The organism is Nonomuraea sp. NPDC049421, assembly GCF_040677005.1.
In the GTDB taxonomy this organism is placed as follows: Bacteria; Actinomycetota; Actinomycetes; order Streptosporangiales; family Streptosporangiaceae; genus Nonomuraea; species Nonomuraea salmonea.
Window position 1 is genome coordinate 1 of sequence record NZ_JBFAQA010000038.1, and the last position, 55,542, is coordinate 55,542.

Genomic DNA, 55,542 nt, shown 5'->3' on the forward strand with positions numbered 1-55,542 from the left:
GGGGCCGCTCATCGGCCCCGGGCACGCCCCGGCATGTGGACGACTCGCCCTCCGCGCCGCCTCGGGAGGCTCCGGCCGCGCCGCCCTCACGTGAAAGGCTCAGTGGGGATGTGGCCCCTTAGGGGCATCAGGACGTGAGTTGTTTCTCGTACCAGCTGTAATCAATGTACGTGCTGCCGGGGCCGGTCAGTGTGCCGTAGACCTGCCAGAAGCTGTCCGGCTCCAGCGAATAGCGGAAGATTTTGTCGCCGGGCCGGTCGTCCACGAACGTGGTCTGGTTCCCGTTGTTCCAGATCCGTATTTCGATGGTGAACGTCTCGCCGTCCGGGATGTCGAGGCAGATTTCATAGTCGTACGCGAACGAGAGGCCGATGTTGTACTGGCGGCCGTCGATCGCGGGGCGTTGGACATTGGAGGGGACGTAGCTGTTCACGACCCGGGTGTAATCCCCGGCGGTGCAGTCGATGCCTGAGGTGGCGGCGGATGCGGGACTGGTGACGGTGAGCGTGGCGCCGAGGACCCCGGCGGCGAGCAGGGAGATGGTGCGCTTCATGCCTCTCCTCATCCGTGCAGTGAGTCTCCAACCGGGTAGTTGAAGGATGAACTGATTCTGGCGTGCGTGCGCACTCCCGGACAAGGGCGGGCAAGAAATCCTGCGATCTTAAGTCAAGTGATGTGATGGTTATAAGGCCACACCCCGTGGCCGGGATGTGGCCTTGGCGGTCACCCTGCGTTCGGCATCAGGCCGGGGTGCGCTTCTCGTTCCAGGTGTAATAGAGGAAAGTGCTGCCGGGGCCGGTCAACGTGCCGTGCACCTGCCAGGCGAAGTTGGCGGGAATGGTGTAACGGAGGATTTTGTCGCCGGGCCGGTCGTCGGTGAAGAAGGTCTTCAGGCCGTCGTTCAAATTCTTCAGCTTGATGGTGAACGTCTCGCCGTCCGGAATGTCGAGGCAGATCTCGTACGTGTGCGGCTGCGGCCCGTTGATGTTGTAGAGCGCGTTGTCGACCCCGGGGCGCTCGACGTTGGTGGGCACGTAGGTGTTCACGACCCGGGTGTATCCGCCGGTGGTGCAGTCAATGGAGGAAGCGGACGCGGGAGTCGTGCCGGCGAGCGTGGCGCCGAGGGCGCCGGCGGCGAGAACGGACATGGTGCGCTTCATGCCTCTCCTATCCATGTGGTGACGCCCCAACTGAGAAGTTGAAGTCTGAACTGATTCTGTCGTGATCACCCATACCTGGACAAGATCGGGCAAGGTTCTGTCCACCCCGCAGTAAGCGGTGAGGCTCAGCCAGGCGCCGGGACGCGCGAGGGCGCGGCGGAGAACCAGGCCTTGGCCGACGGCAGCAGGAGCAGAGCCACGATGAGTGCGGTGCAGGGCGCGCTGATGACCCAGGTGACAGTGCCGTCGATCAGGAACCCGATGACGTCGAGCACCGGGATGGCGAGCTGGACGGCGATGGTGGCGAGGCGTAAGCGGGGTCTCTTCCAAGAAGTACAGGGCCGCAGAGGCACCCCGAAGACCAGCACCGCAGGGGCCCCTTCCGACACGGCGACGGTCAAGAAATAACTGAGAACGACCACGAGGAGCGAAGCGCCGATCGCCGGTATGAGCCACCAGGGCGACAATTCACGCTCACCAAGATTTTGTTACCGACCGCCTTTTGCTGCACCGTGATTTTTTCAGAGGGAAATCACACGTCAAAGGCTGTGAGCGCCGACCACAGAATGCCCGCCTGTACGAGACCGACCAGGTCAACAGCGATCGCCCAGGCGATCCCGCTCAAGCGGGTCCGGGAGACGAGATAACTGAGGGGCAGGGTCAGCACCGACTGTCCCATGACAAAAACATCTGGTACGCCTCTTTTCGCGGTGAGCCGGCCTAAGATCCCGAGAAGCACGACAAGCGCCGCGTAACCCCCCGCAATCCAACCGGCCATTGCCCTGTCTGCCTTCGGTGGTCAGTAGCGTTCTACGAGGTGGGTGCGGCCTGCGGCCAGTCGCGGCGTTCGGCGCTGTCCATGTACGCGTGTGCGGCCTGGCGGCCTCTGCCGGTGTCGTCCATTCGAAAGACGTTACACAGCGGCACCGACGGCTTCGCCGGGGAATATTCGGGTGAGTTTCTGAAGGGTGCGGGATAGCGTTCCTGGGTGCGACGGTGTATCTCGTGTAAGCGGTGGGAGCCTGCTGGGGCGCCTGGGTGCCGGGCCTGTGCTGCCGTCGTCGACGAGGTCGTTGAGGCCGCGTGGCGGGCGTTCGTTGCTCGGGAGTTCGGTGGGCTCGGTCCTCAGGAGGAGCGGGATGTCGCCGCCATCGTGGTTGATGAGCCGGACAAGCATGTCTGGCGAGTCGTGGACGCCGCTTACGATCGGCTCACCTGCGGGGAGTGCGGGAGCAGGTTGAGCCGGGGGCCGGCGGGGTGTCGGGCTTGTGATCTGGCCAACGGGTTTCGGTACGTCGCCATCGAGGTCGATCGGCCCGGTGTTCCGCCCGGGAACGAGCATGGGCTGCGGGTCAATGTGGCGGTGGTGCGCAGGCCATACGGGATCTCTGAGCGTGAGCTGGTGGCGCGGCGGTCGTTGTTGCCTTTTCTGCTTGACGGGCGGCTGCCGACGATCGCTCAGGCTCAGGAGATCCGGGCCTTTCTCAATCGAGGGGGGACGGAGGATCAACTCGCTCGGCGGCTCGAATCGATCTGGGAGCGCTAGCCGGTCACACCGCGCCCATCACACCGCGCGCATCAGGAGGTGGCCGCGGCGGAAGCGTTCTCCCTCCAGGGGTTCGCGGAGCATGCGGGCGACCTCCGTGAAGCCCTCCTTGCGGAGCAGGTCGGCCAACTCGTCGATGGGCCAGCGGTAGGCCGCGGTGACCCTGTGGTCGAACTCCGTCACCGGCTCGCCCTCCGACTCGAAGAAGCCGATCAGGAAGTGGCCGCCGGGTGCCAGCACGCGGCGGAACTCCGTCAGGTAGGGCGGCAGCTCCTGCGGCGGGGTGTGGATGATCGAGTACCAGGACAGCAGGCCGCCCAGCGAGCCGTCCCGTACGTCGAGCGCGCCCATCGAACCGAGTTCGAAGCGCAGGCCGGGGTGGTCGCGGCGGGCGATCTCGATGAACGCGGGCGAGAGGTCGACGCCGGAGGCGTCAAGGCCGAGGTCACGCAGGTGGGCGGTCATGTAGCCGGGGCCACAGCCGGCCTCGACGACCGGGCGGGGGCCGTCCGCGCGTACGAGTTCGGCGAAGGCGGCGACGATCGCGCGGTCCAGGGGCAGGCCGTCGAGCGAGTCGCGGACCAGGTCGGTGTAGAGGTCGGCGACGGCGTCGTACGCGGTGGCGGTGGCGGTCAGGTAGGGGGAGGGTTCGTCGGGCATGGCGGACGACTGTAGCCCATCAGGACCTGGCCGGTACGACGATCTCCTCGGCGTCCTTGCGACGGGCCAGCCAGAAGTACACGAGCGCCCCCGCGAACAGCACGATCGACGTCCACTGGTTGATCCGCAGGGACAGGAACGTCACCGCGTGATCCACCCCGCCCACCGCGTCGATCCGCAGCCCCTCGATCCAGAAGCGGCCCAGTGTGTACCCGGCGACGTAGACGGCGAACAACCGCCCGTGCTGGAGGTCGAAGCGCCGGCCGATGCCGATCAGGGCGAGGCCGAGCGCGAGGTCCCACAGCGACTCGTACAGGAAGGTCGGGTGGTAGAGGACGCCGGGCTCGCCGCCGTGCGCCTGGTCGATCTCCAGGCCCCAGGGGAGCGTGGTGGGGCTGCCGTACAGCTCCTGGTTGAACCAGTTGCCCCACCGCGCGATGGCCTGACCGATGGCGATGCCGGGCGCGACCGTGTCGGCGACGGCTCCGAGCGACAGGCCGCGGCGGCGGCAGGCGAGCCACACCCCGACCCCGCCCAGCGCGACCGCGCCCCAGATGCTCATCCCGCCTTCCCAGATGAACAACGCCTGGTACGGCTCCTTGATGGCGCGCGGGCCGAAGTAGATCTGCCAGTCGGTGATGACGTGGTAGAGGCGGGCGCCGATCAGGCCGAAGACGACGCCGGGGACGGCGATGTCGCTGATCGTGCCCGGTTCGCCGCCTCGGGCGCGCCAGCGGCGGTCGCTGATCCAGATGCCGACGGCGATGGCCACGATGAAGCACAGCGCGTAGGCCCGGATCGGGATGAACCCGAGATGCCAGACCCCCTCCGGGGGGCTGGGAATCAGGGCGAGGGACATGGTGGTGACGCTAACGGATGCAGCCCCGGATGGGCAGGTACGTGACCTGATCGGACCTTCCGGAATGGTCACGCACGCGCGGGAAGCAGATTCGATCACGAAATATCCGCATAAATCGGGAATGGGGAGCGCCGGCTCGGCGCTTACCGAGGGTGCGCCAACGACGGTAAGACCCCCGGTGGAGACCCCTGGTGGAGACCCCCCGGTGGAGACCCCCGCAGAACCGACCCGCGCGGACTGTCCCGCAGAGAACCTCCGCAGAGCCGCGTCGTGCGGACTGTCTGCGGAGAATCCTGCAGGGCCGCCCGCAGAGAACAGCCCCGAAGAGAACCGCCCGCACGGAACCGCCCGTGCGGACCGCCGATGAATTCTGTCGGTGGCGGCGGTCAGTATGTGCATGACGACGATGACCGTCCCAGACAACACCCCTTCTGATCCCCTGTTGACGGGCGACCGAGATCGAGGCTCCGTGATCACTTCAACGCACGACGCAGCACCGCCGAAGGCCGAGGAGGCCGCCGGGTCACGGCGCACGCCGCCGGTGATCCGGCTGCTGGTGCTGGCCACGTTCGTGGTCATCCTCAATGAGACGATCATGATCAACGCGATCCCGCGCCTCATGACCGCCCTGAGCATCGGCGAGCAGACCGCGCAGTGGCTCTCGACCGCGTTCATGCTGACGATGGCCGCGGTGATCCCGATCACGGGGTGGTTCCTGCAGCGGGTGACCACGCGCGGCGCGTACGCGACCGCGATGGGCCTGTTCCTGCTGGGCACCGCGCTGGCCACGGTGGCGCCGTCGTTCGAGGTGCTGCTCGGGGCCCGCATCGTGCAGGCGTCGGGCACGGCCGTGATGATGCCGCTGCTGATGACCACGTTGATGCACGTCGTGCCGGAGCACAACCGGGGCAGGGTGATGGGCAGCGTCAGCCTGGCGATCTCGGTGGCGCCCGCCATGGGGCCGACGATCTCCGGGCTGATCCTGAGCTTCGGGTCGTGGCGGCTGTTGTTCGCGGTGGTGCTGCCGATCGCGGCGCTGGTGACGTGGCGTGGCCTCGCGCAGCTGCAGAACGTCGGGGAGCCGCGGGTCGGCACGATCGACTGGTTCAGTGTGGTGACGGCGGCGGCCGGGTTCGGCGGGCTGGTCTACGGGCTGAGCCGGTTCGAGGGCGGCGAGGCCGGGATGGCGGCGGCCATCGTGGTGGCCGGGCTGGTGATGATCGCGGTGTTCGTGGTCCGGCAGCTCGTGCTGCAGCGGCGCGGGGTGCCGCTGGTCGACCTGCGGACGCTGCGCCACCGCACGTACACCGTCGCGCTGATCATGATGGCGGTGGCCTTCATGGCGATGCTGGGCTCGATGGTGCTGCTGCCGCTCTACCTGCAGAACGTCAGGGCGTTCAGCCCGCTGGAGACCGGGCTGCTGGTCATGCCCGGCGGTCTGGCGATGGGGCTGCTGGGGCCGGCCGTGGGGCGGTTGTTCGACAAGTTCGGCGGCCGGGTGCTGGTGGTGCCGGGCGCGGTGGCGATCATGCTGTCGCTCACCGGGTTCACCCAGATCACGATGACGACGCCCTACTGGCAGATCCTGGCGCTCCACGCGCTGCTGTCCATCGGCCTGGCGGCCACGTTCACCCCGGTCTTCACGCTCGGGCTCGGCGCGGTCCCGCCCGCGCTCTACTCGCACGGCAGCTCGATCCTCAGCACGTTGCAGCAGGTCGCGGCGGCCATCGGCACGGCGATGGTGATCACTGTGATGAGCACGCGCAGCGCGTCGCTGCGGGCGTCAGGGGTCAGCGACGTGCTCGCCGACCTCGGCGGCATGCGGCTGGCGTTCGTCATCGGCGCGGTGCTGTCGGTGGCCGTGGTGGTCACCGCCCTGCTCCTTCCGGCCAGGGCCGACGCCTCGAAGTAGGCGTCTTGCGCGGTCGCGGCGGCCGGTGTACAACTCGTGATCGTCGACGAGGAAGGTCGCCTGTGACCGCGTTTCGCATTCTCGGTGCTGTTCAGGCCCTTTCCGCGGACGGGCCGGTGCACGTCCCGGGAAAGCAGCGGTCGATGCTGGGCGTCCTGCTGCTCTACCCCAACACGCCGGTCTCGCTCGAGCGGCTGATCGACTGCTTGTGGGAGGATCCGCCCGCCTCGGCGGTGTCGAACATCCACAGCTACGTCACCCGCCTGCGCCGTACGGTCGCCCCCGGCCTCGTCACCCAGGACCACCACTATCTCCTCGCCCTCGACCGCGGCCAGCTCGACCTGTTCGTCTTCGAGGACACGCTGAGCGAGGCCCGCCACCACGCCGACGCAGGCGACCTGGCGAAGGCCCATGAGGCGTACCGGTCGGCGCTGGTGTTGTGGCGCGGCAGGCCGGCCGAGGACGCGCAGCTCACCGCGAGCGTGCTGCCGCGCGTCGCCGACCTGGAGGAGCTGGCGCTGTCCGCCCGCTGCGACTGGACGGACCTCCGCCTGCGTCTCGGCCTGCACGAGGAGCTGATCGGCGAGCTGCGCGCGCTGGCCGAGGATCATTCGATCAACGAGCGCGTCTGGCGGCAGCTCATCATCGCGCTGCACCGGTCGGGCCGGCGGGCGGAGGCGCTGGAGATGTACGGCCGGGTCCGCGCCGTCCTCGGGGCGGAGCTGGGCGTCGAGCCGGGCCCCGAGCTGCAGGACCTGCACGCCGCGATCCTGGGCAACGACGCGTCCGTACGCGAGAGCGCCCGCCGCATCGTCCCCCGCCAGCTCCCGCCCGCGCTGGGCCGCCTGGTGGGCCGGCGGGCGGAGCTGGCCAGGCTGGACGAGACGCCGCTCGCCAAGCTGACCCTGGTGGTCGGTGGCGCGGGAGTGGGCAAGACCACGCTGGCCGTCCACTGGGCCCACCGCGTCGCCGAGCGCTTCCCGGACGGCCAGCTCTTCCTCGACGCCCGCGGCTTCGACCGGGCGCCGGCGATGAGCGCCGCCGAGGCGCTGCCCCGGCTGATCCAGGCGCTCGGCTGGCCCGCGAAGGACATTCCCGTCGATCTGGAGGCACAGATCGGCCTCTACCGGACGATCCTGGCCGAGCAGCGCGTTCTCGTGGTGCTGGACAACGCCGCCGACCCCGACCTGATCAGAGCGCTGATCCCGCCGGGCAGCGGCTCCCGGATGCTCGTCACCAGCCGCGACCGGCTGAGCGGCCTGGTGGCGCTGGAGTCGGCGGCCTCGGTCACGCTGGACGTGCTCGACCAGGACGCGGCGCTCGACCTGCTCGCCGACACCGTCGGAAAGGACCGCATCGAGCGGGAGCCGCAGGTCGCGGCCCGGCTGGCCGAGCTGTGCGCGCGGCTGCCGCTGGCGCTGCGGGTGGCCGGCGCGAAGGTGGCGGCGAGCCCGCACCGCGCGCTCGCCGACTACGTGGCCGAGCTGGACGAGCGGGACCTGCTCTCCAAGCTGGAGGTGCCGGGCGACCGGCGTACGGCGGTGCGCGGCGCGGTCGGCCGCTCCCACGAGACGCTGACCCCGGCGGGCCGGCGGCTGTTCCGGCTGGTCGGGCTGCTGCCCAACACCGGCGTCACGGTGCCCGGCGCGGCCGCGCTGTCCCGCCTCCCTGCGGGCGAGACGGCCGGGCTGCTCGACGACCTCGCGCGGGTCCACCTGATGAACGCCGGGCCCGGCCGCTACACCTGCCACGACCTGCTGGTCGCGTACGCGGCGGAGCAGGCGCTCGCGGACGACCCGCCCGAGGAGCGCGAGCTGGCGGTCACCCGCTACTTCGACTTCTACCTGCGCACGATCGTCGCGGCCGGCGAGCACGTGGACGTCCGCGTGGTCGGGCCGGCGCCGGGCGGCCATGACACGGGGGCGACGCCGCTGACGTTCGCCGACCGGGCCGAGGCGGAGAGCTGGCTGGAGCGGGAGTGGGACATCGTGGCCGCGCTGATCGCCCGCGCCGCCGAGCGCGGCCCGTACGCGATGGCCTGGCGGCTGGCCGACGCGCTGCGCGACGTGCTGCCCTGGCGGCGGCCGGTCGCCGAGTGCCTGCGCATCGCCGAGCTGGGGCTGAAGGCCGCCCGCGCCGACCAGGACGACCTCGGGCAGGGCACGATGCTGATGTCGATCGGCTACGCGCGCTGGCGCATCACCGACCTCGACGCCGCCATCGACGCTTACCGCCAGGCGCTGCCCTTCCTGCGCCGCGCCGGCTGGCTCGCGGGTGAGGCGGCCGTGCTGCGGGCCGGCGGGGTGGCGCTCGCGCAGGCGGGCGACGCCGAGCAGGCCGCCGATCAGTTCCGCCGGGCCCTCGCGATCGACCGGGAGCTGGGCAACCGGGCGGGCGAGACGTCCAGCCTCGGCAACCTCGCCTCGCTCACCCTCGACCTGGGCCTGCTGCGCGAGGCGGAGCAGCGCAACCTGGAGGCGCTGGCCGCGGCCGCCGAGGTCGGCAAGCGCCAGCTCGAAGCCGTCCTGCTGACCAACCTGGGCGTGGTGCGGCGGGAGCTGGGCCGGCTCGCGGACGCCCAGGCCGCGCTCGACCAGGCGCTGGCGGCCGGGCGCGAGATCGGGTCGCCGTACGTCGAGGCCATGGCGCTGGAGTCGCTCGGCTGCGTGCACCGCGACGCCGGCCGCTACGACGCCGCGCTGCGGGCCCACGAGCAGGCCGCGGCCGTGGCGAGGAGCGCCGAGAACACCGAGGTCGAGGTACGCGCGCTGGTCGGGCACGCGTTCGTGCACCTGCGCCGCGGCGACCTCACCGAGGCAGGCGAGCGCCTCGCCGCCGCCGAGTCGTCGGCCGGGCACACCGGCCACCGGCCGAACCAGGTGGAGCTGCTGCTGATCCGCTCGGAGCTGGCCCGCGCCCAGGGGCGGCCCGCCGAGGCGCTGGCCCGCGCCGAGCAGGCGCGCCACCTGGCGGAACGCGGCTACGGCCTGGCGCTGGGCAGGGCGCACGCCGCCGTCGCCGCCGCCCGGCTCGACCTGGGCGAGCCGGCCGCCTGCGCGGAGAGCTGCGGCGCGGCGCTCGACGTCTTCCGCAGGACCGGGCAGCGGCTCGCCCGCGCGAGGACGCTGATCCTGCTGGGCCACGCCAGGCAGGCCATGGGGCAGGCGGATGCGGCCAGGAGAATGTGGCGGCGGGCGCATGCGGTCGTCAGCGCGGCGGGGGCGCAGGAGCGCGTGCTGACCGCCGCGCTGGTCACATCTGCTTGACGAACGGTGTGCCCTCATAGCCGGCGCGGCGGGCGGCACGCAGCGCCGTACCCGGTGTCGGGCCGTGCGCGATCACCGCGTCGCCGTCGACGGCCACCCAGGTGCCGGACGGCGTCTCGGCCGTCTGCGCGGCGCGCAGCGCGCCGGTCAGCCGCTCGACGCGGCCGGAGGTGTCCAGCCCCGAGGCGGGGACGCCGAGCCACGCGTACGTACGCCGCTCGGCCCCCCGAAGCAGGCGCCACAGCACGTACTGGATGAGGATCGCGGGACCGAGCACGGTCAGGAACGCCATCCCCGAGCGCAGCACCCCGGTCGCGAACCCGATCTCGACCAGCACGATCAGGCCGAGGCCCGCGACCGCGCCGATCCAGGCGGCCACCCTGCCGTACGCCTTCGCCGCCACCATCGGCCACAGCGCGAGCATCAGGCAGTCGCCGAGGCCCGCCGCCACCGGCGCCGTCCCGCCCGTCACCGCCAGGAGCGGCGCGAACGGCTGGCCCACCACCTGGGCGAGGAACCGGTCGGTCAGGTCGCCGAGCCCGGTCGCGAACAGGTCGTACACCGCCAGCACGGTCGCGAACGCCGCCACGTGACCCGCCGACATGCCGGTCTGCGCCCACAGGCTGGTCACGCCGATCACGGAGATCGCGATGAGCAGCGCGTTGAACGCCAGCACCATGCCGTCGAGCCCGGCGACCGCGGCCGCCACCGTGGCGGCGACCAGCAGCACCGAGGCGAGCGTGGCCCGCCGGCCGCCGATCACCGGCGCCAGCGTCATCTGGACGCTGGCCAGGAAGAGCACGCCGAACACGGTGGAGACCGCGGGGCCGGGCAGCGCGAGGTAGCCGACGGGCATCACCACCACCAGGCAGCTCATGATGAGCACGTCGGAGGTGGTCGAGTAGCCGATCGGCGGGCGTGGCAGCGAGTAGCGCCGCACGTAGCCGAGTGCGCCCAGCACGATCGCGGCGATGACGACGTCGAGCAGGGCGAGGTTCGGCAAGGTGATCATCGGGGGTCTCCGGAGGGCGATGACTCGAAGCTGTGCTCGTACAGGTCGGCGCGCACCCGGCACGGCTCGGGCAACTCGTCGGCGGTGTCCACGAGCACGATCTCGGCGACGGGGAGCGCACGTTCCGTCGCCAGCTCCTCGATGCGGCCCAGCGTGCCGCCCCGGCGTGGGGCGACGACGTGCAGGTCGGGCTTCTTCGGGTCGCCGGTCAGCGCGTACCTCGTCGGCAGTGGGACCTCGCGCACCGCCTGCAGCACCTCCAGGATGTCGCGGTCGGTCGGGCCGCCGCCGTAGTGGGAGGCCCGCCCGACGATCCTGGACGTGGCGGGGAGCGCGGCCAGCTCGCAGCCGTACGGCTCGTCGGGCAGGCGGCGTACGAGGTCGCCCGTCCGGTAGCGGACCAGCAGCGTCGTCTCGCGGTAAGGGGTGTACGGGGTGGCGACCAGCTCGCCCACCTCGCCGGGGGCGACCGGGGTGTCGGCGTCCACGTCGAGTATCTCGAAGTGGGCCTGCTCGACGGCCAGGTGCAGGTGCTGCTCGGAGCACACCATGCCGGTGGTGGGGACCAGCTCCGTCATGCCGTACACGTCGGACACCGGCACACCGAACGTCTCGCGTACGCGCTCGCGCAGCGCGTCGGTGAGGATCTCCGCGCCGGTCATCACCCGGCGCAGCCCGAAGTCCTTCGCCTGCCAGCCGTCCCGCTCGGCCCGCTGCACGAGCGCGCCCAGGTAGGAGGGGACGGTGTAGAGGTCGCTGACGTACGGCAGCTTGCCCGGCAGATGCAGCGGCGCGGCCAGCCGGTCGAGCGCGATGCCCGGATCGACCAGCCCCTGCGCGATGAAGCCGGCGCCCACCATGGTCAGCGCACGCTGGGCCGTGACCAGGCCGACGGTCGCGCGCGAGCTGATGCACGACAGCCCGACGTGGTGCTCGCGCGTGTCGCCCACCATCAGGTACGAGATCGCCGACAGCACCGCCGCCAGCTCCAGTTCGTAGCGCGAGAACCAGACGATGGCCGGCGTGCCCGTGGTGCCGGTGGTCTGTGCCATCAGGACCGGCTCGCTCACGTCCGACACGAACGCGGGGCCGGCGCCGCGCAGGGCCGACTTGGGGGTGGTGGCCACCTGGGAGAGCTGGTCGAGCCCGATCGCGGCCGGATCGACGCCGTGCTGCTCGAACCAGAGCCGGTAGTACGCGGTGTGCCCGGCCGCCCGCCTGATCGCCTGCCGCAGCCGGCGGTCCGCCATCGAGCGCCTGATCTCCGGGTCGTCGACGCCGCCGCCGGGCAGCAGCTCGTTCGGGCCCTCACCAGGCTCGCCCAGCTCAGCCAGCATCCCGCGGAGGTCGGTCACCAGCTTCCCCAGGGCGTCCACGTCGAATTTCCCGCCGCGGAGCACGGTGGCGGCGTGACGAAGCTGTCGAGCGGCTGTGGCGAGCAAGGACACCTCACTTCATCGGAACGGAGCGACCCCGGCCGGCCGGCCCCCCGGAGGGACCGGCCGGCTCAGTTCCCTCAGGTGGCGGGGATCTGGAACAGCGCGGTCGTCAGGGTGCTGAGCGCGTACCTGGCGTAGCGCATGCTCATCTTGACCACAGGGTTCTCCCTTCGGATGGCTGCCGCGGAAGCCCGCGGCGAGGCGCGTGAGTGATCGCCTCACCGCAACGATCGCCTCCGCCTCCACAAACCCTGCACATGATCACCACACGATCACGGTGGTGTGCGCACGGGTCAGGGCGCGATCATGTGGGGCGGTGGGCGGTTACGACCCGGGCTCGGCCGTGTGGGTCAGGCGCTCCCGACGATCTGGTGGTCGGGGCTGACGAGGGCTGAGTCTCTTGAGGGCACCCCAAAGGGGTCAGCCGCGTTTTCTCGCGCGGTAGGCGCTGGCCTTGGCGCGGTTCTGGCAGGACAGGTCGCAGAAGCGGCGGGAGGCGTTCCTCGTGGTGTCGTAGAAGACCAGGGAGCATCTTTCTGCCTGGCAGGCACCCAGGCGCGCGGACTGGCCGACGCCGATCACCATGGCGAGGGCGGTGCCCATGTCGGCCGCCCAGGCGTCCACGGGGTCGGCGTCGGGGCGGTGGAAGGACAGGCCGAGCGGGTTCGCGGGGCTGCCGTGCAGGTTGGGGACGGCGTGGTGGCGTACGAGGAGGTCGTTGAGTCCGGCCGTCGCGTCGGTGAGGCGGTCGCCGGCGGCGAACAGCGGGCGCAGGCAGGCGGCGATCTCGGCCAGGCGGTCGGCGTCGGCCGGGGTGAGGACGCTCGCGGGCGGGTGGACCGTCAGGTGTTCCTGGGCGGCGACGACCGCCGCGAGGCGGTCGGCTGCCAAGGGAGGGGGCGTGACGCCGCGGCCGTGCGCGTACGGCGTGGCCAGGGAGTTGATCAGCTGGACGGCCAGCTCGACCCTGCTCCCGACATAACTGTCTATTTCGGCTTGACCAGTGATTCGCCAGGCTTCTACCATCACTGGCATAGCTTATCTAGACAGTGAGGATCCTTCGTGACCTTCGACCAGCTCGCCCGGCAGATGTGGCACCACATCGAGCCGGTGCACGCGCCGCTCTACTTCAGCAAGGAGGCGTTCGAGGAGGCCGCCGCCCTCGGTTACGCCGTCGAGCCGCGCTGGCCGAGCTACTTCGCCTGGCGTACGGCGGTGCTCGGCGCCGCGGGGCGCGGCCTGGTCGCGGCCACCTATTACAGCTTCAGCCCGGCCATGATCGCCGAGTACGTGCCGTCGATCTGGGAGACGGCCTCCCCCGAGCAGGTGCTGGAAGCCCGGCTGCGGGCGGTGGACCGGACGATTCGCGCCCTCGTGGACGACGTGAAGCCGCTGGCGGAGGCGGCGGAGCTGGCGGTCAGGGCGGCGGAGAGCGCCGACGTCGCGCATCGGCCGCTGGCCGCCGCCAACCTCGCGCTGCCCTGGCCCGACGAGCCGCACGTGCGGTTGTGGCAGGCGTACACGGTGCTGCGCGAGCACCGCGGCGACGGGCATCTGACGGCGTTGCAGGCCGCGGGGCTCGACGGGTGCGAGGCGCTGGTGTCGTTCGCCGCCGTGGGGGCCGCGCCGGTCGCCAACTTCGCCGGACGCGGGTGGAGCGAGGAGGAGTGGGGCGCCGCCCGTGAGCGGCTGGCCGCCAGGGGGCTCGTGGACGCCGGCGGCCTGGCCACCCCGGAGGGCCACGCCCTGCGCAACCGGGTCGAACGCCACACCGACCAGCTCGCCGCCGGTCCCTGGAAGGCGCTCGGTGAGGAGCGCGCCGCGCTGCTCGCGCAGCTGAACCTGCCGCTGCTCGGCGCGGTGTTCGAGTCGGGCATCCTGCCCGCCCAGACCACGCTCGGCATCGGCAAGATCACCGTCACCTGACGCCCCCGGCACGCGGGCCTGCAAAGGGCCCGACCAACCGCAAGGGCCCGATCAGCCGCAAAAAGGCGGGCCCGCCACCTCGAAGATGACGGGCCCGTGAGACCGAGCGATCAGGCCAGGTCGAACCGGTCGAGGTTCATGACCTTGTCCCACGCGGCCACGAAGTCCTTGACGAACTTCTCCTTGGCGTCGTCGCAGGCGTACACCTCGGCGACCGCCCGCAGCTCCGAGTTGGAGCCGAAGACCAGGTCGGCGCGGGTGCCGGTCCACTTGACCTCGCCGGTGGCGGCGTCGCGGCCCTCGAAGGTGCTGCTGTCGCCGGACGTCGCCGTCCAGGTGGTGCCCAGGTCGAGCAGGTTGACGAAGAAGTCGTTCGTCAGCGTGCCGGGCGTCGTGGTGAGGACGCCGTGCTGGGACTGCTGGTGGTTGGCGCCGAGCACGCGCAGGCCGCCGACCAGGACGGTCATCTCGGGCGCGCTGAGCGTCAGCAGGTTGGCGCGGTCGATGAGCAGGTATTCGGCCGGCAGCCGGTTGCCCTTGCCCAGGTAGTTGCGGAAGCCGTCGGCCGTCGGCTCGAGCGCGGCGAACGACTCGACGTCCGTCTGCTCCTGCGTGGCGTCCACACGACCGGCACGGAACGGCACCTCGATCTCGAAGCCCGCGTCCTTGGCGGCCTTCTCGACGCCGACGTTGCCCGCCAGCACGATCAGGTCGGCGAGCGACACCTGCTTGCCGCCGGTCTGCGCGCCGTTGAACGCCTTCTGGACGCCCTCAAGCGTGCCGAGCACGGTCGCGAGCCTGTCGGGGTCGTTGACCTCCCACCCGGCCTGCGGCTGCAGGCGGATGCGGGCGCCGTTGGCGCCGCCGCGCTTGTCGCTGCCGCGGAAGGACGAGGCCGACGCCCACGCGGTGGAGACCAGCTCGGAGACCGACAGGCCGGAGGCCAGGATCTGGCTCTTGAGGATGGCGACGTCGCCGGCGTCGATCAGCTCGTACGTCCGCTCGGGCAGCGGGTCCTGCCAGATCAGCGTCTCGCTGGGCACCTCGGGGCCGAGGTAGCGCACGACCGGGCCCATGTCGCGGTGGGTCAGCTTGAACCAGGCCCGCGCGAACGCGTCGGCGAACTCGTCGGGGTGGTCGAGCCAGCGCCGGGTGATCTGCTCGTAGATCGGGTCGACCCGCAGCGACAGGTCGGTGGTGAGCATGGTCGGGGCCACCCGCTTGTTCGGGTCGTGGGCGTCGGGGACGGTGCCGTCGCCGGCGCCGTCCTTCGGCCGCCACTGCCAGGCGCCCGCGGGGCTCTTGAACAGCTCCCACTCGTAGCCGTAGAGGGTCTCGAGGAAGCTGTTGTCCCACTGGGTCGGGGTGGGGGTCCAGATGCCCTCGAGGCCGCTGGTGATGGCGTCGCCGCCCTTGCCGGTGCCGAAGGAGTTGCGCCAGCCGAGACCCTGCTCCTCCAGCGACGCGGCCTCGGGGTCGGGACCGACGTGCTCGGCGGGACCGGCGCCGTGAGTCTTGCCGAACGTGTGACCGCCGGCGATCAGCGCGGCCGTCTCCTCGTCGTTCATCGCCATGCGGCGGAACGTCTCGCGGATGTCGCGGGCGGCGGCCAGCGGGTCGGGGTTGCCGTTGGGGCCCTCGGGGTTGACGTAGATGAGGCCCATCTGGACGGCGCCGAGCGGGTTCTCCAGCTCACGGTCACCGGTGTAGCGGGCGTCGCCGAGCCACGTGGTCTCGGGGCCCCAGTAGACGTCCTCCTCCGGCTCCCACACGTCCTCGCGGCCGCCGGCGAAGCCGAACGTCTTGAAGCCCATGGACTCCAGCGCCACGTTGCCGGCCAGGATCAGCAGGTCGGCCCAGGACAGCTTCTTGCCGTACTTCTTCTTGACCGGCCACAGCAGGCGGCGGGCCTTGTCGAGGTTGCCGTTGTCGGGCCAGCTGTTGAGCGGGGCGAAGCGCTGCTGTCCTGCGCCGGCGCCGCCGCGGCCGTCACTGATGCGGTACGTGCCCGCGCTGTGCCAGGCCATCCGGACGATGAGCGGCCCGTAGTGCCCGAAGTCGGCCGGCCACCAGTCCTGGGAGGTGGTCAGCACCTCGGCGATGTCACGCTTGACGGCCGGCAGGTCGAGGCTCTTGAACGCCTCGGCGTAGTCGAAGTCCTCGCCCATGGGGTTGGCCACGGCCGGGTTCTTCGCCAGGATCTTCAGGTTGAGCCGCTCAGGCCACCACTGACGGTTGCCGCCGCCCTGGGTGGGGTGGAGCGCGCGGTGGGCTACCGGGCAGCCGCCTCCATCCTCTGTCTTCGGGTCTGTGACGATCGCGTCGTGGTTCTCAGACAATGGGAATCCCTCCGGACTATGTGACTCAGGGTGCTCAAGAGCTGCTGGTGGCGGTGGAACAGTCGGGGCACAGGCCCCAGTAGATGACCTCGGCCTCGTCGATGGCGAAGCCGTGGTCGTCGGACGCGTGCAGGCACGGCGCGTGTCCGACGGCGCAGTCGACGTCGGCCACGGCGCCGCAGACGCGGCAGACGACGTGGTGGTGGTTGTCGCCGACCCGGCCCTCGTATCTCGCCGGGCTGCCCGCCGGCTCGATGCGGCGGACGAGGCCCGCGGCCGTGAGGGCGTTGAGCGCCTCGTACACGGCTTGGAGCGAGATGTGGCCGACGCGGTCGCGCACCCCGGAGGCGATGGCCTCGACGTCGAGGTGGTCACCGTCGCGGACGGTCTCGAGCAGCGCGACCCGGGCGGCGGTCACCCGCAGCCCGACGCTGCGTAGCTCCTCGGCGCCGGTCGGCGTCTGGGGTGCGGTCATAGCGCCCAACTTAATCACCTAAACGCGAACGATACAAGATAACGAATAATGCAATCTTAGTGTCGTCTCAAGGAACTTTGACCGCCTTTTGATCAGGGGGTCAGCGAGTCGAGCAGGGCGCGGACGAAACCCGCCGCCGCCACGTCGTCGTCGCGTTCGCCCGGTGGCGACATGTGCTCCAGGAAGGCGTACTGGAAGCAGGCGCCCAGCAGCAGGCCCGCCGCCGCCCGTACGTCGGCGCCGGCGCGCACCCGGCTGGCCTCCTGCTCACGGCGCAGGTACGCGGCCACGGCCTCGTTCGCCTTGTGCGGACCGGCGCCCTGCCGGTGCAGCTCCTCGTTGTGCGCGGCCAGCGTGCCGGGGTCGGCGAAGATCGAGGCGAGCATCGGGAACCCGGCCCGGTAGAACGCGATCGCCGCTCCTGCCACGGCGGTCAGGTCCTTCTCCAGGCCGGCTCCGCCCTGGAGCGCCGCCGCCAGCGCGCCGAAACCGGGGGAGCGCTCGCGCAGGACGGCCACCAGCAGGTCGGCCTTGCTGGCGAAGTGCTTGTAGAGAGCGGCCTCGGTGAAGCCGGCCTTCCGCGCGATCTGCCTGGTCGTCGCGTTGGCCAGGCCGTGCTCGGCCATCACCGCGGCGGCGGCGTCCAGGATCACGTCCCTCGTTCCCATGTCTCATCCGGTTCCTTGGGCGACACTTGACGTTGTTAGTAAACGCTCACTAGCATCACCGCACAAGTTAGTGAGCGTTTACCCACCATGGGAGTCTGTCAAGTGGTTCTCTTCTTCGAGGTGCCGTCGTGCGCCCGGTGACCATCACGTTGGGCACGCTGCTCGTCTTCGTGCTCGGGACCGCCGGGGTGGTCGGCTGGCTGACCTTCCTGCGGGCGCCCGACAACCCGCCATCCGCCGCCTGCGGCGCCGAGCCCACCCGGCCCCGCCTGGTAGCGGCCGGGGCCAGCATGACGCAGGGCTCGCTGGGTGCCGACTGGGTGGGGGCGGTGCGGGCGCGGCATCCCGCGTACGAGGTGGTCAACGCGGGCGTCAACGGCAACAAGGTCGCCGACCTGCTCGCCCGCGTCGAGACCGACGTCGTCGCCTGCCGCCCGGCCGCCGTCACGCTGCTCGTCGGCACCAACGACGTACGCGACGACGTCCCGCCCGATCGTTACCGCGCCGACCTGCGCACCGTCGTCGAGCGCGTCAAGGCCACCGGCGCCCGCGTCGCGCTCATGTCGCTGCCCCCGCTCGGCGAGGACCTCGACGCCGGGCCCAACCTCCGGCTGCCCGCCTACAACGCCGCCATCAAGGAGGTCGCCGCCGCGACGGGCGCCGACTACCTCCCCCTGTACGAGCGCATGGCCGACACCCTGCGCCAGGCCGGCCCCCGCACGTCCTACGCCTTCAGCTTTCCCCTCGCACTCACGGTCGCGGCCCAGCACCACCTGCTGCGCCGCAGCTGGGACGAGATCGCGGCGTCAGGCGGCCGCATGCTGCTGGTTGACCACATCCACCTGACCGACCGCGCCGCCTCGATGGTCACCGACCTCACCTCAACCTGGCTCACGGGCAAGCCGTGACCGCCGCGTGTCCGCCCAGCGCGGAAAGGGCGCTGTGTCGCTGCCGTCGGCGGGTGGGGCGGGTTACGCTCGCGCCATGATGTGGGATCTTGACACGCCAGGGGTGCTGCGCCTGCCGTCCGGGCGGCTGGTGCGCGGCAGGGGCCTGCGGCATCCGCTGCCGCCCGGCCCCGAGCCCGCCTTCGCCCTCTACCTGCTGGGCAAGGCCCCGCCGCCGGTCGGCTGGGAGCACCGGTGGGTGCGCTGGCCCGACTTCTGGCTGCCGTCCGACCGCCGGCAGGCCGCCGCCGATCTGCGCGAGGCGTGGGAGCGCGCCGCGTCGGAGCGCGTCGAGGTGGCCTGCGGAGGCGGCCGCGGACGCACCGGCACCGCCCTCGCCTGCCTCGCCGTCCTCGACGGCGTCCCACCCGCCGAGGCGGTCGCCTACGTCCGCACCCACTACGACCGCCACGCCGTGGAGACCCCCTGGCAACGCCGCTACGTGGCCCGCTTCGACCCCGAGCCGTCACTCGACCGGCCATGAGGCCGGCCCGGGCGCCGAGCCGCGACCGCTCGCCGCAGCACCAGGCGTCACTCGACCGTCCGTAAGATCTGTTCGATCGAGGCCGCCCGGGAGCGGAGTTCGGCGAGGTCGGCGGCGGTGCGTTGCTGGGCGTCCATGGTCTTCTCGGCGAGCTGCTCATACCGCTGCACCAGCCGGCGCAGCTCCTCAGCCTGGTCGGCCTGGTGCCGGGCCTTGCGGGCGTCGAACGAGCCCACGACGACCACACTGATCAAGAACGTGACCAGAACGAGCACGCCCAGGTAGAAGATCACCTCGGGCCACGACAGTGCCATCTAGGAGCCCTCCTCGGGGTCCGGCCTGGTGAGGGTCTTGGCCGCCTCGGCCAGCGCCGGCGCGGTCAGGTGCAGGTCGAAGTCGGTGACCTCGTAATACTTCATCGCCTTGCCGTCGTCGGACAGCTCAAGGGTGCCGGTGATCAGCCCGGCGGCCTCCAGCCGGCGCAGGTGCATGTGCAGCAGCGGCCGGCTGACGCCGATGACACGGGCCAGGTGGCTGACGTAGTCGCGCCCGGCGCTCAGCTCGGCGATGATGCGCAGACGCAGCGGGTTGGCCAGCGCCGCCAGCATCTCGACCAGGGCGTCACCCGTCGGCCCTGCCTCCGTCATAGCTTCCCATCGCGTGTGTACGGCCTTCCACCGGGACCGTAGCACCCCGGCGTCCGGCCAAGAACGACGTCGGGGGCCCGAAGGTGAGCCCCACGGCCAGGCAGATCAGCGGGATGGCGGGGATCACGTACCGGACGTCGAAGGCGGCGAGGAACGGCGGCGAGGCGACCAGCGCGAGCGCGGCGAGCCCGGGCAGCAGCGCGTCCCACCGCCGCCGCAGCGGCGCGGCCACCAGCACGCCGACCAGGACGAGCGTGAGCAGCGGGAACGGCACGTACCCGAACCGCTGGTATGCCCGCAGCCACCCGGCGAACGGCTCGACCACGCGGGTGGCGGCGGGCCCGTCCTCGTACGCCTCCGCCACTCCCCGCACCGACGAGCTGATCGGGCGCTCGGAGGAGGGCAGCTTGTACGGCGTCTTCTCGTCGACCGAAGTCCGCTCCCAGCGGAACAGCTGCCCCAGGTCGGTCACCACGGCGCCGAGGTACTCGCCCGGCTGGGCGAGGATGGCCGCCCGCGCGAACTCCCCGGCGAGCTTGTTGCGGTTGGCCGTGCCCGGCACCTTGGGCAGCGGCGAGAAGTCCTCCCACAGCCAGTGGGGTGGGTACGGCCGCTCCTCGACCGGCATGGTCGGGCAGAGCACCGCCAGCCGCTCGGGCGGCTTGATCACCCCGCAGTCGGCGAAGCTCATGGTGCGCGACCACAGGAAGTTCCCGTCGGCCTGGGTCAGCGCGTACGTCCCCTTCTCGGCCTTCATCCAGACCGCGTACGCACCCAGCGGCAGCGCCCCGGCGACCAGCAGCGCCACCAGCGGACGCCACCCATAGCGGCGGATCAGCAGGTAGGCGGCGGTCAGGATGAGCAGCGGCAGCCCCACGGTCCTGGTGATGCCGGCCAGGCCGAGCAGCAGCCCGCCGACGGCCGCGGTCGTGGGGGTGACCCGCCAGGTGATCAGCGCGACGGCGCCGGCGACCAGCACGATGAAGACCGCGTCCGCCATGATCATGTGCTCCAGGAGCAGCATGAACTCGTCGTAGAGCAGCGGGGTGACCAGCAGCGTCGCGCCCCAGCCGGGCAGGCCGCGGCGGCGCAGCAGGGCGTACAGGCAGACGGCGAGCCCCAGCACGAGCAGGTGCTGCAGGATCGTGACGAGCGTCAGGCTGTGGGCCGGCCGCAGCAGCGCGAGCAGCAGGGAGTAGCCGGAGGGCCGCGTCGTGCCGGGGGTCAGCTCCTCGCGCAGGAAGGCGAAGGAGTCGCCGTAGAACAGGATGGCCGGCGGGAAGCCCAGCACGGCGAGCACGCGCAGCCCGATCGCCGGCAACAGGGCGATGACCAGTGCGCGATGGGCCAAGACGGATCCGCTTCCTCGTGAGTCCCGCGACCACACCATAGTGGACATCCCGGTCAGCGCTCGTGGTCGTTATGACCGGCGGGGCCACGGGCGGCGCGTCCGGAAGAACGTCACCAGGAACATCACCTGGATGCCGCCCTCGACCAGGATGAGCAGCGCGGCGTCGATCGCGGCGATCGCGGGCCCGCCGTGCAGGCCGGCCCAGACGGCGGCCAGCGCGTTGACCAGCCCGTTGATGATGATCGGGCCGCCGTAGAAGGCGAAGACCGTCAGCGTGACGGAACCGCCCACGGCGAGGGCGACGGCGTAGATCCGCACGGCCCGCCGCTCGTGCCGGGCCAGCTCCCCGGTGGGGTCGGCGACCGGCGACGCGGGCTTCCTGAACGGGGTGACCGTCCGGGCGAGCAGGTACCGGACGTAGCGGAGCCCGTCCCCGAACAGGTCCTTGCACCGGAGCAGGTCGCGCAGCACGAAGTAGAGGTCGGTGCGCATGTAGATCTGGGCCTGGAGGGGCAGGGACAGCAGCGCGGTCAGGATGAAGGCGCGCAGCAGCGCATCGGCGAAGCCCGGCAGCGGCAGGTACGCCACGGCCAGCAGCATCGTGGCGATGAGGAGCAGGTCGGAGGCCATCCCGACCAGATACACGCGGTAGCGGTGCCTGCGGGGCACCCCCCAGATGGCGGTGACGTCGGTCTGCACGACGAGGTAGTGCAGCCGGGTGCCGAACGCGATGCGTGCGGGAGCGCCGAGCGAGCGCGCCGCCAGCAGGTGCATCATCTCGTGCACGCTCGCGAGTACCGAGAAGAAGGCCGTGTTGACCAGCACGGAGAGCCCGGTGTACTCGCTCCAGAAGAAGTCACGGTGATGGGGGAACAGCTCCGGCCGCACGACGACGGTCAGCGCCGCGGCCGCGACGACGGCGAGCCAGACCAGCCTGACGGGCCTGGCGAAGAGCCACCGTACGTGCCGCTCGGTGATGCCGGGGAAGTGGGCGGCCTTCGGCGCGGTCCCCGGCAGCGGCAGCCCGTCGATCTCGGCCACGAACTCGAGGTCGGCGAGCGACTCCACGAAGTCGGCCACGTCCAGCTCGACGTCGTACTCGTCGGCGATGACGGCTTCGACGCCCGCGACAGGACGCCCCTCGCCGAGCAGCCGGATCACCTCGCCGCACACCGCGGGCAGCTCGACGAACTCGCCGAGGTCCGGGCGGCCGGCCACGATCATCTCCGGGTCGTCGTCGTCGGGACGGACGACGAGCGGGTGCAGGCGTACGACGCTGCCCGCGCCGACCTCGGCCGCCGGGACGCTCACCCGGCCCCCGGCCCGCACATCGGGCAGTCGTCGTCGCGCGGGACGTCGATGAAGTACTGGTGGTCCCAGACGGCCATGTTCCAGTGGAAGACCCGGCCGCGGGTCTGCGCCGGCAGGCCGCCGAGCTGGTACAGCACCTCCAGCGCGCAGAGGTGGCCGCTGATGTTGGCGCTGGCCGCGACCACCGCGTTCGGCCGTGACTCGGGCAGCAGCCGCCCCAGCTCCTTCTCCTTGCGGGCCTCCTCCTGCCGGTCCAGGCAGGCCCAGCAGCCGGTCTCGCCGGGCACGAACGAGCCCACGACGACCATCGGCCCGGTGTAGAGGCTCATGAACCACGGGGTGCCGGTCCGCAGGGCGGCCTCGTTGGTCCACGCGACGATGTCCGGATGGGGCTCGTCGGCGCACAGGACGAACAGGTCGGAGCCGCTCATCAGCTCCACGACGTCGTCGGGGCCGGTCACCTTGGTGTCGTCGCCGGTCACGGCGACCGAGCCGTTCATCGCCCGCAGCCGGGCGACGGCCTGGTCGACCTTGGGCTTGGTCACGTCCGACTCGGCGTACAGGAGCTGGCGGGTCAGGTTCGACTCTTCGACGCGGTCGAAGTCGGCGATCCGCAGCGCGCCGATGCCGCTCGCGACCAGTCCCGCCGCCACGGCCGATCCGGTGCCGCCCACGCCGAGCAGGCTCACCCGGGCCGCCTTGATCCTGGACTGGACCTCGTGCGGTGACGTCCGTGGCGTGGTGTCGATCCAGCTGAAGAAGTGGCGCGCCGATGCGTACCTGGCGACGTCGCGTTCGGTGAGGTTCGCCGGTACGGGCGCTCCGGCGTCCTCGATGAAGCCGCCCTCGATCAGGCCGTCGATGACCTCGCGCACGCTGTCGTCGTCCACGTCGGGACGGGTCGCGGTGAAGTCGGCGCAGATCTGGTCGACCGTCCTGGTGCCGTCCATGAGGGTCACGATCGCGGCGATGCTGCCCTCGTCGTCGTCGGCGATCTCGGAGGCCACCCCGAACTGGGACAGTCCGATGACGATGCGGTTGCCCGGCAGCAGGAACGGCTGGTGCACGCGTTTGACCCTGGGCAGGCGCACGTCGTCACCTTCTCCTTCCAGTCCCTGAAAAGCGGAACCGGCCGGACGAACGCCGACCGGTTCCGGTATGTCAGTAGATCAACCGCTCTGTCCGCCGCGGTTGATGGTGGTCTCGATCTTCTCGAGCTTCCTGATCTTGACCTCGAGCTTCTTCTTCTTCATCGACATCTCCTCGCTCTCGATCCCAAGCCGGGGAGACTCCCCGAACGACGACGGGCGAGGGACACGCACATCAACCCGAGTCCCACTCGCCACTCTTGGTGGGCAAGATCTTGACACTTGCGTGATATGGCCGTCAATGCCGTATTTTTTTCGTGCTTGTGGTAGCTATTTCCGAATGCCATTCTGAAAATAGGTTCGGGGGAGAAGCCGCACGCCGCCGGAGGGGATGCATGACCGTCGCCGACCGTCCCGCCTTCGACAAGGACGCACTCCGCCGCAGATATCGCGAAGAGCGCGACAAGCGGCTCAGGCCCGACGGCAACGACCAGTACATCCGCCTGACCGGCCGCTTCGCCCACTACCTCAAAGACCCCTACACCCCCGTCACCGAGCGCCCGCCCAAGACCGACCACGTGACGGTCGCGTTCATCGGCGGCGGCTTCGCCGGGCTGCTCACCGGTGCCAGGCTCAAGGAGGCCGGCGTCACCGACGTGCGCATCGTGGAGAAGGGCGGCGACTTCGGCGGCACGTGGTACTGGAACCGCTACCCGGGCGCGCAGTGCGACACGGCGTCGTACGTCTACATGCCGCTGCTCGAAGAGACCGGCCACATGCCGACCGAGAAGTACGCGCACGCCCCCGAGATCCTGGAGCACTGCCGCCGCATCGGCAAGCACTTCGGCCTGTACGACAACGCCCTCTTCCACACCGAGGTCCTGGACCTGGAGTGGGACGAGGCCCGCTCCCGCTGGCTCATCCGCACCGACCGCGGCGACGCGTTCACCGCCCAGTTCGTCGCCATGGGCATCGGCCCGCTGCACGTCCCCAAGCTGCCCGGCATCCCCGGCATCGACGACTTCGCCGGACATTCCTTCCACACCAGCCGCTGGGACTACGCCTACACCGGCGGCGACCCCTCGGGCGCGCCCCTGGACGGGCTGGGCGACAAGCGGGTGGCGCTCATCGGCACCGGCGCGACGGCCGTCCAGTGCGTGCCGCACCTGGCCAGGGCCTGCCGCGAGCTGTACGTCTTCCAGCGCACGCCCTCCTCCGTCGACGTCCGCGACAACCGGCCCACCGACCCGGAGTGGTTCGCCTCGATCGCGACGCCCGGCTGGCAGCAGCGCTGGCTGGAGAACTTCACCGCCAACCAGACCGGCGGCCTGGCCGACGAGGACCTGGTGATGGACGGCTGGACCGACATCGCCCGCCGCTTCCGCGCGAAGATCAGCGCGCTGCCGCCCGGCCAGGTGACGCAGGAGAGCGTGCTGGCCGCGTTCGAGGACGCCGACTTCGAGAAGATGGAGGAGATCAGGGCCCGGGTGGACGCGGTCGTCCGCGACCCGGAGACCGCGCGGCGGCTCAAGGCGTGGTACCGCCAGCTCTGCAAGCGCCCCTGCTTCCACGACGCGTACCTCCAGGCGTTCAACCTGCCGGGCACCCACCTGGTGGACACCGACGGCAAGGGCGTCGAGCGGATCACCGAGCGCGGCGTCGTGGTGGCCGGCCGCGAGTACGAGGTGGACTGCGTCATCTACGCCTCCGGCTTCGAGGTCGGCACCGACTACACCCGCCGCGCCGGCTACGACATCAAGGGCCGCGGCGGCGTGCGACTGTCGGAGCGCTGGGCCGACGGCATGCGCACGCTGCACGGCATGCACGTGCACGGCTTCCCCAACGTCTTCATCGTCCAGCCGGCCCAGGGCGCCAACCTCATCTCCAACATCCCGCACAACTTCACCGAGGCGGGCAGGACCATCGCCGCGATCGTCAGGCACGCCGTCGAGCACGGCCACACGCAGGTCGAGGCCACGCGGGAGGCCGAGGACGCCTGGATCGAGCTGCTGCTGTCGGGCACCGGCCGGCTCATGGGCTCACCCGACTGCACGCCCGGCTACTACAACAACGAGGGCCGCGATCTCGGCCTGAAGTCGTGGCTGAACGTCGGGCACCCGCAGGGCGCGATGGCGTACTTCGCCTACATCGACCGCTGGCGCACCTCTGGTGAGTTCGCCGGCCTGACCTTCAGAAGCTAGACCCTGCACTACTGACCCCGCCCCTCACCAGCGGTTACGGTCGCAGCATGCTCAACAGGACCGCGCTGGAAGCCCTCACGCGACGGCCGCTGCCGTTCCTGGCCTCCGCCTGGCCGTGGCGCGGCGCCGCGTACCTGCTGGCCAGCGTGGTGCCCGGTCTAGCTGCGGGGGTCACGGTGGCGGCGACCACGCTCGTCGCCGACGTGACGCCCTACCTGGCCCTCGTGACCGGGCCGGCCGCGCTGGCGCTGTGCGTCCTGCCCGTCGCCGCCTTCGAACGCGTCCGCCTGCGCCTGGTCGATCGGGTCGAGGTGCCGAGACCGCCCGACCGGCGTAAACGGGAGGCGGGGCTCGCGGTCATGACCGTGCTGGCGCTGTGGTGGATCGACCTCGTCATGCTCGCCTTCACGCTCGGCGGGCCCGTGCTGCTCATCCTCACGCCGGTCGTGCAGCCCGACGTCAATGTCGTGGCGGGCACGGCGGGGTCCGTGATGGGGGTGCTGCTGCTGCCGGTGGCGGCGTACACGATCACGGCCTGGAGCGGGGCGCGGGGCGCGATGGTGCGTGCGGTGCTGGCGCCGCAGGACTCCGAGCTGAGCGAGGTGCTGCGGTCGCGGGCCCGGCTGGTGGACGCGTTCGAGATGGAACGCCGCAGGATCGAGCGTGACCTGCACGACGGCGCCCAGCAGCGGCTGGTGGCCCTCTCCATGACGCTGGGCGTGGCCAAGCTGGACCTCGCGGCCGACTCCGAGCTCGGCCGGCTCATCGCGCAGGCCCACGACGAGGCCAAGCGGGCGCTCGCCGAGCTGCGCGAGCTGATCAGGGGCGTGCACTCCCAGGTGCTCACCGACCGGGGGCTCGCGGCGGCGGTGCACGACGTGGCGGGCCGCTCGCCGGTGCCCGTCGCGGTGGACCTCGACCTGCCGGAACGCCTGCCCGCCCCGGTCGAGGTGACCGCCTACTACGTGGTCAGCGAGGCGCTGGCCAACCTCGCCAGGCACAGCGGCGCCACCCGCGGCGCGGTCACCGGCCGGGTCGAGCGCGGCACGCTGGTCGTCGAGGTGCGCGACGACGGCGCGGGCGGCGCCGACCCGGCGAAGGGCACGGGGCTGACCGGCCTGGCCGACCGGCTGGCCGTGGTGGACGGCAGACTGTCGCTGTCGAGCCCGCCGGGCGGCCCGACGCTCGTCCGGACGGAGATCCCGTGCTGATCATCGAGGAGGACCTGTGCGCGTGGTGATCGCAGAGGACGCCGTGCTGCTGCGCGAGGGCATCGCCGGGCTGCTCGACCGGTTCGGCCACACCGTGGCGGCCGCGGTCGGCGACGCGCCCGCCCTGGTCGAGGCCGTGGCCGAGCATCGTCCCGACGCCGTGGTGACCGACGTGCGGATGCCGCCGGGCTTCTCCGACGAGGGCCTGCGGGCGGCGCTGGAGCTGCGCGGGCGCTTCCCCGAGCTGGCGGTGCTGGTGCTCAGCCAGTACGTCGAGCAGACGTACGCGGCCGAGCTGCTGGAGTCGGGCGGCGGCGCCGGCATCGGCTACCTGCTCAAAGACCGCATCGGCGACGTACGCGAGTTCGTGGACGCCCTCGACAGGGTGGCCGCCGGCGGCACGGTCGTGGACCCCGAGGTGGTCCGCCAGCTGCTGCGCCGGCGGCGCGACCCGCTGTCCCGGCTGACCCCGCGCGAGCTGGAGGTGCTCGGCCTGATCGCCGAGGGCCGCGCGAACGCCTCGATCGCCGCCGAGCTGCACGTCACCGAGGCGGCCGTGGCCAAGCACATCGCGAACATCTTCGCCAAGCTCGACCTGCCGCCCGCCTCCGACGGGCATCGGCGGGTGCTGGCGGTGCTGGCGTACCTGCGGGGCTGATCGTTCCCCTGGAGGCTCATGTCGTGACTAAGTAGGGTTTGGTGGCATGAACGAGCAGTGGCAGGAGATCGGCGACCGGGTCTACGTACGACGCCACCGGTCGTACGACCTGAACACGGGGCTGATCGTCGGCGACGGGCACTGCCTGGTGCTCGACACCCGGGGCTCCCACCGCGAGGGCGCCGACCTGGCCGAGGCCGTCCGGCGCGTCACCCCCTACCCCTGGACGATCGTCAACAGCCACTCCCACTTCGACCACTTCTTCGGCAACGCGATGTTCGGCCCCGCCGCCGAGATCTGGGGCCACACCAGGTGCGCCGAGGAGATCGAGCTCTACGGCGAGCAGCAGCGCGAAGGCATGATCAGGAGCAGGCCCGAGCGGCGCGAGGAGTGGGAAGAGGTCACGATCGTGCCGCCCGACCACACGTTCAGCAGCGCCGCGAGCCTCGACATCGGCGGCCGCATCGTGCACCTGCGGCACTTCGGGCTCGGCCACAGCAGCAACGACATCGTGGCGCAGGTGCCCGACGCGGGCGTGCTGTTCGCCGGTGACCTGGTGGAGGAGGGGGCGCCGCCGGCGTTCAGCGACTCCTACCCGCTCGACTGGCCGGTCACGCTGGCCGCGATGCTCGCGGAGATGCCCGAGCCGGTGATCGTGCCTGGCCATGGCGCGGTGGTCGATCGGGCGTACGCGCAGGCGCAGCAGGAGGAGCTGGCGCTGGTCGCCGAGCTGGCCGAGAAGGCCCACGTGGAGGGGCTGCGCGACTCGATCAGGCTCTTCCCCTACCCCGAGGAGATCTCCCGTCAGGCCGTCGAGCGGGCGTTCCTGCAGCTCGACGCCTTCTCAGACGCCTGACCAGTGGGGAAGCGCGCCACGAAGCCCGCGTCGTCGTAGACGAGCGTCCCGCCGTGCAGGTGCGCGATGTCCCTGGCGATGGGCAGGCCCAGCCCCGCGCCGCCCGCGTCCCTGGCCCGCGCCTCGTCCAGCCGGGTGAACCGGCCGAACACCGCCTCCCGCTGATCCTCCGGGATGCCGGGCCCGTCGTCGCTCACCACCAGCACCGCGGCCCCGTCCTCGGCGGCCACCCGCACCCGTACGGTCGCCGCGGCGTGCCGTACGGCGTTGTCCATCAGGTTCGTCACCAGGCGATTGAGATGTCCGCTCGACCCCGGCAGCACCACGTCAGGCGCCACGTCCAGCTCCACCCGTACGTCGGGCCGCCGCCTGGCCCGCAGCGCCGCCTCGGCCGCCACCTGACCCAGGTCGATCTCACCGCTGCGCAGCGGCTCGCCCGCGTCCAGCCTGGCCAGCATGAGCAGGTCGGCGGCAAGCGACTGGAGGCGTTCGACGTCGGCCAGCGCCTCGGCGGTCAGCTCGCTCGGCTCGGCCAGCTCCAGCCGGGCCCGCAGGGTCGCAATGGGGCTGCGCAGCTCGTGCGCGGCGTCGGCCACGAACCGCTTGTGCTGCTCCACGGCCGTCTCCAGCCGGTCGAGCGTGCCGTTCACGGTGGTCGCCAGCGCCGCGATCTCGTCCTTCGAGCGCGGCACCGGCACCCGCCTGTGCAGGTCGCGGGCCGTGATGTCGGCCACCTTCGCCCTGATCGCGGCCACCGGGCCGAGCGCGCGGCCCACCGACAGCCAAGTCACCCCGGCCACCACCGCCAGCAGGGCAGGCACGCCGGGCAGCAGCGCGCCGTAGACCGTGCGCAGCGCCTGCTCGACGCCCTCCAGCGAGACCCGCGACAGCAGCGTGGCCGGGCCGTCGGCGGTGGCCACCTCGACGGCGGCGACGGCGTACTCGCTCGGCCTGGCCCACTCCGTGGCCGCCGCCCGCCGGGTCAGCAGCATGTCGGGGTCGGCCACCCGCAGCGCCACACCCTCCTGCGGGGCGCTCGCCGGGGCGTCCGCGCGCACGCTCGTCCTGATCGGCTCGATGGACGTGAGCTCCAGCGTCTCCGCGTACGGGGCCGCCGCCGTCGCCTTCCTCGCCGCCTCCGCGTCGGCGCTGCTCACCAGCGTGCCGCGCAGCGACACCACCAGCACCAGGGCCGCCGCGCCCAGGGCGACCGCCACGACGAGCGTGGCCGCCGCCGTCGCCCGTACCCGCACCGAGGACAATCCAGGCGAGATCCGCCGCCACAGCCTCATGCCGCCTCCAGCCGGTACCCGGCGCCGCGCACGGTCATCAGCGTCGTCTTCCCGAACGGCAGATCGATCTTGCGGCGCAGCGCGCTGATGTAGACCTCCACGATGTTCGGGTCGCCGTCGTAGCTGAAGTCCCACGCCTGGGCCAGCAGCTCGCTCTTGGAGACCACCTCGCCGGCCCGCCTGGCGAGCGCGTGCAGCACGGCGAACTCCTTGGGCGTCAGCGCGATCTCCGCCTCGCCCCTGCGGCAGCGCAGCCCGGCCGGGTCGATGACGAGGTCGCCGACGGTGAGGGAGACCGGCCGCTCCCGCCCGCCCCGCCGCACCAGCGCGCGCAGCCGGGCCAGGAGCACCACGTACGAGAACGGCTTGGCCAGGTAGTCGTCGGCTCCGTTGTCCAGCGCCTCGGCCTCGTCGTAGACGCCGTCCTTGGCGGTGAGCATCATGATCGGCGTCCAGTCGCCGGCCTCGCGCAGCCGGGAGCACACGGCGTAGCCGTTCATCCTGGGCAGCATCACGTCGAGGACGATCACGTCGTACGCGTTCTCGGTGGCCAGCCACAGCCCGTCGCGCCCGTCGTGGGCGACGTCGACCGCGAAGCCCTCGCCGGACAGCCCGCCCTTGATCAGGTCGGCCAGCCGCTCCTCGTCCTCCACCAATAAGACTCGCACGCCACCCAGCCTGCCTCAGCGCACCTAAAGCGAAGCTGAAGATCGTTTCGGCTGCCTTCAGGATCACTTCAGGTGCGCGGGGCCACTCTCGGAGTCGTCCGACCGATTCCGATCAAGGAGAATCCATGTTCAAGCGACGTCTCGCGGTGCTGGGCGCGGCGGCCGTGCTCGCCGTCACCGGTCTGGGCGGCTCCGCGCTGGCCGACGGCGCGGACCCGGCCGACGCGGTCCGCTCGCCCGCGCCAGGCGTGAAGGTGACCTGCACGACCGCGGACGGCAAGGTCGTCGAGCTGGCCAGGGCGATGCCGGCCAGTGAGATGCCGGCCAGTGAGATCGGCAGCCACGAGGCCGCGGAGGCGCAGCCGTTCGGGCGGGTCGAGGCGCTCAAGGAAGGGGTCCCCGCCGAGGTCGCCGATACGGTGGAGTTCCTGCCCGTACGGGCCGCGGCGCTCGCGGAAGGCGTCGCGGAGGCCACTGCCGGGAACCCGGCCGAGACCATCGCGATCACCTGTAAGCGCGCGGGCCAGTAGCCGCCGCTCAATCGGTGAACGACGGGTGCGGCCCCAGCGCCCAATACTCGAACAGGCCGTGGCCCACCAGCCCGTCGTACTCGAAGCGCCCGACGGCGTCCACCATCCCCCACATCTTGGGGGCGTCGTCGGGCAGCCGGTACGTCACCGCCTGCACGACCGGCCCTCGCCCCTGGTACATGCCGTGCCGCCAGTCCTGCTCCAGCCCGTAACCGGTGCCGACCATGAGGTGCACCGGCAGCAGCGGCGTGCAGCGCACGTCGAACGGCTTGCCCCCGGGCGGCGCGAACGTGATCACGGCCTCGACGACGTCGCGGGTGCCGGGGGCGTAGACCGGGCGGTACTCCGGCCTGCCGAGATACTCCTCCTCGCGGCCGTCGGACCACACGCGTACGGCCTCCTCCAGCACCCGCCGGCCCCGCTCGTCCTCCTGCACGATGCAGAGCACGGCGTGGTCGTCGAACTGCATCGGCGCGTAGAGCCAGTAGAACGTCCCCGGTCCGGTGGCCTGGATGCCGGGCGGTTCCGGCTCGCCGACGGGCCTGACGCCCCAGCTGCGGTCCCTGGTGCCTGTCCAGCGGTCGGGGGTGACCTCGATCTCCCGCTCGCCGACCGTGATGCGTCCCGTCCACCGGCCGGTCTGCGCCATGCGCATCGAGTCGAAGACCACCCGTTCCTGGCGGCGCAGGAAGTGGCGGGGTTCGAGGGTGGCCGGGATCGTCCCCTCCCAGTGCAGGTCGAAGGAGAGGCCGTGCTCGTTCGGCTCCAGCACCACCCTGAGCCGCTTGAGCCCCTCGACGACCTCCACTCTGAAGGGGCCGATCCGCGTGTCCATCCGGTCGGCGCCCAGCTCGCGCGAGGCCCGTACGACGCGGTGCAGGTCCTGGGTGCGGACGCAGGCGAAGGCGTCGGTGACGCCGAGGTTGGGGTACTGGCCGAGGCCGACGATCAGCATGAGTTCGTCGGAGGCGGCGTGGCAGTTGAAGTAGTAGCGGTCGTAGAAGTTGCGGTCGCCGGTGGTCACGTGCCGCATGACCTGGGCCGCCTGGTGGACGGGGTGGTCGTCGAGGGGTGACAGCGTCATGCCGGGGTTGTAACAAGCGCTTGGTCGTACGTCAACAAGCCCCACACGCGAAGCGCGCCCCCGTCACGTGACGGAGGCGCGCTTCCCAAGGACGGGCGAACTCACGACATCTTGTGCTCGTCCGACTTGCTGGACACCTTGGCCGCCATCTGGTCAGCGGACTCCGCAGTCCTGTCCGCCTTCTCATTGACCCAACGTGAGGCATCGGAGGCGGAGTCCTTCATGTGTTCGGTCCACTGCTGTGCGTTGCGGCGGTAGAACATGTAACCGATCGTCCCCACCGCGAGGCCGGTCAGCAGCACGAGCGTCGGCCAGCGCCGCGATCGTGTCGGTTTGGGATCGATTCGCCGGGCCGCCGCGGTCAGCATCGAGCTGACCTTGGGAGCGACCTGCTCCTCGAACCCGTGCGCCGCGGACTCCAGCCGCGGCGCCGCCCAGTAGCGGGCGTCTTCGATACGCTGCGCCGCGACCACCTTGGCCTGGTCGGCCATGGGTGCGAGACGCTGGCCGGTCTGAGCGGCCCGGGTCTTCACTTGACCCATCCACGTGGCGGGCACTTCTATGACCACGCGGCGTTTCTTCAGTGTCAGGGACACGACAACCTCCCCTGTCGTTGGGGCCCCGAGCCTGACCTTCCCTGGACAAGGCGGCTCAATCATGGCCGTCCGTGGGAGGATGGCTCGGTAGGCCGGAAGGCCATAGTCCTCAAAACACCACAATTCCAACCCTGTGCATAGAGGGGGGCAGCTGTCTCGTGGCTGAGAAGCTGATCGCTAACCTGCAGACCAATCACGGCAATATCAAGGTGGAACTCTTCCCCACCAAGGCGCCGAAAACGGTGCGCAACTTCGTGGAGCTGGCCGAAGGCTCCCGTCCCTGGACCCACCCGGGCACCGGCGAGAAGAGCACCGCGCGCTACTACGACGGCACCATCTTCCACCGGGTGATCTCCGGCTTCATGATCCAGGGCGGCGACCCGCTCGGCCAGGGCATCGGCGGCCCCGGCTACGAGTTCGACGACGAGATCCACCCCGAGCTGCGCTTCGACCGCCCCTACCTGCTGGCCATGGCCAACGCCGGCATCCGCATGGGCAAGGGCACCAACGGCTCGCAGTTCTTCATCACGGTCGGGCCGACCCCGCACCTCAATGGCAAGCACACCATCTTCGGTGAGGTCGTCGAGGGCCAGGAGGTCGTCGACGCGATCTCCAAGACCCGCACCGACGGCCGCGACCGCCCGGTCGAGGACGTCGTCGTGCAGTCGGTCACCATCGACCGCGTCCAGGCCTGACGCGATCCGCCCGTCCCCAGCCTCCGGGCGGGGAAGGCGGCTTGCGAGCCTGCGCAGCCGGAGTGCCGTTCCCACGGTCGCTCCGGCCGCGCAGGACGGCGGGGCGAGCCGATCCGCGACGAGCGCGTCACCCGTGCGGGACGGCCGGTTCGCGGGCTCACGCGGCATACCCCCGCAAGCCATAGGCTTCGGTCATGACCAGCCAGCCGCCGAGCCAGCCCCCACAGCCCGAGCAGCCCGCTGAGGCCGTGCCCACGTGCTACCGGCACCCCGACAGGGAGACGTGGGTGCGCTGTCAGCGTTGTGAGCGCCCCATCTGCCCCGACTGCATGCGCGACGCCGCGGTCGGCTTCCAGTGCCCCGAGTGCGTCGCCGAGGGCAACAAGGCCATCCGCCAGGCCAAGTCCACGTTCGGTGGCGGCCTGGTGCGCACCCCGATCGTCACCTACGCCATCATGGGGCTCATCGTCCTGGTCTTCGGCGTCCAGCTGCTCGTGGGCGACGTCGTCACCGCCGCGCTGGCGATGTGGCCGCCCGGTGTCGCCGTGCTCGGCGAGTACTACCGCCTGATCACCGCGGCGTTCCTGCACCAGGACTTCATCCACATCCTGTTCAACGGCTGGGCGATCTGGGTCATCGGCCCCTACCTGGAGCGCGCCTTCGGCCACGCCCGCTTCATCGCCCTCTTCCTGCTCAGCGCCCTGGGCGGCTCGGTGCTCGGCTTCTGGGTCGACCCGCTCAACACCTTCACGCTGGGCGCGTCGGGCGCGGTGTTCGGCATGTTCGGCGCGGTCTTCGTGGTCGGCCGCCGGCTCAACCTCGATGTGCGCGGCATCGCCGTGATCATCGCGCTCAACCTGGCCATCACGTTCGTGCTGCCCGCGTTCTCAGGTCTGCGCATCAGCTGGACGGGTCACGTCGGCGGCCTCGTCACCGGCACGCTCCTGGCCCTGGCGCTGGCCTACGCGCCGAAGGCCAACAGGGCGCTGGTGCAGTGGCTGGCGATCGCTGGAGCGCTGGTGCTCCTCGTGGCGCTCGTGCTGGTACGCGTCCCAGCGATAGCAAGCATGGTCGGCTGAGCTTCCCCAGGCTGTGGAAAAGACTGTGGAAAGAACTAACGCCAGCGGGTGGAAAGAACCACACCGAAGATGATGAAAACAAATCCGATCAGCAGGTTCCAGTTCTGGAGGTCGCTGAAGAAGGGAGCCTGCGGAGCGACGTAGTAGACGGCGATCCACAGGATTCCGATGATCCATGCGGCGACCATCGTGGGAGCCAGCCAGCGGGGGCTGACCTTGACCTGCTGTGACCTCTGCGGCGGGGTGTAGACCGCCTTCTTGCGAGCCTTCGACTTGGGCACTGGGTAACTCCTGCTGAGGGCCTGGGCTTCCGGATCATCCGCAGGCTCTTCGGTAAGGGTAATTGAAGTGAGGCCCAGGATAGTCGCCACGCGCATCGCATGGCGATCCCCGGGCCCCGCATCGTCGCCGAATACCCTGAGCGCATGCGGGCCGTGTTCCGGGCCCTCGGGGAGACCAGCATCACCGCGGGCCTGATCCTCATGCTGTTCTGCGCGTACCTGCTCTGGGGCACCGGCGCGTACACGCAGCGGCAGCAGCTGCTGCTCCAGCGCGAGCTGGCGGCCGAGAAGAGCCGCACGGCCCCGCCGGAGCCGGAGGCCGGGCAGACGTTCGCGCTGCTGCGCATCCCGCGGCTGGGCCGCGACTACCGGTACGCGATCGTCGAGGGCGTCGGCGCCGACCAGCTCAAGAAGGGCCCAGGCCACTACCCCGACAGCGCCATGCCGGGCGAGGTGGGCAACTTCGTGCTCTCGGGCCACCGCACCACGTACGCGGCCCCGTTCAACGAGATCGACGAGCTCGAACGCGACGACGAGATCATCGTGGAGACCCGCGAGGCCCGCCACACCTACCGCGTCACCTCCCAGGACGTCGTGCCGCCCGACGAGATCGAGGTGCTGGCCCCGGTGCCCGGCAAGCCCGACATCCGGCCCATCCGCGCCTTCATCACGCTGTCCACCTGCCACCCCGAGTACTCCGCCGCCGAACGGCTCATCGTCTACGGCGTCCTGAAGCACAGCGAACCGCGCGAGGAGTGACATGTACGCCTGGCTCTGGCGCAAGCTGCCCGGCCGCCCGCCCGCCCGGCTGCTGACGGCCGCCGTGCTGGTGCTCGCCGCGGTGGCCCTACTCTGGTACGTCGTGTTCCCGCTGATGGAGCCGGCGGTGACACTCGATGAGGTGACGGTGAGGAAATGAGCCGCGTGCTGGTCGTGGACAACCACGACAGCTTCGTGCACACCATCGTGCAATACCTGCGCGAGCTGGGCGCCGAGTGCGACGTCCGGCCCCGCGACGCCGTCCGCGTGCACGACGCCGACGGCTTCGACGGCGTGGTCGTCAGCCCCGGCCCCGGCACGCCCGAGGCGGCCGGTGTGAGCGTCCCGCTGGTCCGCCACGCGGCGGAGACCGGCCGCCCGCTGCTCGGCGTATGCCTCGGCCACCAGGCCATCGCGGTCGCCTTCGGCGCCACCGTGACACGCGCTCCCGAGCTGTTCCACGGCAGGACGAGCGACATCAGCCACGACGGCAGGGGCGTGTTCGAGAGCGTGCCGTCGCCCGTGCGCATGACCCGCTACCACTCGCTGGCCGTGCTGCCCGAGACCGTGCCCGCCGTGCTCGACGTGACGGCCCGCACCGCGGACGGGGTCGTCATGGGGCTGCGGCACCGCGAGCTGCCCATCGAGGGCATCCAGTTCCATCCGGAATCGGTGCTGTCCGAGCACGGTCACCGGTTGCTGGGGAATTGGCTGCAAAAAATGGTGTAACAAACGTCTCGCGTAGAGCGACGTACCAGTGAGCGTCCCCGCCGTTGCCCCCGAGCGGCGGGGGCGTTCCCATGTCCGGCCCCGGACGCGGGCCGCCTCAACAGCGCGAAAGCCTCAGCCCAGCCCCGGACGCGGGCCCGCACCAGCCCGAAAGCCGCCCCTTCGGCCCCCGACGCGGGGCCGCCTCAGCAACGCGAAAGCCGCCCCTCCTGCTCAGGAGGGGCGGCTTTCAGCGTGTCTCAGCGGTTGCGCCAGCCGTCACCGTGCAGACCGCCACCGAGGCCCTCGTCGCCGATCGGGTTGTCCGTCGGCGGCTCCTCCTCGTCCGTCGGGAAGTCGTCGGTCGGCTGGTCGTCCGTCGGGAAGTCGTCCGTCGGCTGGTCGTCCGTGGGCGGCGGCGCGGTGTCCTGGGGACCGGTGGACACCGTGATCGTGATCGTGGTGCCCGGCAGCAGCTTGGTGCCCTCGCCCGGGTTCTGCTGCACGACGGTGCCCTCGGGCTCCTGCGCCGACTGCTGGGAGACCTTGACCTTGAAGCCCACGCCCTTCAGCTGAGCCGTGGCGTCCTGCTGGGTGAGCCCGATGACGCTGGGCACCTCGCGCTGCTCCTTCGGCACGAAGAGGGTGACGGAGCCGCCCTTCTCCAGCTCGGCCCCTGGCTTGGGGTCGGTGGCGATGACCGTGCCCTGCGCCTTGCTGGAGTTGCGAGTCTTGATCACGCCGCGCAGGCCCACCTCTTCGAGGACCTTCTGGGCGTCCTCGGAGCTCATGCCGACCAGGCCGTCGGGCACCTTGATCTTCTCGGGCCCCTTGGACACGATCAGCTTGACCGTCGAGCCCTTCTCGACCGTGGTGTCGGCGGGCGGGTCGGTCTCGATGACCGCGCCCTTCTCCACGTCGGAGCTGGCCTTCTGCACGAGCTCCGGCACCAGCCCGAGCTTTTTCAGCTCCGCTTCCGCGTAGGAGCGCTCCTGCGACACCAGCGACGGGATCTTCACCGACGTCTCGGCAGGAGTGTCCTTCCCGCTGAAGACGACGTAGCCCACCGTGATGAACGCGCCGATGATGAGCAGCGGGATGACGATCCACAGGGCGGTCTTGACGGCGTTGTTGCCGCCGCCACCCGACGCCCTGCGCCGGCCGCCCCGGCCGCCGCCCTCGTCGTAGTCGTAGTCGGGGATCGCGTTGGTGCGCTGCGTGGCCGGGCCGCCGGCCGCGTGCGTGGCGGTCATCATGCGGGTGCCCTGGCCCATGGTGCCGGTCATCGCCATCGTCTGGGCGTCGGTCGGCATGCCGGACATCGCCCGCTGGATGTCGGCCCGCATCTCGCCCGCGCTCTGGTAGCGCTGGGCCGGGTCCTTCGCCATGGCCTTGAGCACGATGGCGTCGGCCCACGCCGGGATCTCGCGGTCGATCTGCGACGGCGGGATGGGCTCCTCGCGCACGTGCTGGTAGGCGATCGCGACGGGGGAGTCGCCGGTGAACGGCGGCTGGCCGGTCAGCAGTTCGTAGAGCACGCAGCCGGTGGAGTAGATGTCGCTGCGCGCGTCGACCCGCTCGCCGCGGGCCTGCTCGGGGGACAGGTATTGGGCGGTGCCTATCACCTGAGCGGTCTGGGTCATGGTGGCCGCGGAGTCGGCCATCGCGCGGGCGATGCCGAAGTCCATCACCTTGACGTCGCCGGCACGGGTGATCATCACGTTGGCCGGCTTGATGTCGCGGTGGACGATGCCGCCGCGGTGGCTGTAGTCGAGCGCCCGCAGGATGCCGTCGACCAGCTCGACCGCGCGCTCGGGCAGCAGCCGCCTGTCCTGGCGCAGCAGGTCGCGCAGCGTCCGCCCGTCGACGTATTCCATCACGATGTACGGCACGGGGGTGCCGTCGGTGACGTCTTCGCCGGTGTCGTAGACCGCGACCACGGCCGGGTGGTTCAGTGAGGCCGCCGACTGCGCCTCACGGCGGAACCGGGCCTGGAAGGTGTGGTCTCGCGCCAGGTCGGACCGGAGGGTCTTGATCGCGACTATGCGGTCCAGCCGGATGTCTCGGGCGCGATACACCTCGGCCATGCCGCCGCGCCCGACGACACCGTCGAGCTCGTAGCGACCTCCGAGTAGCCGAGGCTGAGTCATTTCCTGCACTGTCCCTTACCGTTCATCTTGGGTACCGGCCGGCTCGCGGGGCCGCCGGTGTCCATCATCGACCCCATGGCGCATCACGTCTCCTCTTTGGGCGGGTTTGTCTCACCCGGATCCGGCGTGGCGGTGGGTGTCGGTGTCGTCGGTGTCGTGGTGGGCGTTGGGGTCGGGGTGGGGGTTGGCGTCCGGGTGGTGGTCGGGGGCGGTTTCGTCGGCGTCGGCTTCTTGGTGGGAGTAGCCGACGTGCTTACCGTAGCCGACCGTGAGGGTATCGGCCTCGGTGTCCTCACCGTAACAACCGGCGGTCGCCGCGTGCTCTTCGTCTTCGACGGGCGGGGCTTCTGCCGGGTCGGCGTGGCCTTCACGGTAGGCGATTGTGTCGGTTCGGCCACCTCGGGAGTCGCCTGCGGCCGCTGCGGGTCGGCGAACGTGATGGCCGTCAGCCCCACCGCCGCCACGCAGCCCGCCGCGGCCACCAGCGCGAGCGTCCGCGCGCCCCTGCGCCGCTTCTTCCGCAGGCCCTCCTGGAGCGTGGCCGGGTCGAGGTTGTCGGTGGCCAGCTCGTCCTCGGGGGCCGGCTCGCGGACGCGGAAGCCTCCCGGGTCGGTCAGCATGCTGAGCTCGGCGGCGCCGTGCACCGCCCCGGCCAGCGACTCGCGCAGCACGTACGCCCGATCGGCCACCTCGATCGCCGACCCGGGCCGCTGCGCGGGCTCCTTGGCCAGCAGCCCCATGACCAGCTCACGCACCGCGGCCGGCACGTCGGCGCCGAGCGGCGGCGGCTGCTCGTTGAGGTGCAGCAGCGCGATCGCCACCTGGCTGTCGGCACGGAAGGGCGTGCGCCCCGCCAGGCACTCGTACGCCACCACGCCCAGCGAGTAGAGGTCCGTCGAAGGCGTCAGCGGGAAACCCTGCGCCTGCTCGGGACTGACGTACTGGGCGGTGCCCAGCACCGTGCCGGTCTGCGTCACCGGCGCCGCCTCCAGGGCACGCGCGATGCCGAAGTCGGTCACCTTGATCGACCCCTCGGGGGTGACCAGCAGGTTGCCCGGCTTGATGTCGCGGTGGATGATCCCGGCGGAGTGGGCCGCGTGCAGCGCCTTGGCGGTCTGGTGCACCACGTCGAGGGTCACCTCGGGCCCGAGCGCGCCGTTGCGGGCCAGGATGGCCGACAGCGGCTCGCCGTGCACCAGCTCCATGACGAGGTAGGCGAGGTCGCTCTGCTCGCCGTAGTCGAAGATCTGCGCCACGCCGGGGTCGGCCAGCGCCGCGGTGAGCCGCGCCTCGTTCCTGAACCGCTCGCGGAACGTGGGGTCGGCGTAGATGTGGCTGCGCAGGATCTTCACCGCCACCTCGCGCCCGAGCAGCTCGTCGCGGGCACGCCAGACCTCTCCCATACCGCCCGTGGCGATGCGGGAGACCAGGAGGTAGCGGTTACGGAGCCGCATGACCCAGCAGGTTACCGTCACTCACTTGTTCAGCACCGCCTCCAGCACGGCCTTGGCGATGGGCGCGGCGGTGTGACCGCCGGTCGCCTCCGCCCCGACGTTGGCGGCGCCCGACTCGACGATGACCGCGAGTGCCACCTTCGGGTTCTCCGCCGGCGCGAAGCTGATGAACCACGCGTGCGGCGGCTGCCCGTCGGAGGTCTCCGCGGTGCCCGTCTTGCCCGCTACTTGGACGCCCGGCACCTGCGCCAGGTTGGCGGTGCCGTTGGAGACGACGCTCACCATCATGTCGCGCAGCTTGGCCGCCGTCCCGGAGCTGACCGCCGTGGTGAGCTCTTCGGGGTCGGCCTCGTCGATGGTGTCGCCCTTGGAGTCGGTGACCTTGTTGACGAGGTACGGCTTCATCACCGTGCCGTCATTGGCGATGCCCGCCGCGATCATGGCCATCTGCAGCGGCGTCATCCGGTTGCTGCGCTGCCCGATCGAGGCCATCGCCACGGCCGCCTGATCCTCCTTGGGCCCGAAGTCGCTCTGGGCGACCGGCATCGGCACGGCGACCTGCTGCCCCATGCCGAACTTCTCGGTCTGCTCCTTCATCTTGTCGTAGCCCAGCTCCATGCCGATCGAGCCGAACGGCGTGTTGCAGGATCTTTCCAGCGCGTAGACCAGCGTGACCTGGCCGCTGCCGCACGCCGCGCCGCCGTAGTTGGGCAGGCTGATGTTCGTGTTGGGCAGCGGCAGCCGCTGCGGCGCCTCGACCGTGGTCTCGGGGCCGCGCGAGTCGTCGTCCTCCAGGTACGCCGCCGCCGTCACGACCTTGAACGTCGAGCCGGGCGGGTAGGTCTGGGCGATGGTCCTGTTGAGCAGCGGCTGGCTCTTGTCCTTGGCCAGCTCGTCGTAGCGCTTGAACACCGATGCCTTGTCGGTGCCCGACAGCTCGGTCGGGTCGTACGTGGGCAGCGAGACCATGGCGAGGATGCCGCCGGTCTTCGGGTCGAGCGCCACCAGGGCGCCGCGCTTGCCGCTCTTCCGCAGCGCGTCGTAGGCCGCCTTCTGGGCCTTGGGGTCGATCGTCAGGTCGACGTTGGCGCCCTTGGTCGGCTCGCCGGTGAACAGGTCGATGCTGCGCCGCAGCAGCAGGTCGGCGCTGGAGCCGTCGAGCAGCTTGTTGTGGGTCGACTCGATGGCGTCGGCGCTCTCAGGGGAGAAGAAGCCGGTGACGTGCGCGTAGAGCTTCGCGTCCGGATATTTCCGGATGAAGCGGAACCTGTTGTCGCCGGTGTCCACGGACTGCGCGATCACCTTGCCGCCCGCCGTGATGCGGCCGCGCTCGATCGCGTACCGGTCGAAGAAGTTGCGGGTGTTGCGCGCGTCGGATTGGTACTCCTCGGCCTTGACGGCCTGGAGCCAGTTCACGTTGATCATCAGGAGCGCGAACATGGCCAGCGCGGCCACCGCCACTCGCTTCAAGGTGCCGTTCATCGCTGGAACACCTGCGTCAGTCCCTCGTTCTGGATCGCCTGGGGTGGGGGGCGTCTGGCGGCATCTGACGTTCGTACCAGGAGGGCGATAAGAATCCAGTTAGCCAGCAGCGCCGAGCCGCCCTGCGACATGAACGGCGTGACCAGGCCGGTCAGCGGGATGAGGTTGGTCACGCCTCCCACGATGATGAACACCTGCCAGGCGAGGATGAACGACAGGCCGCCCGCGAGCAGCTTCGAGTAGGGGTCGCGGGCCGCGAGCGCGGTGCGCAGGCCGCGCTCGACGATCAGCGCGTAGATCATCAGGATCGCCATCAGCCCGGTCAGGCCGAGCTCCTCGCCGGTGGCGTTGAAGATGAAGTCGGAGAAGGCCAGCGGGATCAGCTCGGGGTGGCCCTGGCCGAGCCCCGTGCCGAGGATGCGGCCCGCGCCCAGCCCGAACAGGCCCTGCATGATCTGGTAGCTGCCGCCGAAGGGCCGGTCGTAGTACTCCTGGGAGCCGGGGTCGAGCCACACGTCGAAGCGGTCGCCGACGTGGGAGAAGATCTGGCCGGCGATGAACGCGCCGCCGACGAACAACAGGATGCCGATCAGCACCCACGACGTACGCTGCGTGGCGATGTAGAGCATCACCACGAACCCGCCGAACAGCAGCAGCGACGAGCCCAGGTCCTTCTGCAGCACCAGCACGCCGATGGCGACGGCCCACGTGATCAGCACCGGGCCGAGGTCACGGGCCCGCGGCAGGTCGATGAAGAGCAGCCGCCGCCCCGCCAGCGCCAGCACGTCACGCTTGGCGACCAGGTAGCCGGCGAAGAAGATGACCAGCGCGATCTTCGCGAACTCGGCCGGCTGGATGGTGGCCGCGCCGAACCCGATCCAGATGCGGGCGCCGTTGCGCTCCTGGCCCAGCCCGGGGGTCAGCGGCGAGATCAGCAGGACCACGCCGATCAGCCCCGCCGTGTACGTCAGCCGCTGCAGCGTGCGATGGTCGCGCAGCACCAGCAGCGTCACGGCGAACAGCACGACCCCGACGCCGGTCATGATGATCTGGTTGGTGGCGGAGGCGCCGTCCATCTGGGCGTTCTCCAGCCGGTAGATCATCACCAGGCCGATGCCGTTGACCACGGTGACCAGCGGCAGGATCAGCGGGTCCGCCCAGGGGGCGAACTTCGCGAGCACCAGATAGGCGGCCAGCATCAGGCCGCCCAGGCTGAGCCCGTAGATCAGCATCCCGGCCGGGATCTGCCCGTCCATGGCCAGACCCACGTTGGCGTAGGCAGCCATGACGATCACCACCGCGAGCGCGAGCATGACCAGCTGCGCCACTCGCCGCTTGGCCGGCATCGGAACGGGGGTGATGTCGACTTCGCTCATCTACTGCTGTCTCGTCTTGGACTTGGTGGCGGAGGCGGTGGCGCTGGGAGAGGCGCTCGCCTCCGTCTCGGGTTCCTTCTCTTCGGCGGCCTTGTCCTGGTCGTTGAACGACAAGCTGTTGATCTTGGTCATGCCCTCGTTCACGTTCGTGACAGGGATGCCGCTCCTGACCAGCGCCTGATCGGCCTCCGACAGCTGGGACAGCTGGCGGCCAGTGGGCTTGGAGACATGGAAGAGCTGGAAGGGACCCACCTCTTTCTTGACCCCCTGGAACACGACCACCTCGCCGCCCCTTGCACCGACGAAGAACTGGTCCTGAGTCCACTGGTAACCGAAGTAGCCGCCGACGAAGACGCCGACGGCTCCGACACCGAGCACGGTGACCAGCACGGGCCACATCCGGCGACGCTTCCTCGAACGCCGGGACGAGGTCTCGGCGACCGGCTCAGCGAAATCGTCGTCGGAGAGCACCGGCTGGGGTGCGGTCACCGCGCCTGCTCGCCCCGGCGGGACGTCCTGCGGGCTCCCGTCGAGCCCGGCCATGCCCGCCGCGCCGACGATGGCGGCCTCCACGGGCGGCTGCTGCCCGTCGGAGATCTCCAGTACGTCGGCCAGCACGCACGTGATGTTGTCAGGCCCGCCACCCCGGTTCGCCAGATCGATGAGCTGGCGGACGACCTCTTCAGGGTCGTCGATGTTGGTGAGCGTGGCATGCAGCGTCTCCGCGCTGACCACGCCCGACAGGCCGTCGGAACACAGCAGGTAGCGGTCGCCCACCTGCGCCTCGCGCAGCGTGAGATCGGGATCGACCTCGCCGCTGCCGTCGAGCGCGCGCAGCAGGATCGACCGCTGTGGGTGGGTGGCCGCCTCTTCCGGCGTGATGCGCCCGTCGTCCACAAGCTGTTGCACCAGCGTGTGGTCGTGGGTGATCTGGTAGAGCTCACCACGTCTCAGGAGATAGGCGCGCGAGTCGCCCACGTGCACCAGGGCGACCTGGGTGCCGTTCCAGAGCATGGCGGTGAGCGTCGTGCCCATGCCTTTGAGGCTGGGATCCCGCCCCACCATTTCGTGCAGCTTGCGGTTGGCGTCGCGTACCGCTGCCTCGATGGCGTTGAGCAGGTCACCCCCCTGTTGGGCCTCTTCCAGAGAGGCCATGGCGGCGATGGCGACAGAACTCGCCACCTCGCCGTGTGCATGCCCGCCCATGCCGTCGGCGACGGCGAGCAGGCGGCCGCTAGCGTACGCCGAGTCCTCGTTTCCTTCGCGGAGGAGGCCGACGTCCGAGCGGGCGGCGTAGCGGAGTGCGATGGTCATTTGCGCAATTCAATGACTGTCTTGCCGACGCGGATCGGAACACCGAGCGGCACCGGGGTCGGGCGGGTGACTTTTGAACGGTCGAGGTACGTGCCGTTGGTGGACCCAAGATCTTCCACGATCCATTGACCGTCCTGAGGAAAGAGCCGGGCGTGCCGGCTGGAAGCGTAGTCGTCGGTGACCACCAGCGTGGCGTCATTGGCCCGGCCAATGGTGATGGGCTGCTCCGTGAGGTTGATGGTGGTGCCCTGGAGAGGCCCACCCGTGACGATGAGCTGGCGTGGCTCGCCCTTCTTGCTCTTGGGCTTGGCCACGGGTTTGGCGGGCTTCATGGCCTTACGGCCACCCGCCGGCGCGGTGCGTGACCCGAACAAGTCAGTCCGGATCACGCCGACTGCGGCAATGACGAAGAACCACAGCACCGCCAGGAAGGCGAGCCGGATCAGCAGCAGCGTGAGCTCGGACATGGACCGTCTGTCTACCCCTAATCGCGCCGGAACACCAGAGTCGTACGCCCCAGGGTCACTCGCGTGCCGTTCTGGAGCTCGATCCTGCGCACCGGCTGGCCATTGACAAAAGTGCCGTTCGTCGAACCCAGATCGACGAGAACCACATTCTGGCCCTCGACGCGCAGCTCCGCGTGATGTCGCGAAACTCCGGGGTCGACGAGACGAAGATCGCAGTCGGTGCCCCTGCCGAGCAAGGTCACCGGAGTGGTGAGCTCGTAGGAGCGGTCGCCCTGCGGATCGTCCTGAGTGCTGACGAGCAGCCGGGGCCGCCCGCCGAAAGCGTGAGGTCTCGACGGAGGCAGGTCGCTCGCCGGCTGGCGAATCTCGTCCTGCTCCACCGTCGCGCCGCGGATGACCCCCGAACGGATGCGGAACAAGCCCACAGCCAGATCGCCGGCGGTCTCGAAGCGAACCCGGACCGGTCCCACAAAGGAGTAGCCCTGTTCCTTGGCGTACTCCCTGGCGAGGTTGGCCAGCTCGTGGCTGATGCTGTCGGCGTAGACCTCGAGCCGTTCGGCGTCGGTCGTGGACAGCTCGACCACGAAGTCGTTGGGCACGAGCGTGCGACCCTGAGCGACGATCGCCGCACGCTCATCCATCTCCCGCTGAACCGCGCTGGCGACCTCGACCGGCTGAAGGTCAGATTTGAACGCCCGCGCAAAGGCTCCCTCAACCAGGCCTTCGAGCCTTCGCTCGAAGCGCTGAAGGACTCCCACCGGGTACCTCCCTTCCTCCGTGCATATGATCGCGGCCCCGTAGACGCATCGGCGCCCGGTCTCCGCTCGTTCCACGTGACGGTGTCACAGGCGCTCGTCGGCAGCCGCGCCCAGCTCCTCCGCTCCCGTGTCTTATGCGATCGTATCCGGGTTCAGTACCAGTGGCTGTTCCGTGCTAATGTTCTTTCCGCACCCACAAGGGCGGGTGGCGGAACGGCAGACGCGCACGGTTCAGGTCCGTGTGTCCGAAAGGACGTGAGGGTTCAAATCCCTCCTCGCCCACTCGTGTGACTGGGGGATCCTTGGTCGCAAGCCTTTCAGGTTTGCTCCCTCGGGTCCCCCTCGTCATGTCTGCCCGGGGGGTGACCCCCGGACCCCCAGCGTTTTTCGCTGGCGCTCCTGGGGGCTTTGCCCCCAGACCCCCAGTCTTGTCGCTGGCGCTCCTGGGTGCTCTCGCTCCCAGACCCCAGGATTTTTTGCTGGTGGTCCTTTGTTCTCAGACCTTCCCTCGAGTGCTTCGGGTCCAAGGCCGTTGTGGCTGTCCCTGGTGCTTCTGCTTTCCCTCGGTGGGTCTGTGTTTGCTCACCCTGTCTAAGGGGTGCTGTTTGCGCAAGGGGATCTGGGGTTTCTTTTCGGGTTGAGGGTAGGGCCCGGTGGTTGCAAGGTACTTTCATCCCTCTCCGGGCCCTTTGTGTTCTACGTCACACTTGCTGTTCTGGTGTCCAGCAGTTCGCCTACCAGGTCAGTGAGGCTCACCATTCCGATGATTTTTTGGTCTTGGTTCGTAACCAGGGCCAAATGGGATCGTTGTTCCTGTAGGGCGGTCACGGCTTCGGGGACCTGCGTTGTGCAGGGTAGCTCTGGGAGCTTGCGCAGCAGGTCGCTTGCTCTGCTTGCTGGTTTCAGTAGGGCGTCTCTTACGTGTAGCGCGCCTTCTACGCCGTTCGGGCCTTCCACCAGGAGTCTTAGGTGGGCGCTTCCTGCTGCTGTCTTCTTGATCTCTGCTGCTGTGGCGTCCTTCGTGACCTTCACTGCCTTGTCCAGGGGGACCATCAGGGGTTCTATGCCCTCGTCGCCCAGGCGTAGGGCTCTGGTCAGGAGGTCGTGTTCCTCTCTGTCCAGGAGGCCCATGCGGCCGGATTCGCCTACGAGCATGGCCAGCTGACGGGGGGTTCTCGTCGTTGCCAGCTCGTCTCTTGGCTGGACGCCGAAGAGGTGAAGGATGGCGTTCGTCAGGGCGTTCAGCGACGCCAGCAGCGGGCGCATGACCGTCGTGAAGGCTCTGAACGGGAGGGTGAGAATCAGGGCCGCTCGTTCCGGGTGGGTCAGGGCCCAGCTCTTCGGGGCCATCTCCCCTACGACCATGTGCAGGAACGTCACCAGGGCCAGGGCGAAGGTCAGGGCTATCGGGAGGCGCATCGCCTCTGGGATGCCCACTGCCGCGAACACCGGTTCCAAATAGTGTTCGATCGCCGGCTCTGTCACCTGGCCCAGGCCCAGGGTGCAGAGGGTGATGCCCAGCTGGGCGCCTGCGAGCATCAGGGAGAGTTTTCTGCTGCCGCCTGCCGCTGAGCGGGCGGCCATTCTGACCAGGCGGTTGCCTGTCGCGCCTATCTCCTCCAGGCGGTGGCGTCTTGAGGAGACGAAGGCGAACTCCGCTGCCACGAACAGCGCGTTGAAGGCCAGTAGCGCGATGCTTAGGGCGATCATGCTCATCTGGTCGTCGCCTCCGCGTGTTTGAGCGGGGTCAGGCGGACCCACTCCGGGACCCGGCGGTGGAGGGACATGACCGTCAGCTCTGCCAGGGTTTCTTCCTGGTCGTCCGCGAAGGGGTCGGTGTCCTGGGTCATGGGGACCGTTACCTTGTCGCCCTGGTTCGGCATTCTGCCGAGCCTTGCCAGGACCAGCCCGGCCAGCGTGTCGTAGTCGTCGCTCTCCGGGAGAGCCAGGCCCGTTGCTCGTTCCACCTCGTCAAGGCGCAGGTGGCCGGGAACCTCCCAGACTCCTCCTGGGTGTCCCACCGCGCCTTGGGGCTCTGGGTCGTTCTCGTCCACCAGTTCGCCCACCAGTTCCTCTGCCAGGTCCTCGATGGTTATCACGCCTGCCAGGCCGCCGTACTCGTCTATGACGCAGGCGATGTCGTCCCTGGCCGTGCGCATGCGGTCGAGGACCGCCGGCAGGGGCACCGAGTCCGGCACCAGCAGTGCCGGGCGGGTGATGGCGGCTATGGTGCCGATCTCCACGCCCGTCGTCAGCAGCTCGCGTACGCCCGTCACGCCGGCCACGTCGCCCTCGTCCGTCACCACCGGGTAGCGGGAGTGGCCGCAGTCCTGCATGACGGCCAGCAGGTCGGAGATGGGTTGTGAGGCGCGGAGCACCACCACCCGGGGGCGGGGGACCATGATCTCCTCGGCCGTGCGGTCGCCGAACTCCAGCGCCCGCTCCAGGAGGTCGGAGAGCCGGGCGGGCAGCTCGCCCGCCTGGGTCGACTCCGCGATGATGCGGGACAGCTCTTCAGGCGTCGCGCCGTGCTCCACCTCCTCCACGGGCTCGATGCCGACCCGCTTGAGCAGGCCGGTGGCGGCCGAGTCGAAGAGCTTGACCACCGGGCCGACGATCGCGAGGTACGCCAGCGTCGAGCGGGCCAGGAACTTGGCCACCTGCTCGGGCCGCGCGATGCCGAGGTTCTTGGGGGCCAGCTCGCCGAAGACCATCTGCACGACGGTGGCCACGAACACGCCGGCGGTCACGGAGACCCCGGTGATCATGGCGTCGGGCAGGCCCAGGTCGGTCAGCCAGGGGCGTACGAGGGCGGCGATCGCCGGCTCGGCCAGGAAGCCGACCAGCAGGGCCGTCACCGTGATGCCGAGCTGCGCGCCCGAGAGCATGAAGGACAGGCGGGAGGTGACCTGGAGTGCCTTTTCAGCGGAGGTGTCGCCGGCGGCGGCCTGCTCACGCAGGAGGCTGCGGTCGGCGGCGACGAAGGCGAATTCCTGGGCGACGAAGTAGCCGGTCGCCGCGGTCAGGAGCAGGAGGGCCAGCAGCCCGAGATAGGCGCTCACCGCAGTGAGCCCTCAGAGGAACCCGTGCCCGAGCACGGGCGAAGACTCCACGGGTCCGGATCGGACACGATCTTCCTTTCGATAGCGGTCGTCCATAACCGTAACGATGCTGGTGGCATCTATGTTTCCGCAGTGACTCTCCGCTGGTTCCGCGTACTTTTCCGTAGGAAATCCTTGGCGGAGCGTCTTCACTGGCGAGGGTTGGACGTAGCGTTTATGGCAAACCGAGGGGAAAGAAGGCGAAGTGTCTGAGGACGACCGGACGCGGGCTTACCGCTCGCCAGGCGACGGCCGCCCGCTGCCACCGCGGCCCGGTGACGGCCTGCGCTCTGGAGGAGCGCCCGCGCACCGGATCCCGCCCGGAGGGCCGACGCCGCCAGGAGGGCAGGGCCCCGTGCCTGGGGCGGGGGCGCCCACCCAGAAGCTTCCCACCGCCGCCCCAGAGGGCCCTGCGGAGGCTCCGCCGCGCAGGGGGGCCTCCAGGGTCTACGGGCGCGAGCGGGCCGGTGAGAGCCCGGTCAGGCCGCTTCGCTCGCGGTCCGGCGGTCCCGCCGAGCCGCGGCCGCCCAAGGGGCCGCGTAAGAAGATCTCCGGCAAGGCGATCCTGTCGATCATCGCCGGGTTCCTGGTGCTGCTGCTCGTCGCCGGGGTGGGGTTGTTCTTCTGGGTCAACTCGCGGCTGACGGGCATCGAAGGGGTGCTCGACGACTACGAGGGGCGGCCCGCCGACACGCCTGGCACCAACTGGCTGCTCGTCGGCTCCGACAGCCGCAAGGGCCTGACCGCCGCCCAGCGGAAGAAGCTCGCCACCGGGCGGGCCGCGGGGCAGCGTACGGACTCGATGATGCTGCTGCACATCCCCGAGGGGAGCGACGCGCCCACGCTGGTCAGCCTGCCGCGCGACTCCGCGATCACCATCCCGGGCAGGGGGCGCGACAAGCTCAACTCCGCCTACGCCTTCGGCGGCCCCAAGCTGCTCGTCCGCACGGTCGAGAACGCCACCGGCGTGCACATCGACCACTACATGGAGATCGGCTTCGCCGGGTTCGTGGGCATCGTGGACGCCGTCGGCGGGGTCGAGATCAACGTACGGGCCGCCGTCAACGACCCCAAGGCCGGGCTCAAGCTGAAGAAGGGCACCCAGGTGCTCACCGGCTCACAGGCGCTCGGCTACGTACGCACCCGCAAGGGCGGCGCGCTGCCCGACTTCGAGCGGACCAAGCGGCAGCGGCAGTTCCTCAGCGCGGTCGTGAAGAAGGCCGCGAGCCCCGGGGTGCTGCTCAACCCGTTCACCGCGATCCCGCTGGCCGCCAGCGCCACCGACGCGGTCGAGGTCGACTCGGGCACCGGGGCGTTCAACATGTTGTCGCTGGGGCTCGCCATGGGCGGCAGCCCGGTGACGACGGTGGTGCCGTTCGGCGGCACCGAACGCGTGGCCAGCGGTGACGCGGTGAAGTGGGACAGGACGAAGGCGCTCGCGCTGTTCAACGCGCTGAAGGAGGACAAGCCGGTGCCCAAGGAGGTCGTGGACGCCGGCTGACGGGCCTCACGTCACGGTGGTGACCACGACGGCGGCGTTCATGTTGGCGATGGCGCGGGTCACCGCGTCCGCCACCCAGTCGCCCTTGGCGAGCTCCTTGACGCGGGCCTTGCCGGCGTCGGGGAACGCCTTGCGGTCCAGCCCGGCCGCCTTGGCCAGCGCGATCAGGGCGGTCGTGCGGGTGTCGGGGGTGGCGCCGGTGAGCACGGCCGCCACCCGCTCCCTGATCTCGGCCTCGACGGCGGAGTTCAGCTCGGGCCAGCGGGTGATCGTGAAGATGCCGAGCGCCTTGGTGCGCTCTCTGGCCAGCACGCCGGTGTTGGCCAGGCGGGTGAGCAGGCGGTCGCGCAGGTCGCTCGTCTGCAGCTTGCGCACCCACCACTCGGGGGTGCGTGCCTTGTCGTTCGCGATGCGCTCCAGGGCGGCGTCCAGCTCCTGGTCGCCGACCGGATCCGGCACGGCGACGGCCAGCTTCTTGCCGTCCTTGGTGACGCGGCCGGCCAACGCCAGCTCGGCCAGGATGCCGCCGGAGAGCGCCAGGTCGAGCGTGGCCGCGTTGATGAGGAGCTTGCCCTTGTCCTCGCCGAGTGCCAGGAGGAGGAGCTCTTCTGCGATCGTCACGGTCATGCACTTGACCCTAACGACCCGATGGCTCCCGTTCTGGGGACAATTTCGTGCGGGCCGTACTCTGGGGGCATGCCCGAACTTCCCGAAGTCGAGTCGCTCACCCATTTCCTGCGTGAGCGGGCCGTGGGCCGCGCGATCGCGGGGATCGACGTGGTGGCCATCCAGGCGCTCAAGACGTTCGACCCGCCCGTCACCTCGCTCGGCGGGCTGACCGTCACCGGCGTGAGCAGGCACGGCAAGTTCCTCGACCTCGACTGCGACGGGCTGCACCTGATCATTCACCTGGCCCGCGCCGGGTGGCTGCGCTGGCGCGACGACCTGTCGGGGGCCAAGCCGGTGCGGCCGGGGAAGGGGCCGCTGGCCGTACGCGTGCGGCTGGCGCCCGACGACGAGGGGCCGGCGCCCGGGTTCGAGCTGACGGAGGCGGGGACACAGAAACGCCTCGCCGTCTATGTCACGAAAAATCCGGACGAGGTGCCCGGCATCGCCGCCCTCGGCCCCGACCCGCTCGCCGAGTCGTTCACCGTCGAGGCGCTCAAGCGCATCGTGGGCGGCAAGCGCACCCAGATCAAGGGCTTGCTGCGCGACCAGAAGGTGATCGCCGGCATCGGCAACGCCTACTCCGACGAGGTGCTGCACGCCGCCAGGATGTCGCCCTTCAAGATCGCCGCGACGCTGACCGACGCCCAGCTCGCCGACCTGCACGAGGCCATCGTGACCACGCTGCGCGACGCGGTCGAGCGGGCGCACGGGCTCGCGGCCAAGGACCTCAAGGCGGAGAAGAAGTCGGGGCTGCGGGTGCACAACCGTGCGGGGCAGCCGTGCGACGTGTGCGGCGACACGATCAGGGAGGTCTCGTTCGCCGACTCCTCGCTGCAGTACTGCCCGACCTGCCAGACCGGTGGCAAGCCGCTGGCCGACCGGCGCCTGTCCCGCCTGCTCAAGTAGGGCGGGCGTCCTCTGCACGACCCTGGGCACGCCATGATGGAGTCATGACCGTTCCTGAGATCGAGGCCAGTGCCGTGCCCGCAGACGCTTACCTGCTCGACGTCCGCGAGCAGGACGAATGGCTGGCGGGCCACGCGCCGCAGGCCGTCCACATCCCCATGACGCAGATCCAGGGCCGGGTGGAGGAGGTCCCCGGCGACCGCACGGTCTACGTCGTGTGCCGGGTGGGCGGCCGGTCGCTGCAGGTCGCCGCGTGGCTCAACCAGCTCGGACGCGAGGCGGTCAACGTCGGCGGCGGCATGCAGTCGTGGGAGGCCGCGCGGAAGCCGATGGTCAGCGAGACGGGCCAGGAGCCTTTTGTGGCGTAAGTCGCCCACTATGGCGATTTGACCCTCTCTAAGGCAAAATAAGGGCGCAAACTACAGATCGTCGCGGGAGCTCGGGGTCGCCGGGCTGAGAGGGCAGCTATGCATCCGCTGCCGACCGCCTGAACCTGTTCGGGTAATGCCGGCGTAGGGAGTGTGCGATGTCGCACGGCGTCGAAGAAGTTCCGCTGACCCTCGAAGGCGAGGCGCCCAAGACCCTGGGCGTGCTCGATCAGGGCGCGCTCTGGGCCAACCTCGGGGTCAGCCTCCTCGGCTTCTCCGGAGCGCTGCTGCTGCTCGACCCGCTGGGCAATGCGCCGCTCACCCTCGCGGCGGCGCTGGTCGCCACCGTGGTGGGCAGCCTGATCGGCACCGCCATGGTGGGCCTGTCGGCCATCCCGGGCACGCGCACCGGCAAGCCGGCCATGGTGCTGCTGCGCGGGCTGTTCGGGGCCAGGATCTCCTACGTCCCGACGGTGCTGAACATCATCCAGATGATCGGCTGGGGCGCCTTCGAGCTGTGGGTGATCGCCAAGGGAGCCGGCGCGATCTTCCCGTCGGTGCCGTACCAGGTGTGGGTGCTCGTCGCGGGCGTGCTGACGGCGGCGCTGACCGTCTGGCCGCTCGGCTCGATCCGGCTGCTGCGCCGCTACGTCACCGTCGGCGTCATCGTGGCGATGGTCTGGTTCACGGTGTTCTTCCTGCGCGACGCCCCCTCACCCGAGGGCGGGAGCTGGACGGCCTTCCCCGCCGCCGTCGACTACGTGATCGCGCTGTCGGTGTCGTGGGTGCCGATGGCGGCCGACTTCGCCCGCCACTCGCGGTCGGGACGCGCCGCCTTCACCGGCGTGGTCGGCGGCTACACGCTGGCCCAGGTAGCCTGCCTCGGGCTCGGCGTCCACGCCGTGGCCCTGGCGGGCGCGGACGGCGTGCTGGCCGACGCGACGTCGGTGTTCACGCCGTTCGTCGCGGTGCCGCTGGGCGCGCTGTTCTTCGGCATCCTGGTGCTGCGCGAGACCGACCAGTCCTTCGCCAACGTCTACTCCACCACGATGTCGCTGCAGAACCTCATGCCGCGGGTGGACCGCCGGATCCTCTCGACCGCCATCGGCGTGCTGACGGTCGTGATCGCCCTTTTCGCGGACGTCAACTCCTACGGCGTGTTCCTCGGCGTGATCGGCGCCGTGTTCGTGCCGATGTTCGCGGTGCTCGCGGTCGACTACTTCGTGCTGCGCCGCGGCGAGGGCTGGAACACCGCCGAGGACGCCCCGTCGCGCTGGTCGATGCTGGTGCCCTGGACGCTGGGCTTCGCCGCGTACTGGCTGACCACCTCGACGCCGACCTTCCCGCAGTGGGACGCGCTCTGGACGGGCGTGCGCGAGGCGCTCGGCTTCGTGCGTCAGTCGTGGATGAACGGCGCGCTCGGCGGCGCCTTGGTGGCGGCGCTGGTCACCCTGCTCATCGGGCTCATCCAGCGGTCGCGCGCTGCTCGACGTTGAGCAGGTGCTGTTTGGCGGCGACGCCGCCGGCGTAGTCGCCGAGCCCGCCGTCCTCGCGCACCACCCGGTGGCAGGGCACGATCACGCAGACGGGGTTGGAGGCCAGCGCGTTGCCGATCGCCCGCAGTGCGCGCGGTCTGCCGATGCTCTGGCCGATCTCCTCCAGCGTCGTGGTGGTGCCGTAGGGGACCGCCATGGTCTTCTGCAGCACCGTACGGGCGAACGACGTCGCCAGCGTCAGGTCGACCGGCGTGGCGAACGTCCGCAGCCGCCCCGAGAAGTAGGCGTCGAGCTCTCTGCGCACCGGGTCGAGCCGCCGCGCGTCGGGCCCGATGAACCGCCCCACGTGCCGCGTGACCAGCTCGAACACGTCGTTTTCCGCCTCGAAGCTGCACGCCGCGATGCCTTTGCCGGTCACCGCCAGCACCATCCTGCCCACCGCGCCGTCGTAGGTGCCGAACGCGATGTCGGGTGGTGTCTCACCCCGATAGGTGCTGGAGGTCACCCGCAGCAGGGCATCGAGATCGTTGCTCGACATACCCCTCACCCTCCCACCTGCCGGGAATCACCGTGACCGCAGCGTATCGGACGGATCGCCCGACGCACCCACCGCGCCACGTGCACTATGGAGTAGTGGGGGACGAATGGGCCGGTAGTGACGATGAGATCGCTCGTGCGGCGCTCGCCAGCTCGCCCAACGCCATCGTGGCGCTCGACCGCGACCAGAGCGTGCTGGTGTGGAACGCCGCCGCCGAGCGCATGTTCGGCTGGAGCGCCGACGAGCTGCTCGGCCGCCGGGCGCCGATCGTGCCGGACGAGCTGGGCGCCGAGCACAACGCGGTGCTGGAGCGCGTACGTACGGGAGAGCCCGTGTCGCTGCGCACCAAGCGTCTCCACGCCGACGGCCGGGTGCTCGACCTGCGGGTGGACATCAGCGCCCTGCGCCTCGGCAGTGCCGTCGCCGGTTACGTGTGCGCCTACCACCCGGCCAGGGCCGACGAGATGGCCGAGCACCGCATGGCGCGCCGCGCCCGGCTGGTCGCCCGCCTCACCGACGTCGTGGGCGACATCAACTCCGACCTTGAGCTGTCGGCCGTGCTCGACCGCATCTCGGCCAGCCTGACCGAGCTGACCGGGGCGGACGCGGGCGGGTTCGTGCTCATCGAGGGCGAGCGGCTGCGGCTGGTCAGCACGTACGAGCTGCCGGAGGCGATCAGGGGCACCACCACCGACCTGCGGACGAGCCTGGTGGACAAGCTCTTACGCACCGGCAAGACCGTGATGCTGGAGTCCCACGGGCTCGACGACCTGGTGTGGGCCAAGCTCAAGGGCCTGCACACGATCGCGCTGGGGCTCGCCGCGGTGGGCGGGCGGCCGTACGGCGCCCTCTATGCCCTGTTCGCCCGCCGCAACCCGGGACACCTGGAGCTGGAGCTGCTTGAGCTGCTGGCCGGGCACGCCGGCATCGCGGTCGGCAACGCGGTCGCCTACCAGGAGGCGGTGCGGCAGCGGGCGCACGAGCGGGCCGTGTTCGACGCCAGCGCCGACGGCATCGCCGTGCTCGACCAGGACGGCCTCGTGGTGCGCTGGAACCCGGCCGCCGAGGAGCTGACCGCACTGCCCGCCGAGTCCGTGATCGGCGGTCCCCCGCCGTTCCCGCTGCCCAAGGCGGGCGAGAAGGGCACCTTCCAGCTCGACAACGGGCGCTGGCTCGACGTGGTGAGCGCGCAGATCGAGGAGACCGGCGAGGTGGTCGTCGACTTCCGCGACGTCACGGCGGCCAAGGAGCTGGAGGAGGCCAAGGACCTGTTCCTCGCCACGACCAGCCACGAGCTGCGTACGCCGATCACGATCGTGCGGGGCTTCGCCAGCACGCTCGACTCGCGCTGGGACGACATGGGCGACCCCGCGCGCCGCTCGGCCGTGCACACGATCGCCGAGCGCGCGAAGTCGCTGGGCGTGCTCATGGACCACCTGCTGCTGGGCGCGCGGGCCGGCGCGGACGAGCTCAAGGTGCGCATCGAGGAGTTCGACCTGGCGGAGCGCATCGTGGCGGCCACGCTGGGGCTGCCCGAGCTGTCGGACCGGCACCGGGTCGAGGTGGACGTGCCCGAGGGGCTGCCGTACGTGCTGGGCGACGCGCTGGCCACGGACATCCTGCTCGGACAGTTGCTGGAGAACGCGTTCAAGTACTCGCCGAAGGGCGGGCTGATCAGCGTGGCGGCCTGGCCCGAGGACGACAACGTGGTCGTCGTCGTGGACGACGAGGGGGTCGGAATCGCCCCGCCTGACCGTGAGCGGATTTTTGAACGCTTCGTCCAGGTGGACAGCGGCGACCGGAGACGGTTTGGTGGAGTGGGGCTCGGTCTCTATATCGTCCGCAGTCTCGCCAGGGCACAGGGAGGAGATGTCAGCGCTCATTCGCGACCAGGAGGAGGCACCAGAATGCGGCTCGTGCTGAGGGGCTCTTCCACTATCGGATCCGACACACCGATGCGGTAACGAGGTGGTCACGGTTGCGCTGATCTATCTTCCAATGTGTACAAGCTGTGATCGAGATGCGGTTTCTGGGATCGAGTAACGGGGCATTTCGGTCGTACCGGGGAGTGTTCCCGCGGGGGGCACAGGGAACGGGGAGGTGGGTGTGTCAAGCGTGGTGCTGTTGCCGTACGCGCCGTCCAGCGTTGCCGTCGCCCGCCAGCGTCTGAGCACTGATCTGCAGGACAGTGGGGTCTTCACCGCGGCCATCGACGATGCCGTGCTCGTCGTGAGCGAGCTTCTGAGCAACGCGC

At 70.3% G+C, this 55,542-nt stretch carries 54 protein-coding genes, 1 tRNA gene and 1 riboswitch (1 of these 56 only partly in view); of the genes, 22 read left to right on the top strand and 33 right to left on the bottom strand.

All coding sequences use genetic code 11. The features are described from left to right. Positions 1 to 127 precede the first annotated feature (127 nt). The 6 genes from AB0K18_RS43240 to lgt form a co-directional block, all read right to left on the bottom strand. The gene (locus AB0K18_RS43240) at positions 128 to 553 is read right to left on the bottom strand and encodes a hypothetical protein (protein ID WP_364926818.1); all 426 of its coding nucleotides are present in this window, start codon (positions 551 to 553) and stop codon (positions 128 to 130) included. 187 nt (positions 554 to 740) lie between these two features. Further along, positions 741 to 1,160 carry a hypothetical protein gene (locus AB0K18_RS43245; RefSeq protein WP_364926820.1) on the bottom strand — a complete coding sequence of 140 codons (420 nt, stop codon included), beginning with the start codon at positions 1,158 to 1,160 and terminating at the stop codon, positions 741 to 743. A 125-nt stretch (positions 1,161 to 1,285) separates the two neighbouring features. Continuing rightward, positions 1,286 to 1,561, bottom strand: coding sequence for a hypothetical protein (locus AB0K18_RS43250; protein WP_364926822.1), 276 nt, complete (start codon positions 1,559 to 1,561; stop codon positions 1,286 to 1,288). A gap of 131 nt (positions 1,562 to 1,692) precedes the next feature. Then, positions 1,693 to 1,839 (bottom strand): hypothetical protein, encoded by a 147-nt coding sequence (locus AB0K18_RS43255; RefSeq protein ID WP_364926824.1) that lies wholly within the window; start codon positions 1,837 to 1,839, stop codon positions 1,693 to 1,695. 885 nt (positions 1,840 to 2,724) lie between these two features. Further along, on the bottom strand, positions 2,725 to 3,366 hold the full coding sequence (locus AB0K18_RS43260) for a class I SAM-dependent methyltransferase (protein ID WP_364926826.1): 642 nt from the start codon (positions 3,364 to 3,366) through the stop codon (positions 2,725 to 2,727). 19 nt (positions 3,367 to 3,385) lie between these two features. Next, positions 3,386 to 4,225, bottom strand: coding sequence for a prolipoprotein diacylglyceryl transferase (gene lgt, locus AB0K18_RS43265; protein WP_364926828.1), 840 nt, complete (start codon positions 4,223 to 4,225; stop codon positions 3,386 to 3,388). 469 nt (positions 4,226 to 4,694) lie between these two features. Here lgt and AB0K18_RS43270 point away from each other — a divergent pair, with 469 nt between their 5' ends. Together AB0K18_RS43270 and AB0K18_RS43275 are read left to right on the top strand one after the other, a co-directional pair. Beyond that, entirely contained in the window at positions 4,695 to 6,137 is a 1,443-nt protein-coding gene (locus AB0K18_RS43270; protein WP_364926829.1) for an MDR family MFS transporter, read from the top strand. A 143-nt stretch (positions 6,138 to 6,280) separates the two neighbouring features. Further along, a complete protein-coding gene (locus AB0K18_RS43275) occupies positions 6,281 to 9,403 on the top strand; it encodes a BTAD domain-containing putative transcriptional regulator (protein ID WP_364926831.1) in 3,123 nt (1,040 codons plus the stop codon). Here the strand turns inward: AB0K18_RS43275 and AB0K18_RS43280 are convergent. From AB0K18_RS43280 to AB0K18_RS43290, 3 genes are all read right to left on the bottom strand, one after another. Further along, positions 9,390 to 10,415: a hypothetical protein gene (locus tag AB0K18_RS43280; protein WP_364926833.1), complete on the bottom strand. Its 1,026-nt coding sequence runs from the start codon at positions 10,413 to 10,415 to the stop codon at positions 9,390 to 9,392. The two genes, AB0K18_RS43275 and AB0K18_RS43280, sit on opposite strands and share 14 nt — an antisense overlap. Further along, a complete protein-coding gene (locus AB0K18_RS43285) occupies positions 10,412 to 11,857 on the bottom strand; it encodes an AMP-binding protein (RefSeq protein ID WP_364926835.1) in 1,446 nt (481 codons plus the stop codon). Before AB0K18_RS43285 ends, AB0K18_RS43280 begins: the two co-directional genes overlap by 4 nt. 417 nt (positions 11,858 to 12,274) lie before the next feature. Further along, positions 12,275 to 12,880 (bottom strand): CGNR zinc finger domain-containing protein, encoded by a 606-nt coding sequence (locus tag AB0K18_RS43290; protein WP_364927017.1) that lies wholly within the window; start codon positions 12,878 to 12,880, stop codon positions 12,275 to 12,277. Between the two features lie 36 nt (positions 12,881 to 12,916). Between AB0K18_RS43290 and AB0K18_RS43295 the strand changes: the two genes are divergently transcribed. Beyond that, the gene (locus AB0K18_RS43295) at positions 12,917 to 13,780 is read left to right on the top strand and encodes a hypothetical protein (RefSeq protein ID WP_364926837.1); all 864 of its coding nucleotides are present in this window, start codon (positions 12,917 to 12,919) and stop codon (positions 13,778 to 13,780) included. Positions 13,781 to 13,890: 110 nt separating this feature from the next. Here the strand turns inward: AB0K18_RS43295 and katG are convergent, their stop codons facing one another. From katG to AB0K18_RS43310, 3 genes are all read right to left on the bottom strand, one after another. Beyond that, positions 13,891 to 16,119, bottom strand: coding sequence for a catalase/peroxidase HPI (gene katG / locus AB0K18_RS43300; protein ID WP_364926839.1), 2,229 nt, complete (start codon positions 16,117 to 16,119; stop codon positions 13,891 to 13,893). Between the two features lie 34 nt (positions 16,120 to 16,153). Next, a complete protein-coding gene (locus AB0K18_RS43305; protein WP_364926841.1) occupies positions 16,154 to 16,594 on the bottom strand; it encodes a Fur family transcriptional regulator in 441 nt (146 codons plus the stop codon). A gap of 92 nt (positions 16,595 to 16,686) precedes the next feature. After that, positions 16,687 to 17,262 carry a helix-turn-helix domain-containing protein gene (locus tag AB0K18_RS43310; protein WP_364926843.1) on the bottom strand — a complete coding sequence of 192 codons (576 nt, stop codon included), beginning with the start codon at positions 17,260 to 17,262 and terminating at the stop codon, positions 16,687 to 16,689. Positions 17,263 to 17,399: 137 nt separating this feature from the next. On the opposite strand from AB0K18_RS43310, the gene AB0K18_RS43315 reads away from it, so the two are divergent. Continuing rightward, the gene (locus tag AB0K18_RS43315; protein WP_364926845.1) at positions 17,400 to 18,170 is read left to right on the top strand and encodes a GDSL-type esterase/lipase family protein; all 771 of its coding nucleotides are present in this window, start codon (positions 17,400 to 17,402) and stop codon (positions 18,168 to 18,170) included. Between the two features lie 76 nt (positions 18,171 to 18,246). Further along, complete coding sequence (locus AB0K18_RS43320) at positions 18,247 to 18,693, top strand: protein phosphatase (RefSeq protein ID WP_364926846.1); 447 nt, start codon at positions 18,247 to 18,249, stop codon at positions 18,691 to 18,693. Between the two features lie 47 nt (positions 18,694 to 18,740). Here AB0K18_RS43320 and AB0K18_RS43325 read toward each other — a convergent pair whose 3' ends face one another. The 5 genes from AB0K18_RS43325 to AB0K18_RS43345 all read right to left on the bottom strand — a co-directional run bounded on the left by AB0K18_RS43325 (position 18,741) and on the right by AB0K18_RS43345 (position 23,093). Beyond that, a complete protein-coding gene (locus AB0K18_RS43325; protein ID WP_364926847.1) occupies positions 18,741 to 19,007 on the bottom strand; it encodes a hypothetical protein in 267 nt (88 codons plus the stop codon). After that, complete coding sequence (locus tag AB0K18_RS43330) at positions 19,008 to 19,340, bottom strand: winged helix-turn-helix domain-containing protein (protein ID WP_355415975.1); 333 nt, start codon at positions 19,338 to 19,340, stop codon at positions 19,008 to 19,010. After that, positions 19,315 to 20,691 carry a hypothetical protein gene (locus AB0K18_RS43335; RefSeq protein WP_364926848.1) on the bottom strand — a complete coding sequence of 459 codons (1,377 nt, stop codon included), beginning with the start codon at positions 20,689 to 20,691 and terminating at the stop codon, positions 19,315 to 19,317. Before AB0K18_RS43335 ends, AB0K18_RS43330 begins: the two co-directional genes overlap by 26 nt. A 69-nt stretch (positions 20,692 to 20,760) precedes the next feature. Beyond that, positions 20,761 to 22,002 (bottom strand): hypothetical protein, encoded by a 1,242-nt coding sequence (locus AB0K18_RS43340; protein ID WP_364926849.1) that lies wholly within the window; start codon positions 22,000 to 22,002, stop codon positions 20,761 to 20,763. Then, complete coding sequence (locus tag AB0K18_RS43345; protein ID WP_364926851.1) at positions 21,999 to 23,093, bottom strand: TOMM precursor leader peptide-binding protein; 1,095 nt, start codon at positions 23,091 to 23,093, stop codon at positions 21,999 to 22,001. The genes AB0K18_RS43340 and AB0K18_RS43345 overlap by 4 nt, the downstream gene beginning before the upstream one ends. A 392-nt stretch (positions 23,094 to 23,485) precedes the next feature. On the opposite strand from AB0K18_RS43345, the gene AB0K18_RS43350 reads away from it, so the two are divergent. From AB0K18_RS43350 to AB0K18_RS43365, 4 genes are read left to right on the top strand one after another with little or no spacing between them, the layout of a single operon-like run. Beyond that, complete coding sequence (locus AB0K18_RS43350; RefSeq protein WP_364926852.1) at positions 23,486 to 25,291, top strand: NAD(P)/FAD-dependent oxidoreductase; 1,806 nt, start codon at positions 23,486 to 23,488, stop codon at positions 25,289 to 25,291. 47 nt (positions 25,292 to 25,338) lie between these two features. Then, positions 25,339 to 26,502: a histidine kinase gene (locus AB0K18_RS43355; protein WP_364926853.1), complete on the top strand. Its 1,164-nt coding sequence runs from the start codon at positions 25,339 to 25,341 to the stop codon at positions 26,500 to 26,502. 16 nt (positions 26,503 to 26,518) lie between these two features. Beyond that, entirely contained in the window at positions 26,519 to 27,160 is a 642-nt protein-coding gene (locus AB0K18_RS43360) for a response regulator transcription factor (RefSeq protein WP_364566144.1), read from the top strand. Positions 27,161 to 27,206: 46 nt separating this feature from the next. After that, positions 27,207 to 28,016 carry an MBL fold metallo-hydrolase gene (locus tag AB0K18_RS43365; RefSeq protein WP_364926855.1) on the top strand — a complete coding sequence of 270 codons (810 nt, stop codon included), beginning with the start codon at positions 27,207 to 27,209 and terminating at the stop codon, positions 28,014 to 28,016. Here AB0K18_RS43365 and AB0K18_RS43370 read toward each other — a convergent pair. Together AB0K18_RS43370 and AB0K18_RS43375 are read right to left on the bottom strand one after the other, a co-directional pair. Further along, positions 27,965 to 29,308, bottom strand: a complete 1,344-nt coding sequence (locus AB0K18_RS43370; protein WP_364926857.1) for an ATP-binding protein — start codon at positions 29,306 to 29,308, stop codon at positions 27,965 to 27,967. The genes AB0K18_RS43365 and AB0K18_RS43370 overlap by 52 nt on opposite strands. Next, positions 29,305 to 29,976, bottom strand: coding sequence for a response regulator transcription factor (locus AB0K18_RS43375; protein WP_345393401.1), 672 nt, complete (start codon positions 29,974 to 29,976; stop codon positions 29,305 to 29,307). Before AB0K18_RS43375 ends, AB0K18_RS43370 begins: the two co-directional genes overlap by 4 nt. A 125-nt stretch (positions 29,977 to 30,101) precedes the next feature. Between AB0K18_RS43375 and AB0K18_RS43380 the strand changes: the two genes are divergently transcribed. Continuing rightward, the gene (locus tag AB0K18_RS43380) at positions 30,102 to 30,506 is read left to right on the top strand and encodes a hypothetical protein (RefSeq protein ID WP_364926858.1); all 405 of its coding nucleotides are present in this window, start codon (positions 30,102 to 30,104) and stop codon (positions 30,504 to 30,506) included. 7 nt (positions 30,507 to 30,513) lie between these two features. Here the strand turns inward: AB0K18_RS43380 and AB0K18_RS43385 are convergent, their stop codons facing one another. Together AB0K18_RS43385 and AB0K18_RS43390 are read right to left on the bottom strand one after the other, a co-directional pair. Further along, positions 30,514 to 31,590, bottom strand: coding sequence for a hypothetical protein (locus AB0K18_RS43385; protein ID WP_364926860.1), 1,077 nt, complete (start codon positions 31,588 to 31,590; stop codon positions 30,514 to 30,516). 101 nt (positions 31,591 to 31,691) lie between these two features. Beyond that, positions 31,692 to 32,186: a YtxH domain-containing protein gene (locus AB0K18_RS43390; protein ID WP_345393413.1), complete on the bottom strand. Its 495-nt coding sequence runs from the start codon at positions 32,184 to 32,186 to the stop codon at positions 31,692 to 31,694. Positions 32,187 to 32,344: 158 nt separating this feature from the next. Between AB0K18_RS43390 and AB0K18_RS43395 the strand changes: the two genes are divergently transcribed. Both AB0K18_RS43395 and AB0K18_RS43400 read left to right on the top strand, forming a co-directional pair. Beyond that, positions 32,345 to 32,881, top strand: a complete 537-nt coding sequence (locus tag AB0K18_RS43395; RefSeq protein WP_364926862.1) for a peptidylprolyl isomerase — start codon at positions 32,345 to 32,347, stop codon at positions 32,879 to 32,881. 194 nt (positions 32,882 to 33,075) lie between these two features. Continuing rightward, positions 33,076 to 33,960: a rhomboid family intramembrane serine protease gene (locus AB0K18_RS43400; RefSeq protein ID WP_364926863.1), complete on the top strand. Its 885-nt coding sequence runs from the start codon at positions 33,076 to 33,078 to the stop codon at positions 33,958 to 33,960. Between the two features lie 35 nt (positions 33,961 to 33,995). On the opposite strand, the gene AB0K18_RS43405 is transcribed toward AB0K18_RS43400, so the two are convergent. After that, complete coding sequence (locus AB0K18_RS43405) at positions 33,996 to 34,241, bottom strand: cell division protein CrgA (RefSeq protein WP_364368533.1); 246 nt, start codon at positions 34,239 to 34,241, stop codon at positions 33,996 to 33,998. 144 nt (positions 34,242 to 34,385) lie between these two features. Between AB0K18_RS43405 and AB0K18_RS43410 the strand changes: the two genes are divergently transcribed. Genes AB0K18_RS43410 through AB0K18_RS43420 form a run of 3 tightly spaced genes read left to right on the top strand, consistent with a single transcriptional unit; the run spans position 34,386 to position 35,729 of the window. Beyond that, complete coding sequence (locus AB0K18_RS43410; RefSeq protein WP_364926865.1) at positions 34,386 to 35,000, top strand: class E sortase; 615 nt, start codon at positions 34,386 to 34,388, stop codon at positions 34,998 to 35,000. Between the two features lies 1 nt (position 35,001). Then, entirely contained in the window at positions 35,002 to 35,160 is a 159-nt protein-coding gene (locus AB0K18_RS43415) for a hypothetical protein (RefSeq protein ID WP_345393424.1), read from the top strand. Next, the gene (locus tag AB0K18_RS43420; RefSeq protein ID WP_364926866.1) at positions 35,157 to 35,729 is read left to right on the top strand and encodes a gamma-glutamyl-gamma-aminobutyrate hydrolase family protein; all 573 of its coding nucleotides are present in this window, start codon (positions 35,157 to 35,159) and stop codon (positions 35,727 to 35,729) included. The genes AB0K18_RS43415 and AB0K18_RS43420 overlap by 4 nt, the downstream gene beginning before the upstream one ends. A gap of 239 nt (positions 35,730 to 35,968) precedes the next feature. On the opposite strand, the gene pknB is transcribed toward AB0K18_RS43420, so the two are convergent. From pknB to AB0K18_RS43455, 7 genes are all read right to left on the bottom strand, one after another. Continuing rightward, positions 35,969 to 37,858 carry a Stk1 family PASTA domain-containing Ser/Thr kinase gene (gene pknB / locus AB0K18_RS43425; protein ID WP_364926868.1) on the bottom strand — a complete coding sequence of 630 codons (1,890 nt, stop codon included), beginning with the start codon at positions 37,856 to 37,858 and terminating at the stop codon, positions 35,969 to 35,971. 83 nt (positions 37,859 to 37,941) lie between these two features. Then, entirely contained in the window at positions 37,942 to 39,312 is a 1,371-nt protein-coding gene (locus AB0K18_RS43430; protein ID WP_364926870.1) for a protein kinase, read from the bottom strand. A 21-nt stretch (positions 39,313 to 39,333) separates the two neighbouring features. Then, positions 39,334 to 40,794 (bottom strand): penicillin-binding protein 2, encoded by a 1,461-nt coding sequence (locus AB0K18_RS43435; protein ID WP_364926872.1) that lies wholly within the window; start codon positions 40,792 to 40,794, stop codon positions 39,334 to 39,336. Beyond that, complete coding sequence (locus AB0K18_RS43440) at positions 40,791 to 42,170, bottom strand: FtsW/RodA/SpoVE family cell cycle protein (protein WP_364926874.1); 1,380 nt, start codon at positions 42,168 to 42,170, stop codon at positions 40,791 to 40,793. The genes AB0K18_RS43435 and AB0K18_RS43440 overlap by 4 nt, the downstream gene beginning before the upstream one ends. Continuing rightward, positions 42,171 to 43,484, bottom strand: coding sequence for a Stp1/IreP family PP2C-type Ser/Thr phosphatase (locus AB0K18_RS43445; protein WP_364926876.1), 1,314 nt, complete (start codon positions 43,482 to 43,484; stop codon positions 42,171 to 42,173). Further along, complete coding sequence (locus AB0K18_RS43450) at positions 43,481 to 43,951, bottom strand: FHA domain-containing protein (protein ID WP_345393437.1); 471 nt, start codon at positions 43,949 to 43,951, stop codon at positions 43,481 to 43,483. The genes AB0K18_RS43445 and AB0K18_RS43450 overlap by 4 nt, the downstream gene beginning before the upstream one ends. A gap of 17 nt (positions 43,952 to 43,968) precedes the next feature. After that, positions 43,969 to 44,709 carry a DUF3662 and FHA domain-containing protein gene (locus AB0K18_RS43455; RefSeq protein WP_345393439.1) on the bottom strand — a complete coding sequence of 247 codons (741 nt, stop codon included), beginning with the start codon at positions 44,707 to 44,709 and terminating at the stop codon, positions 43,969 to 43,971. A 199-nt stretch (positions 44,710 to 44,908) separates the two neighbouring features. Here AB0K18_RS43455 and AB0K18_RS43460 point away from each other — a divergent pair. Next, positions 44,909 to 44,991, top strand: a tRNA-Leu gene (locus AB0K18_RS43460). A gap of 414 nt (positions 44,992 to 45,405) precedes the next feature. Here AB0K18_RS43460 and AB0K18_RS43465 read toward each other — a convergent pair. Next, positions 45,406 to 46,425 carry a hemolysin family protein gene (locus AB0K18_RS43465; protein ID WP_364926879.1) on the bottom strand — a complete coding sequence of 340 codons (1,020 nt, stop codon included), beginning with the start codon at positions 46,423 to 46,425 and terminating at the stop codon, positions 45,406 to 45,408. After that, positions 46,422 to 47,771 carry a hemolysin family protein gene (locus AB0K18_RS43470; protein WP_364926881.1) on the bottom strand — a complete coding sequence of 450 codons (1,350 nt, stop codon included), beginning with the start codon at positions 47,769 to 47,771 and terminating at the stop codon, positions 46,422 to 46,424. The genes AB0K18_RS43465 and AB0K18_RS43470 overlap by 4 nt, the downstream gene beginning before the upstream one ends. Positions 47,772 to 48,015: 244 nt before the next feature. Between AB0K18_RS43470 and AB0K18_RS43475 the strand changes: the two genes are divergently transcribed. Then, positions 48,016 to 49,311 carry an LCP family protein gene (locus AB0K18_RS43475; protein ID WP_364926883.1) on the top strand — a complete coding sequence of 432 codons (1,296 nt, stop codon included), beginning with the start codon at positions 48,016 to 48,018 and terminating at the stop codon, positions 49,309 to 49,311. Between the two features lie 6 nt (positions 49,312 to 49,317). Here the strand turns inward: AB0K18_RS43475 and AB0K18_RS43480 are convergent, their stop codons facing one another. Beyond that, positions 49,318 to 49,938 (bottom strand): GPP34 family phosphoprotein, encoded by a 621-nt coding sequence (locus tag AB0K18_RS43480; protein WP_364926885.1) that lies wholly within the window; start codon positions 49,936 to 49,938, stop codon positions 49,318 to 49,320. A 69-nt stretch (positions 49,939 to 50,007) separates the two neighbouring features. Between AB0K18_RS43480 and AB0K18_RS43485 the strand changes: the two genes are divergently transcribed. The 3 genes from AB0K18_RS43485 (at position 50,008) to AB0K18_RS43495 (ending at position 52,750) form a co-directional block, all read left to right on the top strand. Next, the gene (locus tag AB0K18_RS43485) at positions 50,008 to 50,886 is read left to right on the top strand and encodes a DNA-formamidopyrimidine glycosylase family protein (RefSeq protein WP_364926887.1); all 879 of its coding nucleotides are present in this window, start codon (positions 50,008 to 50,010) and stop codon (positions 50,884 to 50,886) included. A 44-nt stretch (positions 50,887 to 50,930) separates the two neighbouring features. Continuing rightward, positions 50,931 to 51,254, top strand: coding sequence for a rhodanese-like domain-containing protein (locus AB0K18_RS43490; protein ID WP_355416030.1), 324 nt, complete (start codon positions 50,931 to 50,933; stop codon positions 51,252 to 51,254). Positions 51,255 to 51,307: 53 nt separating this feature from the next. Continuing rightward, positions 51,308 to 51,423: riboswitch (TPP riboswitch) on the top strand. Beyond that, positions 51,413 to 52,750, top strand: a complete 1,338-nt coding sequence (locus tag AB0K18_RS43495) for a cytosine permease (RefSeq protein WP_364926889.1) — start codon at positions 51,413 to 51,415, stop codon at positions 52,748 to 52,750. (Overlaps the previous riboswitch by 11 nt.) Here the strand turns inward: AB0K18_RS43495 and AB0K18_RS43500 are convergent. Continuing rightward, complete coding sequence (locus tag AB0K18_RS43500) at positions 52,719 to 53,288, bottom strand: methylated-DNA--[protein]-cysteine S-methyltransferase (RefSeq protein WP_364926891.1); 570 nt, start codon at positions 53,286 to 53,288, stop codon at positions 52,719 to 52,721. The two genes, AB0K18_RS43495 and AB0K18_RS43500, sit on opposite strands and share 32 nt — an antisense overlap. A 95-nt stretch (positions 53,289 to 53,383) precedes the next feature. Between AB0K18_RS43500 and AB0K18_RS43505 the strand changes: the two genes are divergently transcribed. Then, positions 53,384 to 55,252 carry a PAS domain S-box protein gene (locus tag AB0K18_RS43505; protein ID WP_364926894.1) on the top strand — a complete coding sequence of 623 codons (1,869 nt, stop codon included), beginning with the start codon at positions 53,384 to 53,386 and terminating at the stop codon, positions 55,250 to 55,252. A gap of 151 nt (positions 55,253 to 55,403) precedes the next feature. Then, positions 55,404 to 55,542: the 5' end (the start) of an ATP-binding protein gene (locus AB0K18_RS43510; RefSeq protein ID WP_364368492.1), read on the top strand. Its footprint extends 284 nt past the window's final position; only the first 139 of its 423 coding nucleotides appear in the window; the start codon lies at positions 55,404 to 55,406; its stop codon lies beyond the right edge, outside the window.

Coding starts and splice junctions, on each gene's coding strand:
- AB0K18_RS43240 (WP_364926818.1), bottom strand. CDS start 553: ATGAAGCGCACCATCTCCCTGCTCGCCGCCGGGGTCCTCGGCGCCACG.
- AB0K18_RS43245 (WP_364926820.1), bottom strand. CDS start 1,160: ATGAAGCGCACCATGTCCGTTCTCGCCGCCGGCGCCCTCGGCGCCACG.
- AB0K18_RS43255 (WP_364926824.1), bottom strand. CDS start 1,839: ATGGGACAGTCGGTGCTGACCCTGCCCCTCAGTTATCTCGTCTCCCGG.
- AB0K18_RS43260 (WP_364926826.1), bottom strand. CDS start 3,366: ATGCCCGACGAACCCTCCCCCTACCTGACCGCCACCGCCACCGCGTAC.
- lgt (WP_364926828.1), bottom strand. CDS start 4,225: ATGTCCCTCGCCCTGATTCCCAGCCCCCCGGAGGGGGTCTGGCATCTC.
- AB0K18_RS43275 (WP_364926831.1), top strand. CDS start 6,281: ATGCTGGGCGTCCTGCTGCTCTACCCCAACACGCCGGTCTCGCTCGAG.
- AB0K18_RS43280 (WP_364926833.1), bottom strand. CDS start 10,415: ATGATCACCTTGCCGAACCTCGCCCTGCTCGACGTCGTCATCGCCGCG.
- AB0K18_RS43290 (WP_364927017.1), bottom strand. CDS start 12,880: ATGGTAGAAGCCTGGCGAATCACTGGTCAAGCCGAAATAGACAGTTAT.
- AB0K18_RS43305 (WP_364926841.1), bottom strand. CDS start 16,594: ATGACCGCACCCCAGACGCCGACCGGCGCCGAGGAGCTACGCAGCGTC.
- AB0K18_RS43310 (WP_364926843.1), bottom strand. CDS start 17,262: ATGGGAACGAGGGACGTGATCCTGGACGCCGCCGCCGCGGTGATGGCC.
- AB0K18_RS43320 (WP_364926846.1), top strand. CDS start 18,247: ATGATGTGGGATCTTGACACGCCAGGGGTGCTGCGCCTGCCGTCCGGG.
- AB0K18_RS43325 (WP_364926847.1), bottom strand. CDS start 19,007: ATGGCACTGTCGTGGCCCGAGGTGATCTTCTACCTGGGCGTGCTCGTT.
- AB0K18_RS43330 (WP_355415975.1), bottom strand. CDS start 19,340: ATGACGGAGGCAGGGCCGACGGGTGACGCCCTGGTCGAGATGCTGGCG.
- AB0K18_RS43350 (WP_364926852.1), top strand. CDS start 23,486: ATGACCGTCGCCGACCGTCCCGCCTTCGACAAGGACGCACTCCGCCGC.
- AB0K18_RS43355 (WP_364926853.1), top strand. CDS start 25,339: ATGCTCAACAGGACCGCGCTGGAAGCCCTCACGCGACGGCCGCTGCCG.
- AB0K18_RS43365 (WP_364926855.1), top strand. CDS start 27,207: ATGAACGAGCAGTGGCAGGAGATCGGCGACCGGGTCTACGTACGACGC.
- AB0K18_RS43370 (WP_364926857.1), bottom strand. CDS start 29,308: ATGAGGCTGTGGCGGCGGATCTCGCCTGGATTGTCCTCGGTGCGGGTA.
- AB0K18_RS43380 (WP_364926858.1), top strand. CDS start 30,102: ATGTTCAAGCGACGTCTCGCGGTGCTGGGCGCGGCGGCCGTGCTCGCC.
- AB0K18_RS43385 (WP_364926860.1), bottom strand. CDS start 31,590: ATGACGCTGTCACCCCTCGACGACCACCCCGTCCACCAGGCGGCCCAG.
- AB0K18_RS43400 (WP_364926863.1), top strand. CDS start 33,076: ATGACCAGCCAGCCGCCGAGCCAGCCCCCACAGCCCGAGCAGCCCGCT.
- AB0K18_RS43410 (WP_364926865.1), top strand. CDS start 34,386: ATGCGGGCCGTGTTCCGGGCCCTCGGGGAGACCAGCATCACCGCGGGC.
- AB0K18_RS43415 (WP_345393424.1), top strand. CDS start 35,002: ATGTACGCCTGGCTCTGGCGCAAGCTGCCCGGCCGCCCGCCCGCCCGG.
- AB0K18_RS43420 (WP_364926866.1), top strand. CDS start 35,157: ATGAGCCGCGTGCTGGTCGTGGACAACCACGACAGCTTCGTGCACACC.
- pknB (WP_364926868.1), bottom strand. CDS start 37,858: ATGACTCAGCCTCGGCTACTCGGAGGTCGCTACGAGCTCGACGGTGTC.
- AB0K18_RS43430 (WP_364926870.1), bottom strand. CDS start 39,312: ATGCGGCTCCGTAACCGCTACCTCCTGGTCTCCCGCATCGCCACGGGC.
- AB0K18_RS43435 (WP_364926872.1), bottom strand. CDS start 40,794: ATGAACGGCACCTTGAAGCGAGTGGCGGTGGCCGCGCTGGCCATGTTC.
- AB0K18_RS43440 (WP_364926874.1), bottom strand. CDS start 42,170: ATGAGCGAAGTCGACATCACCCCCGTTCCGATGCCGGCCAAGCGGCGA.
- AB0K18_RS43445 (WP_364926876.1), bottom strand. CDS start 43,484: ATGACCATCGCACTCCGCTACGCCGCCCGCTCGGACGTCGGCCTCCTC.
- AB0K18_RS43450 (WP_345393437.1), bottom strand. CDS start 43,951: ATGTCCGAGCTCACGCTGCTGCTGATCCGGCTCGCCTTCCTGGCGGTG.
- AB0K18_RS43465 (WP_364926879.1), bottom strand. CDS start 46,425: ATGAGCATGATCGCCCTAAGCATCGCGCTACTGGCCTTCAACGCGCTG.
- AB0K18_RS43480 (WP_364926885.1), bottom strand. CDS start 49,938: ATGACCGTGACGATCGCAGAAGAGCTCCTCCTCCTGGCACTCGGCGAG.
- AB0K18_RS43485 (WP_364926887.1), top strand. CDS start 50,008: ATGCCCGAACTTCCCGAAGTCGAGTCGCTCACCCATTTCCTGCGTGAG.
- AB0K18_RS43490 (WP_355416030.1), top strand. CDS start 50,931: ATGACCGTTCCTGAGATCGAGGCCAGTGCCGTGCCCGCAGACGCTTAC.
- AB0K18_RS43495 (WP_364926889.1), top strand. CDS start 51,413: ATGTCGCACGGCGTCGAAGAAGTTCCGCTGACCCTCGAAGGCGAGGCG.
- AB0K18_RS43500 (WP_364926891.1), bottom strand. CDS start 53,288: ATGTCGAGCAACGATCTCGATGCCCTGCTGCGGGTGACCTCCAGCACC.